The organism is Telluria sp. Soil_C_11 (assembly GCF_057657395.1).
In genome coordinates this window covers 1-57,671 of sequence record NZ_JBDGIN010000020.1, presented here as the reverse complement: position 1 = coordinate 57,671, position 57,671 = coordinate 1, and the positions used below count along the sequence as shown (strand labels likewise).

Sequence of the window (57,671 nt, the reverse complement as noted above, 5' to 3'; positions counted from 1 at the left end):
GGGAGGGTGGCGCTACCTGAACGACGCCCCCGCCTGCGTGCTGCCTTAGGTCCCACATCCGGTGTCACATTCGCGGGATTGTCATCGCACGCCGGTCGCGATCGTCTGCTTTATGCCGCAATGTGCGGACATCAGCCCGTTTCAACCGTGCGCACCCGGACTTTTGCAGTGCACCATGCTATCTTCGCCTTGACACAACTTTACGAAATCTTACAGTTCATTTGCAATTTGAGCAGGTGATTCCCCATAGAATTTTCGTATCGTTCACTGCAAGATCGGAGCAATATGAAACGAGCGGGCGATCACTCCATCAGGCTCGATGCCTGGCGTAACCGTAGCGGCAAACCCGCATTCGTCATGCCTTTCAGCGTGCCGGAACCCTCAACGCTCGACGTCCTCCGACGCGCCATGCCGGCCGTCCAGGCGCCGCTGGTCGATGCCGCCTTGCTGCGGCGGGCCGACAAGATCCTCTTCATCGCCCACCTCGCACTCGGCGATTTCACTTACCTGCAAAGCTGTTTCCAGGCCTTTGCGCGGGCCTGGCCGCACCTGAAGATCCATCTCTGGGTCGACGAGCGCCGCCGCACCGGCCGCTCGTCCGAGTGGGCACACCTGAAGAAATACGCGCTGTACGACTGGCTGGCCGAGTGCCCGTACATCGACAAGGTGTACGACGAAACCTACAGCCCGCAGCTGTACCGCGCATCGCTGCAGGATGCGCGCCGGGAAGCCTATCCGATCGTGGTGTCGCTCGCCGTGCTGGAGCGCCACAAATACGCCACCCTGGCGCGCGACATCAGCCCGCATGGCTTCGTGGTCGGGCAGAAGAAGCCGGTGCGGCCTTACGACATCCCCAAGCGCCTCGTCTACCGCAAGCTGGACGCCTTCATTCCGGCCTATACCCCGGCCTCGCATCCGGACCAGCACATCAGCGATATCTACGCCGGCTGGTTCAGCCAACTGTTCGGCGTGGAGATCCCGCAGGCCGCGCGCTTTCCCGTCCTCGATATCGCCGGCAGGTGGACCGATTACGCGCGCACGCAGTTCGCCGACTGGGGTTTCATGCGTGCCGACGGCACACCGTCCCGTGTGGTGTTCGTCAACGCGTTTTCCAAGTCGGTCGAACGCAGCTGGCCGCTCGAAAGGGTGATCGGGCTGATCCGGACCATGCGCTGCGAACCGGACTGGCGCGATGCCGGCTTCGTCGTCAACGCCGTGCCCGAAGAACTGGCTCGCGCCCGCGCGCTGTTCGCCGGGGCGGGGCTCGCGCGCACGCACCTGTTCAGCGCCGAAGACAACTTCTTCCAGCTGCCGGCCATCCTCGGCCTGTGCGAGCTCATCATTTCAGTGGAAACGGCGGTGATGCACCTGGCGAATGCCGTGCATGTGCCGGTGATCGCACTGATGCGCCAGAACAATCCGGAATGGGCGCCGATCGACAGGGCCAACAGCACCGTGATCACGGCGCCGCGGCATGGGGATAGCGTCGACCGGATCGGCGTGCAGGATGTGATGGCGGTGCTGGCGGCGCGCCTGAAGCCCTGAACAGGCATCGGGCAGCCCTGGACGCTACGACGAGGCCGTCCGCGCCTTGCTGCGCCGGTCGACCAGCGTCCAGGTGCTGGGGGTATCGAGCCGGTAGCTCGACTGCAGGCCGCGCAGCCTTTCCCACAGCGTCTGCGGCTGCAGCAACAGGGCCTGCGGCATGCGTTGGCCCTGCGTCAGGAACTGGCGCCGGCCTCCCGCCATGCCGGCGCCGTCACCCCCGTCCCGGCATTGCCACCAGCCGGTTCCGGGGCAGATATCGCCTGCCGATGCGGTGTCGCCCGGCTTCGCGCCGGGCGGCGGTTCGCGTGTCGCCGCCGGCGGGGCGCTGGTCGGACGGACCCGGATGCTGGACGCGATCCTGTCCCATAACTCGACCAGGGCGTCCTCGCCGAGGAAGCTGATGACGGGCCGCGCGCCCGCATTCATGGAGTGGCCGGTCGACATTTCCAGGTGCAGGAAGGGAACGAAGACATTGTCGCTTGTTCCGTTCACTTCCCAGTTGAAGCCGAAGGTGTGGACGAAATTCAGTTCGGTCCATTTTTCCACGATTTCATCCCCTTCGATTCCGTGGATGGTGCGTTTGCCTTTTCTTAGTTTATTCATGAGCGCCTTCTGCCACGCGGGCATCGCCGCATCGACCGCGGTGTCCCGCTCCAGGCGTCCTTCCGCGTCGGGTTGGGTCCCGGCGCGTGTATTGAGCGCCATCGCCAGGTCGGGGTGGTCGGGGAAGCCGGCGAACATCACGACGCCCTCTGTCAGGTCTGCCGGCAGGGGATCGACGAACATGCCGAGCCCGAAGCAGAAGCCCGCGGCGCTGGGGATCTCGTTTGGAGGAACAAGGCGGAGCTTGTCGATGAGTTTTCGAAGGTCGCCTATCTGGTCGACGTTGTAGCCGTCTGTCTTGAAGTTGAAACTCGTGCCTTCGGAATGAACGTAGGCTTCCAGTTTCACATCGACCCACTCCACCGATTTGCCGTGTTCTTGCCCCTTCGTTATCTGGCGACCGAATACGAAGATCTTGCCTGTGAACCCGTTAGCTTCATAATCCTCGATCTTCTCCATATTCTTTTTGCCAAGCTCATTCGGTTCGGCATCAATTTCCGTTTGCCTTGCCAATACGCGGGAATCGAATGCCTGCTTCGTTTCTTTTTGTCCAGAAATCCAAAGTCCGTCGACGAACACCTGGCCGTATGAATGCTCCATGGTTTCAGGCAAGTCGATGAGGAACCTGCCAACACAGGCCGTTTTCATGTGTTGTGTCAGCTGCGTTACTGTGTAGCGATCCATCATCGAACTCCCTATGCCATACAAAAGAAGAACCCCGTAGAGTGTCGCGAGGACACCAATCAATGGATGTGCCTTCTTGCTCCCGTTATCCATGTTTATCCAGTTCCTGGATAACCTTGACGATGCAGTAACAGGTCAACAGGATGGTGTCATGGTGTTTGTAACTTTCCTGATGACGATAACCGCGCATAGCGAATAACTGCTTCACTTTGCCAGCAGGTCCTGCACCGGACTGAAGCGCTACTGTGTCGTCGCCGGCTGACTCTTGTGGCTCTACAGAAAAGACAAGATCCGCCTTGCCTTCAAGGCTGAGTTTTCGTGCGCCGTTCGGTTCATGAGCCAGATACTTAGCACGCTGTATATTTGCGGGCGTCACTGGAACCATCGTGCTGTTGGCTGATTGATGCGCCACCCAGCGAATCTGGCCATAGGCGGGATGCGTCTTGTCGGCACCATAGTAAGCAAAAGTGGCCGGGTGATAATAATCTGCCAGCCAGGTATGGAATGCCTCAGCGGTAGCGATGGCATTTTTAATTTTTTTTATCGCTGCTCCCGCTTTGCTGGCATACAGGTCGGCAGGATCAGCGAGGTCAGGATTGATCAGCCTGTACCATGAGTTCATATCGCGGTACAGATCGTAAGGATTCGGCTGCGATTCATTCGGCAAATGCAAGCAATCGTTCGCGGTTCCCTGCCGTTGGCCGCCAGTCGGACTCGTCATTACTCTGACATGCAGCCAAAGCTTCGGATGAAGCTGATTGGGCAGCAATTCCAGAGCACCGGGCGCAACCGACAGGACGGGCGTCGTATCTTCAGGCCGCCTGCCGGCAATGTCGGCGAATTTGCCAGCCTTGTAATTGTCGATCCCATCGTTGCCCGGGTTCTCGCATTCCGTCCCGCACGCCAGGCGGCGGTAGGCCAGCGGCGCGCCCAGTGCCGGCATGACGCCGTGGATAACGCCCGCAATCCTGTCGGGAATGCGCTTCGCGCAGGCGCGCGCGACCAGGCCGCCCATGGAATGGGTGACGAGAATCACCTTGTCGCATTCGTGCCTGCGTGTCTTCCACCACTTGAGGATGTCGTCGATGCGCCGTTCCAGGCGCTTGGCCGACTCACCGCAGGATTGAAGCCAGTTATAGCCGCAGGCGTAGATGGGATACTGGTACTCGGCATATTTTTCCAATTCGCTTTCCGTCAGCGGCGCCACCGAGCGCACGCCCCAGCGCTGGAGCGGATCGCTCTGCATTGCCTGCATGACTTCTTTCCAGCGAGCGCGTAGTTGGCGCCTGTTGAGCATGTCGAACTGGAACGTCATTTCCAGATGGCTCTGCAGTTCGAACAATAATGTTCCATACGAACCATTGAAGATTTCGCCCCAGCCGCGCTCGCGCATGACGCTACGCTCCAGATGGCAATTGGCAATATCCAATTCACCCGTGTCGTCGACTTCCACATAGTCGGGATGAAGGATGAGCTGGCGCTCCCTCGGGCTGCGCTTTTTCCAATTGCCTGCATAAACGAGGGCCGCCGCATCGCTGTTCGGCGGCCGCCAGGCCGGCTCGCCAGGCTTTAAGGGATAGCCTGGCGGTAACGGACTATCTCGCCTGACACGCAGATTCGTTCCCATGGTTCCCGGAATAAATATGACAGGAACAACTTTGTTAGAACCTTTGTACACCAGGCCCCGCGTCTTGAAACTGGTCGGCGTCAGAACAGTACGCACATGGAGGCTGCCGTCTTCATTGATGACGGGATCTTTTAAACGCCGCAATGGATCTGCCATGTCTGCCTTTCCCGGTAAAAAACTGAGAAAGACAGACGCGTGGCCAACCCATTAGGTTCCGGGCAACTTAAAGCGCACGATAGATCGTGGGCAAAGGATGACTTACGCAATGTGCAGTGCACAAAGTTATTGCGTCACATAATCTTTTTAAAAGAAACGTTGTGGGGAAGAACAGAAAAGAGATGTACCGAATGGCAGTGGGTTGCGCAGGAAGCGCAGCCGGAAGGAATATATTTGACGGAGGATCCATACCCAGGTGAACCGGAAGAGCATGAAACGTGGGCTTGTCGAGACGGACAAACCCACGCATTCGGCTGCGCCAAGCCTTCCGGCGCTTATCCAGGTGTTTTACTTGTGGTACTTCCGGCGCATGCCCTGGATCCCGAGCAGGCCGAGGCCCAGCAGGGCTAGCGTTCCGGGCTCCGGTACGGGGTTGTATCCGCCCACCCCGCTGATCCGGAACTGGCGTCCATCGTCGATGTCGATGGCCCTCAGATCGTCACCAGTCGTCCTGCTGTCGATGATCACCTTGCTAATCGTGGTTCCGCTATCGGCAAGGATCGTCAGGAAGTTTTGTCCATTGTTAACGTCGAAGTTGAAAGTCTCAGTACCGGCGTTCGTGATTACCGAGATGAGTGCCGTACCAGTTAACTTGTTCGGCGTGTTGAGATTGAAAATGAGGTCACCAAACGTGGTATTCGGCTCCTGAAGATAGACCTCGAGGTAGCGGAACGCGCCGTCTACGGCCTCGACCCGGGCTTGACCGCTGGCCGGCGTAATGAGGTTTTCATTCGACGTGAACGCAACCACGGTGCTGGTCTGATTGGTCCGGCCTGTCACCGTCAAGGCAGGTCCTGCCGTGCTGCCGGCGCCATTGAAGACAATGTTTTGTTCGTCCGGTTGTGGGTTGTTTCCTTCGATAAAGACCACCCCTGCGCTAGCGGGAGCGCTCAGCACGAACATTGTCGCTAATAGCGATCCTGCTACTGCAATCTTCTTTTTCATCTTTAACTCCTCGGAAAGTTTTGGAAACTGTAAGAGAACTAGAAACATGTAGCTCTTGTGCTGATCGCGTCTTGTGACTCTAAGGATTAAAGATTCTTAACCTTGATTATCAAGAAGGAGTCAACATAGCCCGCGACGAGGAGTATGCAAACAGCATGCCAAATCGATATCCCATTGAATTTCCAAGGATTTGTGGCGAAGTATCGTCTTCGTGTGACTTTTTGTAAGCCGTCTCGACAGACTGTTAGGTTGAGGAAAGAAAATAGAATTGGAACAGTAATCAGGAAAAACTTTAGCGAAAAATCGGATAACGGTATGAAACCTTACCGGCTAAAAGATAACAGGCAAATAAACTCGCCCCTGAAGCAGGCTGAGTAAGTGTAAAAATTCTCGACAAAGCACCTGGGTGACTGGCTGGTGAATGTGACTGGAAGGAACGCCAGGAAGAAGAAGGCGGCGCAGGACACGCCGCCTGGAGGGAAGAAAACGCTCAGGCAGTCGGCGGCACGTAACCGGCGGCCTCGTCGGCGCCTTCGCCGAAGAAATGGCGCTCCATCTGCGTCGCCAGGTATTTGCGGGCGCGGGCGTCGGCCATGTTCAGGCGGTTTTCGTTGATCAGCATGGTCTGGTGCTTCAGCCAGCCCTGCCACGCTTCCTTGGACACGCTTTCATAGATCCGCTTGCCCAGTTCGCCCGGGTAGGGCGGGAAGTCCAGGCCTTCGGCTTCCTTGTTCAGTTTGATGCAGTGGACGGTGCGCGCCATGTTGTTGCTCCTGAATGATCTTCGAAAAGCGTCAATTATAAAGTCTTGATGAAAATCTGCGACCGGCGCTGCCAGTTATACATGTGGGCGCGGTCCTTCGGCAGGTCGTCCACGGTGGCGGGCACGAAGCCGCGTTTCTTGAACCAGTGCGCGGTGCGGGTGGTCAGCACGAACAGCTTGGTCAGGCCGGCGGCGCGGGCGCGGTTTTCGATGTTCTTCAGGATGCGTTCGCCGTCGCCCTGGGTCTGGGCGTCCGGGCTCACCGTCAGGCAGGCCATCTCGCCCATTTTTTCGCCCGGGAAGGGGTACAGGGCCGCGCAGCCGAAGATCACGCCGTCGTGTTCGATCACGGAGAAATGGTCGATCTCGCGTTCGATCAGCTCGCGCGGGCGCTTGACCAGGGTGCCGTCGGCTTCCAGCGGCTCGATGAGCTTGATAATTCCGCCGACGTCCTCAATTGTGGCTTGTCGCAGGCTTTCCAGGTTCTCGTGGCTGATCATGGTGCCCACGCCGTCGTGGGTGAACAGCTCGAGCAGGGCCGAGCCGTCCAGCTGGAAAGGCACGATGTGGGAACGGTCGACGCCGCTGTTGCAGGCCTTGATGGCGTGCTGCAGGTAGAACGAGGCGTCGGACGGCAGGAAGCCCGCCTGCAGCACGGCTTCGGCCTGGTGCGAGGAGAGTTCGCGGATCTCGGCGCCGGCGGCATCCGTCATCATCGGGGTCTCGGTGATGAAGATGAGCTTTTCGGCATGCAGGGCGATCGCGGCCTGCGACGCCACGTCTTCCATGGTCAGGTTGAACACTTCGCCGGTCGGCGAGAAGCCGAGCGGGGACAGCAGCACGATATTGTCTTCGGTCTGCAGGATCGGGTGGATCTTCTCGGCCGCGATCTTGCGCGTGACGCCGGTCAGTTCGAAGTCGATGCCGTCGATGACGCCGAGCGGGCGCGCGGTGACGAAGTTGCCCGAGACGATGCTGATATGGGCGTTCGACATCGGCGTGTTCGGCAAACCCTGGCTGAATGCCGCCTCGATGTCCAGGCGCAGCTCGCCGGCCGCTTCCTTCGCGCATTCCATGGCGGCGGTGTCGGTGATGCGCACGCCGTTGTGGAAGCGCCCCTCGACGTTGCGCAGCCCGAGCTGCTCGGCGACCTGGGGCCGCGAGCCGTGCACCAGCACGACGCGGATGCCGAGGCCGACCAGCAGGGACAGGTCCTGGGCCAGTACCGGCAGGGCGCCGGCGGCGACGAGTTCACCGGGAAAGGCGACGACGAAAGTCTTGCCGCCGAATGCATGAATATACGGCGCGACCGAGCGCAGCCACTGGACGAATTGGGTAGGGTTTTCCATTTGCCGCATTATAATTGGCTGCGCGACTTGCGCACCAAATACCTTGTAAAAATCAATGTCAGAACAGAGTAACAAGCCTTCGCCGGGTCCGGCGCGCACAGCTTCCCCCGATCGCAATCCCAGCCAGCCACGCAAGGACGCGGGCCGCATTGACACGCGCGCGCCCTTGACGAAGACGCCGGAGCTGCAGGCCAAGCCGGAACGCGTGCACCGCGAGGCCGGCGAGCGCCGCGGCGGGGGGCAGGGTGGACGCAACGCGCAAGGTGCGCTGGCGAATGCGCTCGCGGAGGCGCGCGTGCGTGCGCCCGCGGCCGCGCCGCAGGCGGGGGCAGGTGCGAAGGAACGCAAGGCCGGCGACGGCAATCGCAATGAGAAACCGCGCAACGAGCAGCCGCGCGGCGAACGCAAGCCGCCGGTGCGCACCCCGCTGCCGCCGATTGTCTTCCCCGAAGACCTGCCGGTTTCCGGCCGCCGCCGGGAGATCGCCGAAGCGCTGACGAAGCACCAGGTCATCATCGTGTCCGGCGAAACCGGCTCGGGCAAGACGACCCAGTTGCCGAAGATTTGCCTGGAGCTGGGCCGCGGCGAAAAGGGCATGATCGGCCACACCCAGCCGCGCCGCATCGCGGCTTCAAGCACCGCGAAGCGCATCGCCCACGAGCTGGGCACGCCGCTGGGCGAGCACGTGGGCTACAAGGTGCGCTTCAACGACACCCTGCAGCCGGGCGCCTGGGTCAAGCTGATGACCGACGGTATCCTGCTGGCCGAGACCCAGACCGATCCGCTGCTCAAGGCCTACGACACCATCATCATCGACGAGGCGCACGAACGCAGCCTGAACATCGACTTCCTGCTCGGCTACCTGAAGCAGGTCCTGCCGCGCCGCCCGGACCTGAAGGTGATCATCACCTCCGCGACCATCGACGCCGACCGCTTCGCGCGCCACTTCGGCACGCCCGAGAAACCGGTGCCGGTGATCGAGGTCTCGGGCCGCCTGTACAAGGTCGAAGTGCGCTACCGCCCGGTCGACCGCGACCCGGTCTCCGCTCCCGCAGGCAGCGGCGATGCGGGCAAGCCGGTCTCGAAGGCCCAGGCCGCGCGCGACAAGCGCGACCTGATCGACGCCGTGGTCGACGGCGTGGATGAACTCTGCCGCCTGGGCCAGGGCGACGTGCTGGTGTTCCTGCCCGGCGAGCGCGAGATCCGCGACTGCGCCGAAGCCTTGCGCAAGCAGCACCCGCCGCACGTCGAGATCCTGCCGCTGTTCGCCCGCCTGTCGGTCGAGGAGCAGGATCGCGTCTTCAAGACCACCAACGCGCGCCGCATCGTGCTGGCGACCAACGTGGCCGAGACTTCGCTGACGGTGCCCGGCATTCGCTACGTGGTCGATTCCGGCCTGGCCCGTGTAAAACGCTACAGCTACCGCAACAAGGTCGAGCAGCTGCAGGTCGAGGCGATCGCGCAGTCCGCCGCCAACCAGCGCGCCGGCCGTTGCGGCCGCGTGGCCGACGGCGTCTGCATCCGCCTGTACGAGGAAGACGATTTCCTGCAGCGTCCGAAATTCACGGACCCGGAGATCCTGCGTTCTTCGCTGGCGGCCGTCATCCTGCGCATGAAGTCGCTGCACCTGACCGATGTCGAGACCTTCCCCTTCGTCGAGCCGCCGCAGGGCCGCGCGATCGCAGACGGCTACCAGCTGCTGCAGGAGCTGGGCGCGGTCGACGACGCCAACGAACTCACGACTATGGGGCGCAAGCTGGCCAAGCTGCCGCTCGACCCGCGCGTGGGGCGCATGATCCTGGCGGCGGTCGACAACAACTGCCTGACCGAGATGCTGATCATCGCCTCGGCGCTGTCGGTGCAGGACCCGCGCGACCGGCCGATGGAATACCAGCAGCAGGCCGACGAGAAGCACAAGAAATTCGCCGACGAGAAGAGCGAGTTCCTCAGCTATATCAAGATCTGGCGCTGGTTCGAGCAGGCCATCGAGCACAAGAAGAGCAACCGCCAGCTGATGGAAACCTGCCGCGAGAACTTCCTCTCGCAGCTGCGCCTGCGCGAGTGGCGCGACGTCCACTCGCAGCTGCTCACCATCGTCAGGGAGCAGGGCTGGCGCCTGAGCGAGGCGGCGGCCACCTACGAGCAGCTGCACATGGCGCTGCTGACCGGCCTGCTGGGCAACATCGGCTACAAGATGGAAGACGACAGCGGCGCGTATCTTGGCGCGCGCGGCATCAAGTTCCACATCTGGCCCGGTTCCTACCTGGGCAAGAAGGCCGGCAAGTGGGTCATGGCGGCGGAGCTGGTCGAGACCACCCGCCTGTACGCGCGCACGCTGGCCCAGATCCAGCCGGAGTGGGTCGAGAAGATCGGCGGGCACCTGCTGAAGAAGTCCTGGGGCGAGCCGCGCTGGGAAAAGCGCAGCGCGCAGGTGACGGCGTCCGAGCGCGCGACCCTGTACGGCATCGTGGTCTACAGCCAGCGCCGCATCAACTACGCCAGCATCAACCCGCAGGAAGCCCGCGAGATCCTGATCCGCGACGCGCTGGTGGCGGGCGACTACGAGACGCGTGCGCCGTTCTTCGCCCACAACCACAAACTGATCCGCGAAATCGAGAACCTCGAACACAAGTCGCGGCGCCTCGACGTGCTGGTCGACGACCAGCTGATCGCGGCCTTCTACGACAAGGAGATCCCGGGCGACATCGTGAACGGCGCCGGCTTCGAGAAGTGGTACAAGGACGCCTCGCGCGACAATCCGAAGCTGCTGTTCCTGAACAAGGAAGAGCTGATGCGCCACGAGGCGGCTGGCGTCACCACCGAGCTGTTCCCGAAGACGATGAACGTCACCGGCATCGAGATGGGCCTGAGCTACCACTTCGAGCCGGGCAGCCCGCGCGACGGCGTGACCCTCACCGTGCCGCTGTTCGCGCTGAACCAGATCCCGCAAGAGCGCCCGGGCTGGCTGGTGCCGGGCATGCTGAAGGAGAAGGTGCAGCTGCTCCTGAAATCGCTGCCGCAGAAGCTGCGCCGCCACTGCGTGCCGCTTCCCGATTACGCGGCCGGCTTCTTCGAGCGCAACCAGGACCCGGTGCGCTTCGGCAGGGGAGACCTGATCGACGCGCTGATCGCCGACATCCACCAGCACACCAGCGCGCGCGTGCTGACCACCGACTTCAAGCTGGAGACCCTGCCGGCCCACCTGTTCATGAATTTCAAGGTGGTGGACGAACATGGCCGCCAGCTCGACATGGGGCGCAACCTGGCGACCCTGCAGGCGGAGCTGGGCGGGCAAGCCCGTCAAAGCTTCCAGCGCATGGCCGAATCGACGCCGGCCCAGGTGGCGCATGGACAGGCGCGGGCGCAGGCGGCGTTCGGGAAACCCGTAGCGCCGGCAGCGGCCGCGGCGCCTTCGCCCGCCGCGAAGGCGGCCCCGGCCCCGGCCAATGCCGCCGCCAGCCAGCAGCCTGCGTCGGCCACCACCAACATCACCAGCTGGACCTTCGGCGAGCTGCCCGAGCTGCTGGAGATCAACCAGGGCAAGCTGACCCTGATCGGCTTCCCCGCCCTGGTCGACAAGGGCACGCACTGCGACCTGGAAGTGTTCGACGACCCGAACGTGGCTGCGCGCACCCACCGTCTCGGCCTGCGCCGCCTGTTCGCGCTGCAGTTCAAGGACCAGCTGAAGTTCGCCGAGAAGAACATCCCCGGCCTGCAGCAGATGGGCATGCAGTTCATGTCGGTCGGCTCGCCCGAGGAGCTGCGCGAGCAGATCGTCAACAAGGCGATCGACATCGCCTGCCTGCAGGATCCGCTGCCGACCGACGCCGCCTCGTTCAACAAGCGCAAGGACGAGGGCAAGGGCCGCATCGGCCTGCTGATCAACGAGATCGCGCGCCTGGCGGGCCAGATCCTGGCCGAGTTCCACGGCATGCCCAAGCGCCTGCAGAACCTGGCGCCGGCGGTGGCCGCCGACATGCAGGGGCAGTTGAAGGAACTGGTGCACAAGCGCTTCATCGCCGACACCGAGTACAGCCAGCTGGCGCACTTCCCGCGCTACCTGAAGGCGATGAACGTGCGCCTGGAAAAACTGCGCACCAACACCGCGCGCGACGCCCAGCTGATGGCGGAGTGGCAGACGGCGGCGAGCCAGTTCCAGCGCACCATCAAGAACCAGCCGCTGAAGAACCTCGATCCGCGCATGACGGACTTCCGCTGGATGCTGGAAGAGCTGCGCGTGTCGCTGTTCGCGCAGGAGCTGAGGACGCCGATGCCGGTGTCCTCCAAGCGCCTGCAGAAGGTGTGGGAGTCGATGTTGCGCTGATCGAAAATGCTGTCGATCAAACACTGTTTTTCTGGCAAGCTGGCGTCTGGGTAAATCACGGACGAGTAAAGCGATGGAATTGAGGAATGCCTGGCGCCGGGGCGCCGGCGCTTGCATGCTGGGGATCTCACTCTCGGCCTGGACGCTTCCGGCGCTCGCGCAGGCCCCGGCCGCGCGCCCTCCGATCGAGCATTTCTTCGAGAATGACGCCTTCGGCGGCGCCAAGCTGTCGCCGAGCGGGCGTTACCTGGCGATGCGTTCGGGCTCTCCGGGGCGCCATGACTTCCTGGCCGTCATCGACCTCGAGACCAGGACCGCGAAGTCGGTCGCCGAATTCAACGATACGGACATCGGCGATTTCGAGTGGGTGAACGACGAGCGCCTCGTGTTCGACGCGCACGATGCGATGTTCGCCAACGCCGACCAGGAAGGCGCGCCCGGCCTGTTTGCCGTCAACCGCGACGGCAGCAACTACGTCATGCTGGCGCGGCGCCACCTGCACGGATTGGCGCCGCAGCCCTGGAATACCTTCATGCTCGGCCAGCCGGGCGCCCAGGATTCGGACTGGATCTATGTGCTGCGCCCGCTGTACGACCGCAACGACAAATACTTCGGCACCCGGCTACGCCGCCTGAATACGCTGACCGGCGAGGCGCAGGTCGCGCCGGAACCCGATGTGGAAGTCAGCACCTTCATGCTGGACGCGAAGGGCGAGCCGCGGCTGGCGCTGCTGTACGGCGACGTCAAGACCGTCATTCATTACCGTGATCCAGCCACCGGCCAATGGCGTGAAGTAGCCAGCCATGACGCTTACCGCGGCGAGCAGGATGCGATCAAGCCGGTCGGGTTCGGCCCGGACGGCACGCTGTACGTGATCGCGAATGCAGGCGAGGACATGGCGACCCTGCGGACCTTCGATTTTGCCACCGGCAAGGTGAGCAAGGAGCCGCTGGTGGTCACGCACGGCTACGACTTCGTCGGCTCCCTGGTCGGCAAGGACAAGGTGCTCGGCGTGCGCCTGACCACCGACGCCGAATCGAACGTCTGGTTCGACCCGGCGATGAAGGAGATCCAGGCGGCGGTGGACAAGGCCGTGCCGTCGACCGTGAACCTGATCGACGTGCCGGCCAGGCCCGGCTCGCCCTGGGTGCTGGTGGAGTCCTATTCCGACCGGCAGCCCTTGCGCTACCTGCTGTACCACACCGGCACCGGCAAGGTCGAACTGGTCGGCAGCAGCTACCCGAAGATCCAGCCCGCGCGCATGGGACGCCAGGAGCCGATCCGCTACAAGGCGCGCGACGGACTCGAGATTCCCGGCCTGCTGACGCTGCCGGCGGACGGCGTGCGCAAGAACCTGCCGATGGTGGTGCTGGTCCACGGCGGCCCCTGGGTGCGTGGCGCCAGCTGGGGCTGGAACCCCGAGTCCCAATTCCTGGCGTCGCGCGGCTACGCCGTCCTCGAGGTCGAATACCGCGGCAGCACCGGCTTCGGCCTGCGCCACTGGGAAGCCGGCCTGAAACAATGGGGCCTGGCCATGCAGAACGATATCGCCGACGGCACGCGCTGGGCCATCGCCCAGGGGATCGCCGATCCCGGGCGCATCTGCATCGGCGGGGCCAGCTACGGCGGCTATGCGACGCTGATGGGGCTCGTCAACGATCCGGACCTGTACCGCTGCGGATTCGAATGGGTCGGCGTGACCGATATCGAACTGATGTACAAGGGCACCTGGTATGCGAAGTCGAACGCCTCGCCGGGCTATCTGCGCTACGGCATGCCGGTCCTGATCGGCGACCTGGTCAAGGATGCGGCGCAGCTGAAGGCGACGTCGCCGATCGAGCAGGCGGCCCGCATCACCCAGCCGCTGTTGCTCGCATACGGCGAAGAAGACCAGCGCGTGCCGCTCTATCACGGCAGGAAGTTCTATTCCGCGGTCAAGGCCACCAACAAGCAGGTCGAATGGGTCACGTACACCGGCGAAGGCCATGGCTGGTCCCTGCCGCGGAACCGCATCGATTTCTGGCAGCGCGTCGAGCGCTTCCTGGACCGGCACATCGGCCAGGCGGCGGCAAAATAACAGGAAAGGACAGCCATGCGCATTCCACGTATCGCATTCGCCGCATTCGCGGTGTATCTCTGCGCCGCCGGGTGGGCCGGCGCGGCAGCATCCAGCGCATCGACCCCGGCTTCGTCCGCCGCCGCGCCGCTGGCGATCGGCGACACCTGGACCATCGTCTCCAGCGCGCTCGGCGAAACCCGGCGCATCAACGTCTACGTCCCGGCGGGCATCCCGGCCGGCACGCCGCTGCCGGTGCTGTACATGCCGGACGGCGGCATGCTGGAAGACTTCCTGCACGTCGCCGGCCTGCTGCAGGTCGGCGCCGGCAACGGCACCATGCGGCCCTTCCTGCTGGTCGGGATCGAGAACACGCAGCGGCGACGCGACCTGACCGGCCCCACCGAGGTCGCGAAGGACCGCGCCATCGCGCCGAAGGTCGGCGGTTCGCAGGCCTACCGCAGCTTCATCCGCACCGAGCTGATGCCGGAGGTGGCAAGGCGCTACCGCGTCACGCAGGAAAGGGCGATCGTCGGCGAATCGCTGGCCGGGCTGTTCGTGGTCGAGACGCTGGCGCTGGAGCCTGACCTGTTCGACACCTATATCGCGATCGACCCCAGCCTGTGGTGGAACGGCGGCCGGCTCGCGAAGGAGCTGATCGCCCATCCGCCGCCGGCCGCGGGCAGGAAGACCCTGGTCATCGCCGCCAGCGCCGACGGGCGGCCCGACGTCGACCCCGCCGCGCTGGCGGCGAGCCTGGCCAGGGCGGGCATCGCCTTCACCTACGACGAGTGGCCGGGCGAGACCCATGCCACGATCTACCACCCGGCCGCGCTGAAGGCGTTCCGGGCGGTGTTCAAGCCGGACCTCACGCGCCGAACCGCCCCCTGAACCACTCCGCCGTCTCCGCATCGGCCGGAAAGAAGGACTCCAGCCGCAACTCGTGCACCGTCACGTCGCGCGGCGTGCCGAGGGTCGTGATGGTGGTGAACAGGTTCAGGCGCACGCCCTCGTGCGCGATCTGCAGGGGCAGGAAGGGCAGCGCGCGGCGCTCCAGGTTCGGCACGTGGCCGATGGACGGCATGCTGGGCAGGGCGGACAGCTCGGCCAGCAGCGCGGTCGCTTCGCTGCCCGGGCCGTCGGCCATGGCTTCGCGCTGGATCCACAGCAGGCCGTCGGCGCACACCGCTTCCCAGTTCAGGAGGTGGCGGCGCAGGCCGTCGGGGCTCAGCATCAGGCGCAGCACGTTGATCGACCCGTCGCGCGGGATCGGCGCATCGGGCGGCATGCCGAGCAGCCAGCGCATCAGGCCGGCCGCGGGCTCGTTGAACATCACCAGGTTCCACAGGCGGTCGACCACCAGTGCCGGGAAGGGCGCCTGCTGGCGCAGCATGAATTCGAGCGCCTGCATCACGCTGGCCAGCTCGGGGTCGGACAGGCTGCGTTCCTGGTAGGCCGGCGCGAAGCCGGCCGCCAGCAGCATCGCATTGCGCTGGCGGAGCGGGACGTCGAGTGCGATGCCGAGCTTCAGGATCAGGTCGCGGCTCGGCTGCGAGCGCCCGCTCTCCAGGAAGCTCAGGTGGCGCTGCGATACACCGCTGTCGGCCGACAGCCGCAGCTGGCTGACGCCGCGCCGCGTGCGCCAGTAGCGCAGCGCCGAACCGAAGTCGCTGAAGTAGCCGGCGTCGCCGCGGCCGTGGCTGTCGTCCATGTGCAGTCTCCTGTCCTTCGCGCCAATCTACCTGCGCCCGCCGATGAATTCAAGCAGCTCGGCATTCACCCGCTCGGCGTGGGTCAGGAACATGCCGTGCGCGGCGCCCTCGATGACGCGCAGGCGCACGTCCGGGATCAGCTCCGCGCTGCGGCGCGCAGTCAGGTCGAGCGGGGCCGAGACATCGCGGTCGCCGGCGACGATCAGCACCGGCACGCCGATCGCGCGCAGCTCATCGCTCACTTCGGCGGCCAGGTCGGCGCCTTGCACCGCGGCGTGGCACTCGTGCAGGGCCTGCAGCGAGTTGTCGAGCGCCATGGCGGCCAGCCAGGCTTTGGTGGTGGCGTTCGCGCCTGGCACGAAGGGCTCGGTGTTTTCCTCGATCCAGCGCGGAAAGTCGCACAGCAGCTGCCGGCTGCGGAACTGTTCGAGCAGGGCCGGATCGACGCCGCCCGGATTGGCCGGGCCGCGCGTCACGCCCGGCGTCATCGGGCCGAGCAGGGCGATCCGCTCGACGTGCGCGCTGCCGAAGCGGTCCAGGTAGCGGACGATCTCGTTGCAGCCCATCGAGTGCCCGACCAGCGTCACGCCGCGCAGGTCGAGCGCACCGATCACGGCGGCGATGTCGCTGGCCAGGGTGTCGAAATCGTAGCCGCCGCCCGGATCGCTCGAGCGGCCGTGGCCGCGGCGGTCGAAGGCGATGCAGCGCAGCCCGTGCTGCTGCAGGGCCATCATCTGGTAGCCCCAGGAGCTCGACGCCATCGACCAGCCGCCGACGAACAGGACGGTCCTGGCCCGGGGATGGCTGCCGGGCCAGTCGCGGTAGAACAGGTGGACGCCATCGGCGGTGGCGATCGTATTCGGGCCGGCGATGCGGTCATGCGCGGTCATGGCGGTCCCCTCAGGCGGCATCGAGGAAACCGGTGACCCGGACCAGGCGGCCCTCGCCGTCGAGGTGGGCGATATCGCTGCCCTGCGCGACCGGGGCACCGCCGTCGGGCGCGAGGGTCCAGGCGAAGCGCACCACGTCGTTGTGCCCGTCCGGCGTGCCGTGCAGGCTGAAACGATGGCCCGGGAACTGGCGCTGGGCGGCGCCGATCATCGCGTCGATGCCGTCGATGCCGCTGCCGCGCATCATCGGGTCGGCATAGGTGGCGCCGCTGGCGAACAGCTGGGCGATGCGGGCGCGCCGCGTGATGTCGTCGCGTTCGTTCCAGACCGCCAGGTAGCGGTCGGCGATGATGGTGGCGTGGCTGGTTGCGTGGTTCATGCTGGTCTCCTTCGTTGGTTGGCGATGGAGACCATTCTGCGTGGCGGCGCGCGGCGCGGCGATGACGTCCGAGGTAATGATCGCGGACCGCGCCGCCGCCCTTGCCGGCGTCAGCCGATATTGCTGCCGCGGATCCTGCTCAGGTCCTTGTCGCTGCCGCCCTGGTTGCCGGCGCGCGGATCGGTGCTGATGCCGCTGCTGGTTCCAAGGTCGCCGCCGCCCGCGCCGCCGCTCATGCCGGAACCCGCGCCGGTGCCGCTGCTGCCCGCATGGCCGGCGCCCATCGAACCCGCACCCGCGCCCATGCCGGCGCCGCCGACCCTGCCGCGCATCGACACGTCGGGACCCATGCTCGGCGCGCCGGGCTGGCGCACGTCGGTGCCGTAGAAGCTGTGGACCTGGTTGGCCCACTGGACGTCGGCCATGTCGGGCCAGGCATCCTTGTGGAAGCCCGGGGCGTTGTTCAGGCGTTCCTTGTCGATGTCCAGCACGAAGCGCTTGTTGATGGTGTCCAGGTGCAGGGCCTGCCAGGGAACGGCGAACAGCTTCTCGCCCATGCCGAGGAAGCCGCCGAAGGCCAGTACCGCATAGGCGACCTGGCCGGTGTTCATATCGAGCATGATTTCCTTGATGTCGCCCAGATCGTCGTTGCTGCCGTTGACCACACTATCTCCGATCAGGGTGTCCGCGCCCATCAGGGCGGGGCCGGGGCCGGCGCTGCCGGTGTCCTTGTACATGCCGTATTTGTCGCGGTCTGCATAACTCATGGCAACTCTCCTGGTATGTAGGGTTATGGATGCAACCCGATCAGGGTAAAGGGCGGACCATTCACGCATTTGAGGACGATCAATTGTGCTCGGCTCCCGGTCTTATGAGAGGTGCCGCACAGAACTAGCCATGCGGCATGATTATTCTGATAAGAAATTGGAGACAATCAACATGCCCGTCACGCAACGCTGCAACTACGCCGGCCCGCTCGGCAAGCTCATTCCGACCCGTTCGATCGCCTTCGCGCTCGCCCATGCGCTGAGGTTGCGCCTGCGCCGCTGATCGCGCCTGCACCCGGAAGGGATACTAGGCGCAAACCGGCGCGCGGCGCGTACGCTAGACGGCGGGAAAGGAATCAGTCGAGGTCGGAAGCGTCGTGGCGCTCGGCCACCTGTTCCTCGGGCTTGCCGCGCATGCGGTTGACCTTGCGGCCGCGGATGACGGCCGGGCGCGCCGCGACTTCGTCGGCCCAGCGCCGCACCTGCTGGTAGTTATGCACGGACAGGAACTCCGCGGCCTCGTACAGCTCGCCCATCACCATGCCGCCGTACCAGGGCCAGATCGCCATGTCGGCGATCGTGTACTCGTCGCCGGTGATGAAGCGGCGCTCGGCCAGCAGGCGGTCGAGCACGTCGAGCTGGCGCTTGGTTTCCATCGCGTAGCGGTTGATCGGGTACTCCAGCTTTTCCGGCGCATAGGCGTAGAAGTGGCCGAAGCCGCCGCCCACGAAAGGCGCGGAACCCATCTGCCACATCAGCCAGTTGAAGGTCTCGGTGCGGGCCGGGATGTCCTGCGGCAGGAAGGCGCCGAACTTTTCCGCCAGGTAGACCAGGATCGAACCGGATTCGAACACGCGCACCGGTGGATCAAAGCTGCGGTCGACCAGGGCCGGGATCTTCGAGTTCGGGTTGGCCGCGACGAAGCCGCTGCCGAACTGGGCGCCTTCGTTGATCTTGATGAGCCAGGCATCGTATTCCGCGCCGGTGTGTCCTGCGGCCAGCAGCTCCTCGAGCATGATGGTGACCTTCTGGCCGTTCGGCGTGCCCAGCGAATACAACTGCAGCGGATGCTTGCCCACCGGGAGTTCCTGCTCGTGGGTGGCGCCGGCGATCGGGCGGTTGATGTTGGCGAACGCGCCGCCCGACGGCGTGGCGGGCGACCAGACCCGCGGCGGGACATAGGTCGAGAAGGGGTTCGAGCTGCCTGTCATCGTATTCTCCTTGTTTGGATGCTATCGAGGAGAACGATGATGCCGCAAATCCGGCAAGCTTGCCGGAGGCGGCTACGGTGCGTGCCGTGGCGCTCGCTCAGGCGCTCGCCGGCACGGCTTTCGTGGATTTCTTCTTCGGCTTCGGCAGCGGCATCAGCGCGGCCGTCTGCTCGATCAGGCGGCGCAATGCCTCCGGATCGTCGAGCAGCTCGTCGGCGATCGGATAGTCCTTCGCGCCGGGGTAGGGCGGCCCTTGCGGCAGGTCCGGCGCGAGCGCGGCCACGGCTTTCGACGGCTTGATGAACAGGCTGTTGTCGCAGGCGAAGGCAACCACCTTCTCGTCCAGGTAGAGCGCGTATTCGCCGAACAGCTTCCGGTAGGTCAGCCGGCTGCCCATCCGCGCCGTCTCGAGAACGTAGTCGACGAAGCTCAATTCGGTTGCCATGTATGTCTCTCTTGAATATCGATTCGCAAGAGTAACAGATGAGCAGGGCTAGGCAGCCGCTTTTCTTGGCGGCAGCGGCGCATCGGGCGGCACCAGCCCTTCGGCCCGCAGCTCTTCCCAGAACACCGCCGGGATCTCCATGTGCATCAGGGTCGCGTTGCGGCGCAGGTGTTCCGGGCTGCTGGCGCCGGGGATGGTCGCCGCCACCACCGGATGCGCGACGCCGAACTGCAGGGCCGCGGCGGCCAGGTCGACGTGGTGGCGGGCCGCCACCTGGCGCAGGCGCTCGCGGTGCCGGTGCTGTTCCGCGCTGGCCGGCCGGTAATCGTAGTGCTCGCCGCCGGCCAGGAAGCCGGAGTTGAAGGGGCCGCCCAGCACCACGTGGGCGCCGCGCTTCGCGCACAGCGGAAAGAATTCCTGCAGCGGCGTGGTTTCCATCAGCGTGTAGCGTCCGGCCAGCAGGAAGATGTCCGGATCGGAGTCGCGCAGCGCGCGCAGACAGGGTTCGACCGTGTTCACGCCCAGGCCCCAGCCCTTGATTGAACCCTCTTCGCGCAGCCGCACCATGCCTTCGAAGGCGCCGCCGGGGCCGGCCGCGACCCGATAGTAATGCTCGAACTCGCTGCCGAACATGTCGGGCGAGAGGTCGTGCACATAGGCGATGTCGATGTGGCCGAGCGCGAGGCGCTGCAGGCTGTCCTCGACCGAGCGGCGCACGCCGTCGGCCGTGTAGTCGATCACGCGCCTGAAGGGCAGGGCGCCGACGAAGGGACTCTGGATTTCGCCCGGCATATGCGGCGCCAGCAGGCGCCCGACCTTGGTCGACAGCGTGTAGGCATCGCGCGGATGGCGGCGCAGGGCCTGGCCGAAGCGGTGCTCGGACAGGCCGGCGCCGTAGTGCGGCGCGGTGTCGAAATAACGGATGCCGGCTTCCCAGGCGGCATCGACGGTCGCATGGGAGGCGGCGTCGCCGGTAGCGTGGTACATGTCGCCCAGCCCGGTGCCGCCCAGGCCCAGGCGCGTGATCGGTCGGTAGCGCTGGTCCATGGCGGCTCCTGGCTACCTGGCGCTGCTCACCCGCCAGATCACATTGCCCACGTCGTCGGCGAACAGCAGGGCGCCTTCCGCGTCCTGCGCCATGCCGACCGGGGCGCCGTACAGCTGCTTTTCGTCGGCCGAATGGAAGCCGGTCACGACAGGCTGGACAGGACCCTTGGGCATGCCGTTCTCGAACGGCACGTACACGATCTGGTAGCCGCTCAGCGGAGAACGGTCCCAGCTGCCGTGCTCGGCGACGAAGGCGCCGCCCTTGTACTGCGGCAGCATGTTCCCGGTGTAGAACCACAGTCCCAGCGCCGCCACGTGCGATCCGAGGGCGAAATCCGGCTTGATGGCTTTCTTGACCAGGTCCGGCCGCTGGGGCATGACGCGGCTGTCGACATGCTGGCCGTAATAGCTGTAGGGCCAGCCGTAGAAACCCTTCTCCTGGACTGAGGTCATGTAGTCCGGAACCAGGTCCGCGCCGATCTCGTCGCGCTCGTTGACGATGGCCCAGAGTTTTCCGGACTGCGGTTCCCATTGCAGGCCGGTCGGGTTGCGCAGGCCCGTCGCGAACACGCGGCTGGCGCCGGTTGCGGCGTCGACTTCCAGCACGGCGGCGCGCCGGTATTCCACGTCCAGGCCGTTTTCCGTGATGTTGCTGTTCGAGCCGCTGCCGACGTACAGCTTCTTGCCGTCCGGGCTGGCCAGCAGGGCTTTCGTCCAGTGGTGGTTGACGGTGCTGGGCAGGTCGCCGAGCTCGGTGCCCGGGTCGGACATTTTCGTTTCGCCGGGGACGTAGTGGTACTTCATGATGTTGCCGGTGTTCGCCACGTACAGGGTGTCGCCGACCAGCTGGATGCCGAACGGGGAATGCAGGTTTTCGATATAGACGTGCTGTTCCCATTCGCCCGTGCCGCCGGCTTTCCTGCGCAGCAGGGTAACGCGGTTCCCGCCCTTGCCGCCCTTGCCCGAGCGGCCTTTGACCATCCCGGCGATGACCTGCTTCGGCGTCGTGACGGCTTCTTCTCCCGGCCCGTTTCCTTCCACCACCAGCACGTCCTGGTTGGGCAGGACCAGGAGCTGGCGTGGGTGCTTGAGCCCGGACGCGATCTTTTCGATCCTCAGGCCGGCCAGGACTTTCGGCGCGGCGTTGCCCTGCCAGCCGACGCCGTCGGGAACCTGCATCGGCGGGACCAGGAAATTCTTGGCTTCGGGCAGCACTGGATTGCCGCCGATTTGCTGCGCCGGATCCACCCGTTTGTTGTCGCCGCAGGCGCTCAATACCAGCGACAGGCCGGCTGCCGTGACCAGCGTGCGGCGCCACCCCTGTTTATGCTTGTCCATGGCTGTACTCCTTGAAAGTGACTGATTCTCCAGCCAGGATGATCCTGCCGATTCCCAGTGCGAGCACGGTGATGATGGATAACCAGACCGCGGCCGGAATCACCGCATAGGCGTCCCGGCTGTGCACGAAGGCGTTGAAGAGCGCCGCAACGATCCCCACCACGTTGAGCCAGAAGTTGACGGTCACGCCCGTCGTGCGGACGCGGCGTTTGCCGAACCACGTACGGCCCAGATTGATCAGCTGGGGAATGATGGCGAACACCAGGCCGATGCTGACGAGCCAGGCCGCGCTTTTCACCCACATGACGTTGGCGGTCTTGGCATAGATGATGTCGAAGATCAGCACGGCCACGAAAAATCCGAAAGGTATCGGGTCGAGCAGGTTGAATATCGCCGATGTGATACTGAATCGGGATGGGTGGTTTTCTGTGTGCATGATGCGCCTCATCGGATTGAGCTAGCTGTTTTTCAGACTACATTGGTCCAATTGAGCGTAGCACAATGATAAGAACGCCGTCGCCGTGCTGGAGCGGCGCGCATCCACGCGCCCGGTCAGCGCAGCAGCTTCAAGCCCGGCGGCAAGGCATCCCCGAACATGCGCGTGGTGCTGGCCTGGTCGAGCTCGACGACCTCGCGCACCATCGCCGCCCAGCTGGCCGGCGCGCCGCTCGCGGCCAGCTTGTGCAGCACCTGCTGGCGCAGAAGCTCGCCGATGTCGCGCGAGCGGTCGCCGGTCTTGCGGGCGATGTGGGCGGCGGCGAAGCCGGCCGGCTCGATGCGCTTCCAGTCCAGCTGCAGCAGCAGTTCCAGCCAGCGCTCGGCGGCCTCGATGGTCGCCACTTCGTGGGCGCTCGATTGCAGCGACTGGCGTGCGCCGACGCGCGCCAGCGCCCACAGGTAGCGGGCATAGGTGGCGGCGGTCTTCGGGTCCGGCTTCGGCATCGAAGGGATCGCCATGATCTGCTGCAGCATCCAGTCGCCGATCTCGACCTTGTAGGCGGACGGGATGCGTTCGAGCGAGGCGCCCAGGCGCAGCATGTCGTCTTCGCTGCCGTCGACCAGGGTGACGGGGCGCTTCGCCCGATCGGCCGGTTCGGCCTGCAGGTTGAAGGCGAAATCGTCGAGCAGGCGCAACTGGGATTCGGTGGAGAGCCCGCCGGCCACGCGGCGCCACAGGGTCCACCATTCGGCGCGCACCTGGCTGTCCTTGTGGTATTGCACGCCGGTCTCGAACAGCGCCCACAACTGCTCGATGCGCCATGCGTCGAGCGGGTGGCCGAAGCCGGGGCGCAGGCACCAGCCGGCCAGGTTGAGCCAGACCCGTTCGTGTTCGGCCGAGCGCCGCCGTCCCTTGGCGCGCTCCATCAGGGCGTCGAACAGGCGGCGCAGCAGCGGCGTCTCCCAGCGCTCGCGGCCGCCCAGCAAGTGTTCGAGCGAGCCGCGCAGCTGGCGCACTTCGCGGCTGTCGACCTGCTGGTTGCGGGCGCCGAAGATGCGGTCGATGCGGGCGATGGCCTCGTCGAGGCGGGGCGGCAGGGCGCCTTCCGGCTCCTCGTCCTGCGCGTCGTCCCCGGCGCCGCGCAGCTGGAATTCGAGCTTCCAGCGCTGGCCGCTGCCATCCTCGGCCACGCAGTGCACTTCCAGGGTGCCGACCTCGGACAGCGAGGCCGCCAGCTGCACCGGCATCTCGGTCTTCAATCCGGCCGCGGCGTGTGCGCGCAGCACGGTGGCGATGGCCGGCAGGCGCACCACGTCCGTCGGGTCCAGTTCGACGAGCTCGCCCGGCTGCGGAGGGGCGCCGTGCGGATCGGCGGTGGCCGACACCAGGTGGAAGCGCACCGGCCGCCCCAGGCGCAGGCCGAAGCTGCGATCGAGCAGGCGCACTTCGACGCCGGGCTGTGCGCCGCGCGGGAGCAGGCAGACGGCCTTCAGCGGGCCGCCGGCCTGGGCGTCGTCGAGCAGCAGGAAGTAGCTGCGCGCCGAGCCGCTTTCGATGGCCGGGGCCAGCCCTTGGCGCGCCAGCGAGTAGGCGACCGCGCCGCGCGCCACGGCGACGTCGGGGTCGGCATTGTGCAGCACGCGGATGGCCTGGCCGCGCCAGGCGGACAGGGTGCCGGCCAGGCGCTCCGCCAGCGGCGCGGCGCGGAACACGCCGCCGTTCAGCAGGAGCGTATCGGGTACAGGCACCGGCAGGCTGTCGCCCCCTTCGATGCCGAGCGCCTCGCGCGCCGCCTGGGCGTGCTGGCGCAGGAAGTCGGCCAGGTGGCGCGTGATGGCCGGATCGCTGGCATAGGGCAGGCCGAATTCGACGATACCGGTGCGCGCCCGCTTCGCGCCTTCGCGGCTGTCGTTGGGCGGGAAGAAGCCGTCCAGCACGATGCGTTCGACGTCCGCGCGCGTGAGCTGGACGGTGCGGCTGGCGCCGATCAGGCGCGCGCCCGTGCCCAGCAGGGTCACGTTGACCTGGTCCGGCGCGCCGGGCGCCAGCAGCTGTTCCTTGGCTGCGCGGCAGCGCTCCGTCAGCTGGGCCAGGCGGGCGGCGGACAGGCGCGCCGGCTGGCCTGGCTGGCCGTCCTGCGCGGCTAGTCTCGACTCGGCCAGGTGGGCCAGGGCGAGGTCCATGTTGTCGCCGCCCAGGATCAGGTGGTTGCCCACGCCGATGCGGCTCAAGCGGGGAACGCCGTGTTCCAGCTCCACCTTGACCAGGCTGAAGTCGGTGGTGCCGCCGCCGACGTCGGCCACCAGCACCAGGCGCGTCTCCGCCAGCTCCGCGCCCAGGGTGTCGCGGTGGCGGTGCAGCCAGTCGTACAGCGCGGCCTGCGGCTCTTCCAGCAGGCGCAGGGAGGGCAGGCCGGCCAGGCGCGCCGCTTCCAGGGTCAGCGCACGCGCGCCTTCGTCGAAGGAAGCGGGAACGGTCAGGACCAGGTCCTGCTCCGCCAGGGGATGGCCGGGATGGCGCGCATCCCAGGCCGCGCGCAGGTAGGCGAGATAACTGGCGCTGGCCGCCAGCGGCGAAATTTTCGGCACATCGTCGGGCGCGCCCCAGGGCAGGATGGGGGCGGTGCGGTCGACGCCGTGGTGCGACAGCCAGCTCTTGGCAGATGCAACTAACCGACCTGGAGTTTGCGCGCCAAGCAGGCGGGCAAGGCGTCCGACCACGGCATCCGGCACGCCGGCCAGGTCGGCCTGGTTCCAGGGCAGCTGCAGTGAACCCGGGGCCAGCTCGCCCGCGGCCGGGTGGTAGCGGGCGGAGGGCAGCAGCGATGCCGGTGCGACTTCGCCGGGCGCCACCAGCTGGTCGATGGCGAAGGTCTCGACCTGCTGCGTGTCCGATGCCGCGCAGGCCAGCACCGTGTTGGTGGTGCCGAGGTCGATGCCGACCAGCCAGGCCGGCGCTCGGGAGCCGCTCACTGGTGCTCGGTGGCCCGCACGTCGAACTCGACCTTCCAGCGCTGGCCTTCGCGCGAGACGGCGATCAGTTCGAGCGTGCCGGCCTCGGTCGCCAGCGCGTGCAGCCTGACCTGGGCGACGTCGCCCGGCGTGCGGCCTTCCGCCGGAAGCTCGGCCTGGATCTCGTTCAGTTCCTGCAGCTCGTCCGGGCCCCAGAACTCGAGCACCTCGCCGATGCGGTCCTGGCGCCGGGTGGTCGAACCGAAGAAGCGGAAGTGCACTGGCTCGCCCACCACCAGGCCGAATTCCTGGCCCGGCAGTTCGAGTTCGCTGCCTTCTTCCATGCCGAACGGCGCCACGCACAGGGCGGTGATCGGCGGCTCCATGCCGGGGATGGCCGGCATCGACGATTCCACGCCCACGTAGTACGAGCGCGCCGTGCCGCCGCGGATGCGCACGCCGCCGCCGCGCCGCGCATAGCCGTAGTAGGCCGCGCCGCGCGCCACCGCCAGGTCGAGGTCCGCGCCTTCCAGCATGCGCGCCGGCGCCGCGCCTTCCATGTACAGCCAGTCGTTGATGGTGTCCATCACGCGCTGGGACAGGATCCCGGACTTGAACACGCCGCCGTTGAACAGCACCGCGGTCGGGTGCAGGAAGCTGTGTTCAGGGTTCACCTGTCCGTTGAAACCTTCCAGCTCCGCGGTGGCGCCGGCCTGGCGGGCCAGGAAGGCGGCCAGGTGGCGGGTGACCGCGGCGTCCTGCGCATACGGCAGGCCGATCTGCGTCAGGCCGGCGCGCGCGCGCGTGGCCGGGCGCGCGCTCGCTTCCACGCGCGGGAAGAAGCCGTCGGTGATGAAGGCGGTGACTTCGTCGCGCGTGAGTTCGGTGCGGATCGAGCCGCCGATCAGCTTCGAGCCGCGGCTCGGCACGACGATCGGCCAGGTGGTGGCGTTGGCGTCGGCCAGCAAATGTTCCTTGGCGCCGCGGCAGGCGTAGGTAAGGGCGCGCATCTGCCAGGCGTCGAGCTGGGTGCCGTTGGCCTGCAGCTTGCGCGCGACCAGGTGCGCCAGCGCGAGGTCCATGTTGTCGCCGCCCAGCAGGATATGGTCGCCGACCGCGACGCGGTGCGGTTCCAGGTTGCCGTCGCGTTCGAGGATGGCGATCAGCGAGAAGTCGCTGGTGCCGCCGCCGACGTCGACCACCAGCACGATGTCGCCGGCTTTCACCTGCTTGCGCCAGCGGCCTTCGCTGCCCTGGATCCAGCTGTACAGGGCCGCCTGCGGCTCTTCCAGCAGGGTCGGCGCGTTGTAGCCGGCGTTGCGCGCCGCTTCCGCGGTCAGTTCGCGCGCGCCCGGGTCGAAGGACGCGGGAATCGTCACGGTGACGGCCTGCTGCTCGAACGGCGCTTCCGGATGCGCGGCGTTCCAGGCGTTGCGGATGTGCTCGAGGTAGCGGGTCGAAGCCGCCAGCGGCGAGATGCGCTCGACTTCTTCCGGTGCATCGGTCGGCAGGATGGCGGCGCGGCGGTCCACGCTCGGGTGGCTCAGCCAGCTCTTGGCCGACGACACCAGGCGGATCGGGGTGCCGGCGCCGCGCGAACGGGCCATTTCGCCCACGATAGAGAGAGAAGCGGGCGCGGCCTGGCCATCGGTCCAGGGCAGGGCCAGTTCGCCGGGCGCCAGTTCGTCCGGGTGCGGCAGGTACATGAAGGAGGGCAGCAGCGGCAGCGCCTCGACGGTGCCGGGGCTGCTCAGCTGCGGGATCGGCAGCACGCCCTGGTCGGCCTTCTCGCCGTCGCTGGCCTGCAGGTCGACATACGACAGGGCGCTGTGGGTGGTGCCGAGGTCGATGCCGATGGCGTAGCGCGCGGTGTCACCGTTGATGCTCACAGTTCCACCTCCGCCGGGGCCAGGATGCTGGCGTCGTGCTTGTCGGCCAGCTGCGGCAGGCTCACCCTGGCGGCGCGCCAGCCGCGGTGGCTCAGGGTGCCGGTGAACGGCGCCTTGCCGACCACGTTGCCGGTCAGGCGCACGCTGGCGGCGTCGAAGCCTTCCTGCAGGGTCAGGCGCGCGCCTTCGAGTTCATTGCGCACCGGTTCGATGGTGAAGTGCTCGCGCAGCACGCGGGCGCAGCCTTCGTGCACGACGCGGGCGGCGGCGCCGATGTCGGCGTCGCTGTACACGGTGATGTTTTCGTTGGCAAAGTCGATCAGGCGCGCTTCGCGCTGCAGCAGGGACAGCAGCTGCAGGGCGGCATCGGGCGTCGCCACGCGCAGTGGAGCGGCGGCCGGGGCAGGTGCTGGCGCAGGTGCAGGTGCAGGTGCAGGTGCAGGTGCCGGGGCGGGAGCGGGCGCCGGCGCGGCGACCGGGCCGATCTGGTCATCGCGCACGCGCGCGGCGAACTCGGCATCGCCGAGGGTCTTGAAAAAGGCGCCGAAGGCGAGGGAAAGCCGGCTCCAGAAGGAGGGCAGGTTGGTCGGTTGGCTCATGTTCTTTGTGTTGTCCGGTCCATGAAAGCGCGCATGATACCAGTTAGGCAAAAAATGGATGGCGCGCCGCGGCAGGCCTGGCGGTCTTAGATGGCGGGATCGTCCGCGGCGGACGGCTCGGCGGCGGGCGTTGCCGGGGCCGCGGCGGCCCTGGCCAGCAGGGCGCGCGCATAGGCGTCGACATCGTCGAGTCCGCGCTTGATGATGGTGACCAGGGCCGGCAGCGGCGCCGCCTGGTGGTCCCATTCGGCGCGGCAGAATTCGCCGGTGCGCTTCAGGTCCTCGCCCAGGGCGGGGTCGATCCAGCCCTGGTCTTCCAGCAGCGAGATCACTTCGCGCTCATCGTGCGCCGCGAGGCCGAGCTGGCCGAGCACATGGTCTCCCATCTCGACCACCGCCTCCCAGGCGCGGATCACGTTCAGCGTGGCCGCGTCCTGGCGCGTGATGTCGCCGACGAAGGTGGTCGGGTCCTTCTCGTACTCGTCGCGGGCACGCTTGATGCAGCGCTCGATGGTGCCCGTCTTGCTGACCAGCAGATCGTTGTCCATCGGTCCTCCTGTCTGTCCGGTGTCTACCTTACAACAGGAACATCAGGGCCGCCGCACAAGTGGGGCCGAGCGCGCCCAGCAGCAGCCAGACGGCGCCGATCGACTCGTTGGCGAAGCCATGGCGCAGCAGGGCCGCGCCGGCCGGGTTCGGGGCGTTGGCGATCACGGTCAGGCCGCCGCCCCCCACCGCGCCGGCCATCAGCATGTACTTCTCGTGCTCGGACAGGCCGGTGATCAGCGAGCCGAGGTAGGTCAGGGCGGCATTGTCGGTGACGGCCGTCAGGCCCAGGGCGCCGAAGAACAGGGCGGTCGGGCCGAGGCTGGAGACGATCGGCTGCAGCCACCACTGCTGCATGCCGCCCAGCACCACCAGGCCGGCCAGGAAAAACCCGACCAGCAAACCTTCCTTCAGGATCAGCGGCGACTGGTAGCGCTCGTACGCCTGGGTGAAGCCGAGGAAGAGCAGGAACAGGCCGAGGAACAGCACCGGATGGTGGGCCAGCAGCACCACCGCGGCCAGGAAGGCCAGGTGAATCAGTGACACCAGCGGCGGCACCGGCGCCGTTTCGCCGTCGACCGAGGCGTCGATCTGGCGCAGGTGGGCGCGCAGCAGGACGGTGATGACGGTGGCGTTGAAGACGACCGCGACCAGCGCGCGCCAGCCGAAATGCGTCAGCATGTAGGTGCTGTCCCAGCCCCAGGTGCCGGCCACCATCAGCACCGGCGGCGCGGCGTAGGAAGTCAGGGTGCCGCCGATGGAGACATTCACGAACAGCACGCCCAGTGCGCCGTACTTGAGCCATTCCGGCATGCCCTGGCGGAACACGGCCGGCGCCAGCATCAGCGCGGCCAGGGTCATCGCGGCGGGCTCGGTGATCAGGGAGCCGGCCAGCGGCACCAGGGCCAGCGCCAGCCAGGCCTGCGCCACTTCGGAGCGCACCGGCGCCAGCCGGGCCAGCATGCGCAGCAGGCTGCGGGCCGCTTCCAGCACCGGTCGCGAGGCCGCCACTACCATCACCACGAACACGAACAGCGGCTCGGTATAGTGGCGCGACTCGGCATAGTCGACCGCCGCCGACCGGCCCTCGACCACGGCCATGAACACCATCAGCACGAAGGCCCAGAAGCCGAACACGACCTCGACCTCGCCCAGCAGGTGGAACAGGCCGGCGTGGCGCGGATGGCGGTGCGCCAGTATTTCGAACAGGTGGGTCGAGAAGGTATGCAGCAGGGCCAGCACGAACACGACCAGGCCGATGGTGTGCATGGTCGTGGTCATGGCCGGATCCCGACAGGAGGTGTGGTGTTAGGCATTATGCAAGGCAATTGAACAGAATGCCGACATTATTTCATTTTTTGCAGGGCAGCGCGGCGGGGCGTTCCCGAGCCAGCAACCGGTTCCACGGCTGTAGCGCGTATGGCAGCGAAAATCTTTCGAAATATTGCAGTGGAGTAAATACGACGGAAAAGTTACCATGTTGCATCAATAACCATTCTTCCCATCATGCGCAACAAGCTTTCCCTTGCTGGCGTCGCTGCGTTGCGCCGCATCGTGCTACTGCACCTGGTCCTGCTGATCTCGACAGTCTGCCATGCCGGCGAACAACCGGTCCCCATCGCTGCGTTTTTTGACAATCCCAGCGTCGGCGATGCCAGGCTCTCGCCCGACGGCAAGCGCCTGGCCATGCTGGTCAACAATGACAAGGGCCACGACCAGCTCGGTATCGTCACCCTGGCCGACCGGTCCATCAAGGTGGTGGCCGGGTTCTCGAACGCGGATGTCGGTCACTTCGAGTGGGTCAGCAACGAGCGGCTGCTCTACGATTCGCGCGACAAGAACACGGCGGCCGGCGAGGAGCGCTATGCGCCCGGCCTGTTTGCCGTGAACAGCGACGGCACCGTGCGGCGCCAGTTGGTGGCTGTGGCGGGACGCAGGTTCATCTCGGATGGCACGGACAACGGCGACAAGCTGCCCTGGAATACCTTCATGCTGGACCAGCCGGGCGCACAGGATTCGAACTGGGTCTATGTGCAGACCGTCCATTTTGGAAAAGACCACTCTGCCGAAGAGGTCGAACTGGTCAGGCTCGATACCGTCAGCGGGGACTCGGACTCCGTGCCCGGCCCGGGAACAGGCAAGACCCGGGACTGGTGGCTCGACGCCAGGGGCCGGCCCGCACTGGTCACCACGGTCGAGGGTAATCTGGAAACCCTGCATTACCTCGATCCCAAGGAAGGCCGCTGGCGCAAGCTGGTCACGCGGGACTTGTTCGTGGGCGGCAAAGGTTCGTTCACACCGCTGGGATTCACCCCCGAGGGCACCCTGTATGTCACCAGCCGGCTGCAGCGCGACAAAAGCGCGGTGTTCGCTTATGACCTGGCCACCGGCAAGGTCGCGGAGCGCCCGCTGGTCGGCCTGGACGAATTCGATTTCAGTGGCGAACTGGTTTCGAATTCCGCCAGGCTGCTTGGTGTGCGCTATACGGCCGATACGGCAGGGGTGGCGTGGTTCGATCCCGCCATGAAGAAGGCGCAAGCCACTGTCGACCAGCTGCTTCCCGGCCGCGTGAACGTCCTGAGCGTGGGCGTGCGTTCCGAAACCCCGTTCGTGCTGGTCCAATCGTGGTCGGATCGCCAGCCATCTGTCTACCTGTTGTTCGACATGACGACTGGCAAGCTCTCCAGGCTGGGCAGCAGCCGCCCGGCGATCGATCCGTCCCGGATGGCCACGCAGGACCTGGTGAGTGTCAAGGCGCGGGACGGCAGGCAGATCCCGACCTGGCTGACGGTCCCGAACAACAGCGCAGGCAAGAAGCTGCCCATGGTCGTGCTGGTGCATGGCGGCCCCTACGTGCGCGGGCGCGACTGGCGGTGGGACAGCGACACCCAGTTCCTGGCGTCGCGCGGCTACCTGGTGCTGGAGCCCGAATTCCGCGGCAGCACCGGATATGGCGAAGACCATTTCCGCGCCGGCTGGAAACAGTGGGGACTGGCGATGCAGGACGATATTGCCGACGCAACCCGTTGGGCCATCGCCAAAGGCCTGGCCGATCCGCAACGCATCTGCATCGCTGGCGCCAGCTACGGCGGCTATGCCACGCTCATGGGCCTGATCCGCGATCCGGACCTGTACAAATGCGGGATCGACTGGGTCGGCGTGACCGACATCGAACTGCTGTACACCGGCAACTGGACCCGGGACAGCGACATGTCCGAGGCATACAAGCGCTATGGCATGCCGACGCTGGTGGGCGACCCGGTCAAGGACGCCGCGCAGTTCGCCGCCACTTCACCCTTGAAGCAGGCCGCGCGCCTGACCCAGCCGCTGCTGCTGGCCTACGGCGGGGCCGACATGCGCGTGCCGATCTACCACGGCCGCAAGCTGTATGACGCGATCAAGAAGACCAACCAGCATGTCGAGTGGGTCGTCTATGACGAGGAAGCGCACGGCTGGAAACTGACCGAGACGCGCCTGGATTTCTGGGGGCGGGTCGAAAAATTCCTGGGGCAGCAGATCGGCAGGGGCGGCGAATAGCTAAACCACGGCAGCGCCGAACGGCTCGGGCCGCCGCGCAAGCAGATGGGACAGCCGTTGAAGGCCCGCCTGCAGGTGTCCACGGTCCTTGATGCTACCCAAACAGATCCGGATTGCATTCACGGAGCCGCTGCCAGTAGCGAATGCCTCCGCCGGCGTGACGGCGATGCCGGAGCTAGCGGCTTCACGCGCCAGCTGCGAGGAGTTCCAGTACGCCGGCAACTCGAGCCATACATGCAGGCCGTCTCCGGCGCCGGCGTAGCGCCCCGCCAGGATATCCCGGGCCATCCGGTGGCGCAGGCGCGCCTCCCTGCGTACGCCTTCCATCAATCCGCGCGCCGAACCGTCGAGGATCCACTGCGTGGCCAGCGCGGCCGTCAGGGGAGCGACCATCAGCGCAAATGATCTCAGCGCGACCAGGACGCGTTCGCGTTCGTGCGGGTTGCGTACGAGCACGAAGGCGATACGCAAGCCGGGCGTCAGGCATTTCGACAGGGTAGAGATATACACCACCTGTTCCGGGGCAAACGTGGCAATCGGCGGCGGCGGGGCATCGGCAAGCAGCCAGTAGGGATCGTCCTCGACGATGCGTACGTTGAAGCGCTGCGCGATGCCGGCGAGCTCCTTGCGCCGGCGTTCCGGGATCGTGATGGCGGTCGGGTTCTGCAAGGTCGGATTGAGGTAGACCAGCCGGGGCTTGTGCTGGCGGCACGCTTCCTCGAGCATCTCGGGCACCATCCCGTACTGGTCCGCTTCCACCGCAACGATGCGCCGGCCGAATTGGGTCGCCGCGGCCCGCAAGCCGGGATAACCCGTCGGCTCTGCCAGGATGGCATCGCCAGGCTCCGTCAGCGCAAGGATCAGGGCGGCGATCGCCGCTTGCGCACCCGGACAGACAACAAGCTGTCGGGAATCCAGATGTCCGAACATCGGTTCGAGCCATCTGGCGCCGGCCTGACGGTCGGAGTCGCTGCCCCCGCCCAGGTGGTAAGTCATCAGCAATTCGTTATCCGCCCTCATCAGTACTTGAGACAAACCTTGTTTCAACATGTCGTCGAAGTCCACGCCATCGGGCGGTGGCGGGGTATTCATGCTCAGGTCGAGGACCGAGGTCAATTCGACTTTCGGCGCGGCGACATAGGTACCTCGGGCGCCCCGGCCCTCCAGCAAGTTGCGGCGCCTGGCTTCGTCGTATGCGCGCGTGACCGTCGTCAGGTCGACGTCCAGCTGTGCCGCCAACTGGCGCTGCGGAGGCAGGCGGTCGCCCGGTTTCAGCGATCCGTCTGCCACCGCTGCCTGCAAGGCATCCGCAATCTGCAAAAAACGCGGTCCTTTGTTCCCGGCCAATCGCGGCAACCAGATGGAAAAATCCTCATCTTGTATGGTTTTCAACTGGGGCATTTTGTCTCAATGTATGGAGATTGCTTTCAAGTAGTATGCCTCAGAGCGTGCAGCAACCCCCTCCCTGCATGGCAGTCGCTGACGTTTTCTCCTCTCTCATCCTGGTCTGGTAACGCGTGTCCGCCGAAGCAGCGTTTTGAGGTGGTGCTCCTCACGATAGATAGTGTCAAGTAATAGCCTGGAATTACTCAAATGATGGATTGGATCCCTGCAGTCTTCGTGACGTTCAAGTTTCTCGTGTTAGGCACGGGCATGTTTTTCGCCATCAAGTGGCATTACGATCAAGGGAAGAAGGGGAAGAAGAGGGAGAACGAGGCGCGCGCGGTGCTACGCGCGAGCGGCCAGGTGGCCGCGATCTTCGTGCTGTCGCTCCTGGGCCTGGGGCTCGTCACCTTCTTCCTGATCAGGATGCTCGATTTGTGAGCGTATGGAAGTAATGACTTGAGTCCACGATTCAAAGTGGACATGCGCGGCAGTTCATGTCTTCGCCAATAGATACCGGATGAGGAACAGGATGACTGCGCTACCTGCCAGCCATATCAGCATGAACGAGAGATAAGGGATGGTGAGCGGATCAAGCGTCGGTTCAGGTGTTGTGGGAACGCTGCCAGTGATGCCAACATTGGAAAGCGCCCATGTCAGGCATATCGCCATCAAGATGTATGACGCTATCGCGCCGATGCCGATAAACCACCAGAAACGTGGGAGCAAGCTGCGCCAGAAATATGCGAAGACACTGACCGTGAGGGCTGGACCAATAAGGCCAAGAGGGATCGCAAGACTCAATGGGTTCATTGTGGTGTAGATATCTTAGTGCCCGCGAACGTCTTTGAGGATCAGGTTGCCGAAGTCGTTATCCTCGATAATGTCGACCGGTTCGATGCCCGCCCATCCCCAACCGCTTCGAACGTCATCAAGCAATTGCATTTCTCGCCCCCGCGCAAGTATTCATGTGTCCACTTCTGGCCTAAAAAGTTGCTGCCCGACTTTTTCAACGCCATAGGCCGATTGCAGACATTGACCAGCAGACAGTGTACGAGCGAAGTTATCACCATGGCAAGTGACGGTTTCACTCATCCGGTGATGATTCCATAGCGGCATTCCAAAAGATAAAACTTGCCAAAACCTGAAGAGAATAGTACTGTATAAACATACAGTATTTCTTCGCATCATCCATGATCAACTGCTCAGATTCCATATCGGCAGCGCCGGAATCCTTGCATCCGTCGCTCTGGCGCGCCTCGCAGCTGGCGCGTTCCCACAGCCGCTGCGTGGACACCGGCCATGCGGCCCTGTCGGCGCAATTGCCCGGCGGCGGCTGGCCGACCGGCGCCCTGGTCGACCTGCTGCTGCAGCAGCCCGGCATCGGCGAGATGCGCCTGCTGCGCCCGGCTCTGGCGGCGGTGGCGGCGCGCCGCATCGTGCTGCTGCAGCCGCCCCATCCGCCGCAGGCGCTGGCCCTGGCCGCGCTGGGCGTGCCGCCTTCCCAGCTGATCTGGCTGCGCGCCGAGCGCACGGCCGATGCGCTGTGGGCCGCCGAACAGGTGCTGCGCAGCGGCAGTTGCGGCGCGCTGCTGTAGTCAATGAAAAAAAATTTCACCAAAAAGAGTTTCATCACTGAGGGAGAAAGAATATAGAAGAGAGGTTCGAAGCGATAAAATTATCACTGTTCGACAGCTCAGTCGGTCATATCGCTTTTCATCAGGAAGAAAAAAACTCTCACTAAAATGCCTAACAGAGGATGCGCAGCCATGTGTCAACGATCGCGCAGCCCTAAAGTAAGGATTTGTTTTCCTCAAAACAAGCTTCCCGCTGACGAAAGGCAGCTGCTGTTTCGGTGTGATATTGGAGTGCAGAAAGAGCTGCAAGGCAGTAAGGTCTGCTAAAGAGACGTTCAACGCTGATTTCCGCAACCTCAAGAATACGATTGGCCGTTGCTCTTTTTGGAGGAGCCTGCATAAGGAGTAGGCCTGCAGTTTCTTCAATTTTTTTTGCGAGTTCTTCGTCGAACGGTTCAGCAGCAAAATCTCGCCTCTTTTCTGCGATTTTCTTTGTGCTCTGCAAGCGACTGGCAAATCTTGCATCCTCTATTCCGTATTTGCGCGTTAGTCGTGAGTCATAGCCCGGTTCTAACATTCTTCTTATGACTCCATCAGATACTTCAAGACGCTTTGCAATATCAATATTTCGCATTCCCTGAAGTTTCAGCTCACGTACGGTTTTTATAAAAAGATCTCCAAACTCAAATACTTTTCTTTCTGTCGGTTCACTGTAGAAGTTCCAACTTTTGGATTGAATGAAAAAGTGATAGCCACATGTGCATTTGAATACTACACCTCCATTTCTTTCGAAATCTTTCGTCAGGTGAACATTGGTAATGACCCGTTGTCCAAAATGAGGGGCGGCAGGGTTCTGGCACTTCCATACGCGCATCTTTATCTTTTCTTGCACATGATCTTTGCCTCGCACGAGGGCGCAGCGTGGGATGGCAAATTCATGATGGAATAGTTGAGTCGCCACATGTTTTATTGGGATCCAACGTGAGCTGAATATATCTCTTATCCAGTCAATCTTGTTTTCTTGGGTAAGTTGGATTCCGAGTATGTCAAGGCATTGATTTCCAAAGAAATGTATAAAATCTCTCCTGATGTTTGTGGTATTCAGGAAGCGACCAAGCGCATACAAATCACGAAATGCTTTCGGAGGAGAGCTTCTGGTAATTGTTCTATCATGGATGATTGATCCATCTAAATATTGTCGGGCCAGGGAAGCAATTTCAAAGAGCCTTTGCCTCGACCTTTCAGAAAGATAAGGTAGATAGGGGCGTGTCACGACCTGCGGAGTTAAAGCGCATAGAGCTTTCCTGGTGCCAATGGGGACTACTGCTTCCATGAGTGGTGTTATGTGTTTCTCGCAAAAATGGACGCAGTCCAGTTGATGTGTCCGATGCCAGTAACTTTCACCAAAGCGTACGACGTCTTCGCTGATGCAACTTTGGCATACTTTCATCCTGATAATCGGCGGTTCCCGTCCTCCGATACGGTGTTGACCTCGCTGACCTTGACGCTGTTGGAGCATCTTCCTTAAGATGCGCGCCTTGGTATCTTTGTTGGCAAAAGCGGTGTAGTAAGGATATAGAGTGGCGCGAGAAACTAATTCTTCCAACGACAGTCCTATAAAAGGTTCGATAAGCTCATGAAGATCTATTAGTCCCCTTGGTAGGGCGATTGAGGTATGGAGTTGGCCTTTGCCGTAGAGTTCTTTGTTGACATGCGCATCAAAACTTGCCATGGTATGCACACGATACCGAGCAACAGCGCTTCCCAAAATTTCATCAGGATATAGATTGGGAAAGTAACCTATCGCCATAGCATCTTTGTGGGAAAAATTGTTTTAAGCGGTTCAGGGAAGCCGCTGTAACGTTGGGGGGAGCTAATTGGTTTCTATATGCCGCCTTCTTGTCATTGATCTGGTTGCGGCTCATTTTTTAAATTACAAAGTAACTGTTGTAAGCTGCCGGCGCCATTCAACCCTGGTTGTTTGGAAAAACTAGCAGTGTTGACCTCAGGCATAGTAAGGTCTCCGTAACGAGCAAGCTTCGTGAAGTTTCCTGAAGCTAGTGCCTCGACCATAGGAGCAACACGTGTTAGCTCTTCGTTGGCAACAACATGAATCATATCAGCCGTAATCTTCTCAGTCCTGCAATCTATCGCCCGTCGTTGCACGTATTGATAAAGTTTTACTGCTAGATCCAGAACGCCTTGGGTACGTTCATACATTGCTTCATTCAGCCTTTCGGTTAACGGCGTAGGAGTTCTTGTCCACTGGTAATGCCACATGCTCTTTAAGAAGTGATCCCACTCCTCATCCTTCTGGTGGTTTCGTAATAGGGCTCCTATAGTGCGCCTGGCCTGTCGGAAGTCAGATTGAAGCATTTCGAGACTAGACATCGTCCCGATGAGTACAACTGGCGCGACAGAAGTATTTACAAAACGAACTATGAAATTCAAAAATCTCTGTTCTCCTGCCGTGCCAGAAGCTGCTTTAGCATGTTGAATCTCGTCAATCACAATGAGACCAATTCCGAAAAGATGAGCTGCTGCGTTGATTTCGCGAATGAGATCTTCGACCGTCATTTTGCGTTTTGCAAAGCGTATTTCGTAGGAGGTGTTGGCTATCTTGTCGAGCTCGTTAAAGAAATTCATCGCCAATTGCCGAACAGTGCCGTTGTAGGGGCACTCGACTATGATGTAGGGAATTTGATGTATTCGTAACTTGGGATGCCAGATCAATGATGGGAATTGGGCTAGGCCACGGCGTGTCAGTCGTGATTTACCCACTCCAGATACGCCGATGATGGCATAGGAGTCGCACATAGGGTCAGTGTCAGGGACTTGCTCGACCATATCGAGCTGCTGTCGTTTTAAATAGGATAGCTGCAAGAATTGCTTGAACGCTGGAGAGGATGGGTTACGGTTTACATAGCCGCTACGAACCATTTCGCTAAGTGTTTGAGCAATGGAATTTTGCTCCGTAAGTGGTTCGTAAAAGCGTTTGAGCCGAAGCATAAGATGCTTGCGTATATGATCAGGCTTTTCACGTTCGAGCGGATCGTACGCGGGACGATTCGTCATCAATGTCGCGAGCTGCTTGCTTGAAGGGATAGGGCCTAATGCTTCGATAAATTCATTTCCTACATATTCGGGAATCTCACTCCGCGTATACTGGGCGACAACATGCTTGAGCTCAGCCCTTGGCATGTCATAGGCTTGTCGCGAATCGTTTAGCTTCTTCTCAGTGTTAGAGAGATGTGCCATATTCTTAAAGAAAGTGGATGACTGTATCTCGCAATTGCGCTTTGAGAAATGAGATATTTTTTCTATCTTAACCAAGCTGGGAGATTTTATTCTGCTTAAATTTTCGCCTCGTCGTCATCGGTAAATATAGGCGCCCTGGCGTAAAGCTTGACCGGCGGAAGCGCGAATGTAGGGCGATCGTGTTCAATAGATTGCTGAGGCGCTGTAGCAACATTTATACCTGCATCTATGAGCCTATGTAGGGTCTTCTCAACCTGTCTATATGAGCGTATATTCGAAATTCTTTCCTTTTTACTCGTTGTCGGCGGACCCAATTCCTTTTTCTCTGCGTCGGCAGACGCTGCGATTTCTTCGATCGCCTTTTGATGCGTTATCTGCGTGCTTATGGTTTCGTAACTTCTGCTTGCATTCGTTTTGGCCGCCTTAGCTATTCTGGCGACTACCTCCTGGACAGACAAATTTAGGTCCGAGCTGTCATTGCTGATTAGGGTGCAGCAGGTGAATTGATCTCGCTGCACTGGGTCGTGTAGTAATATGGTATTTAGGTTGTGGGGATGGTATGAAATCAAGACTTTGAAACGGCCCTTGTGCCGTGCTCTGTTGAACCACGCTCGTTTGTCTAGCGCGGACGCATAATAATGCCGTCCCAGAAAGGCGATCCCCTTTGAGGTGACGCTGGCGTCGGCGGTAGGTAGAAGGGCAAACAGGAGTTTGGATTCTGGATGCCGTACTAGAGTCCCCATACGGTTTTTTATTCCCCATTCCCATAATTCATTGGGGATTGCTGGAATCTGTTGGGCTACCATAGCATTTTCCAAAGGATATCCGCTGACTGGAGTGGCATTGTGCTCAAGTACACAGTGAATCGCAATCTTCGTAAACTCGTGTAAATTTAAACAAGCGTCCAATCTATAGTCCGGCCCGGTCCTTTCCCCAAAATCCTTGTCCACGTAACCCTTCACGTCCGCGGCAAACTTCGCGGGAAGTAGCCGAAATTGCCTTTCCACGATTCCTTTCCAATCGGCCCTGTAGGGCGGTGTGTTTTCGATCTCGATACCGAGCACTTCAGTCAGTCTGTCTGCTTGTTTAGAAAGAAGTTCGCCTCGATCGCCTAGTAGTACGCTAGAGAGGGGTGTTTCTGGCCACTCTTGAGGATGGATATCTATGCCGTATTGCTTGCAATAGCTGACTTTGTTTAACGTGACGTTATGGATAGCCATCATTGCTGTCGTCCAAGACACGTTTTCTAAACCTATATATAGGCCGACAATCAATCGCGACCAGACGTCGATGACGACGTACATTACAGGACGTCCTACGATCGTGTTGCGATCAATTCGCGAAACAAGATAAACGTCTGCAATGGTTGCATCAATTTGGTAACGATAGCCTGGCCCAATCGCTTCAAATGTACTGTTTCCGAGTAGAGGACGTAGCGTCTTTTCGAAAAAGGTTTTGCCTTCTCTGGCCTGAATTACGTCATATTCGCAATTTTCCTTCTTGTGCCAATATGTGAACTGCTGATAAGTTGGCACGCCATCCGGATGTACTATTTCTATTTTCCCGTTTTCATCGACTCGGGTGCTATCGGCGTAGTACTGTCGGATCATTTTCAGATACGTATATTTCAGGGTGGCCTTCTTGTTTTTCTTGTAAAAAAGGTTTGTCGCTATACGAATAATTCGTCGATGCTCTTCTGAAACATTCATTCCTATTCCAGGGGTTGTGGATCGGGGCGTGCCCCGCTTGACTTCTTCGGTCTTTTCGCCTTCGTTGTTCGTAACCAACTTCACCGTTGTTGGTTTTAGTCTGCCTGGTGCGCCGCAGTTCCTTCTTTTTCCGAAGAGAGCTGAAGGAGTGCAACCCATCTGCCAATACTCGTTCAGCCAATCGCGAATACTGTCAATATGGCATCCAACTTCTCTTGCACGAGTTTTGATCTGGTGGTTGCGGTGACTTGATTGGAAAATGGCAGGAACGTCTCTGATCAGGGATTCAATTGCGGCCCAAGCTTTCGCTTTGCGGGATCTCATCGCTTCAGTCAACGCATGATTGAATGGAAGTTCCAGATATGGGTCCTCGATAATTTCAAGCGTTCCATCCGCTAGCATGCTCATCCAGTCTCCATAGCTAGATAAAATTGGAGAGCAGCGCCGGCCGTGTAAAGTAATGGAAACAAGAAAATCCTTTTCAATGGACACGTAGAGAATTCGCCGGGGTTCGTCGACGGCCGACAGTCGGACAACAGTGTTTTTTACGAAAACGTCCATCGTGCGTCAGCAGTTGGGAAGCAGTCTCGGATGTATTTCAATCTCACAAATCGGCGTATTCCATAGCTGCTCACGATTTAGATTGGTTTGAAGCATGCGTGTCGCAAGCATGTGTCGAGCGATCATGAGGTGAGAGCCCACCTCATATGCGAGGTGATTGTCGAGCAGTCCGCATATTTCGCAGAGCGTTATCTCATGGGTGTTCGAAGCCGAGATGCAAATTAAGAGGTGCTGTGCAAGCTCATCAAAGCGTCCTGGGGATGGTTCTGTGAACTTGGAAAGGTCGTGATACTGTCTAAGCCATTGCAGGCTACGCTTGAGGTGAAGGGGGATATCGTGCTCCGTCAGTACTTGAAAAGGAACACCTTTTTCCTTCCAATATACTTCCTCAATTTTCAGTTTTTCGCTCACGCGTGGTTTATGGGTTTCAGAGGTTGGCTTAATTGCAAACGCTTTGTGAATTGGGCTTGACCTAGTTTTGTATGTAATTACCAGATCAGTGGTCATAACGGAAGTGGTGTCACTTCTTGGATCTTTAGGATGTCGAAAACCAAGGAGTGATGCAATTTTGATCGTTTCGTCACGGTTTAAAGCGAATTGCTCTCTAATATCAACAACCGAGTCGTCCATATCGAACGTCAAATAATGGCCATATTCGATGTCGGAGAGTAAGTGATGAACACGGCCACTGAGTTTGCTATAGATGCGATGTGATCGGCCAAGACTAGGGACATCACGGACAAAGAAGTATGGGATATAGTTTTCTCCAATCCCTTTTCCACGTCCTTGCCTTAACAGGTTTTGAATGTCGGATTCATTGCGTGTGTATTTTTTCTTTGCCATTTGTCGCATCTTCCTAACTGAGTTGGCGCACTGAGCCGTCTTGAGAGTCTGCAGTCGGCTAATTGCAGACTCAGCACAAACGCATTCCAAGCACTCTTTGATCAATATTGATCTAAGATCCAATCAAAAGCTTCTGGCAGTTTCACATCTAGCAACTTCGCCTTGACGTTTAAGGTTCCGCTAACTAGCGGTATGAGCGGATCATCTTTCGCTGTTCGTGATGTTGGAACTGGGCAGTAAGCGAGCGGCGCTGCAGGGTGCGCTTCGTTTACCAGAGTAGTTCACGCGTGAGTTGATTCCAAGGGCGGTCAAGGCCGAGATTATTTGAAAATAATGCAACATTCATTGTGTTCGGCGCAGGCATGCTGCAGCTGATTGTTTCAAAGTGGATACAAATTGGGCTGCTTGTTATAGGAACGTACCGCTTGATGTAGAGGGGCAGGCGTCCACGTCTTGCCAAAACCTCATCGATCATATACTGTATGGGTATACAGTATTGTGAGGTTGATATGTTATCTGAGATCCATTCGGCGCCGGAGTCGATTCATCCGTCGTTATGGCGCGCCTCGCAGCTTGGTCGTTCGAGCACACGTTGTGTTGACACTGGCTATCCTGTCTTATCTGCCCAGTTACCAGGAGGAGGGTGGCCGACCAGTAGCATGGTTGAGCTGCATTTACGCCAGCCCGGTACAGGAGAGTTGAGGCTTCTGCAACCCGCACTGGCAGCAGCCGGTAAACGTCGGGTAATGATGATTCAGCCGCCACATGTCCCAAATTCGATCGCATTGGCTGCAATGGGATTGAACCCATCACAAGTTACCTGGGTGCAGCCTGATCGCACAGCTGACGCACTCTGGGCTGCAGAACAGGTCCTACGAAACGGCGGATGTCACGCTCTTTTGTTTTGGTCAGGCCACATTCGAAATGAGAGCCTGCGACGCTTGAGTTTGGCGGCGGCAGACGGGGAGGGCCTTTTCTTTTTATTCCGTCCGCTCGCTGCAGCGCAGGATTTTTCGCCCGCGCTGCTTCGGCTCGGGGTTCGGCCAGCGCGCGGTGGCGTCGAGATCGACTTTCTAAAACGGCGGGGACCACAGCGCGAAACTGCATTGTTCTTGCCCTTGTCTCCCTCTTTTGTTCATCGTCATGCGCCTGTGGATCGGACTATACCTACCCCAACTCCCGCTCGAGGTTTTCGAACCGAGCTGGTCGAGTAACAGCGTTACGGTTGTCTTCGAGCGAGAGAAGGTATTAACGATGTCGCGCGGCGCGCGTATGGCCGGCATTAAGCCCGCGATGCGCCGTGGTGGTGTGTTAATGCTGGCATCAGATGCACGAATCCATGAACGTACCGCTGCACGGGAAGAAGCTGCGCTACAGGCCGTTGCCATGGCAATGCTGCAATACACGCCACAAGTAACGCTCGCGGAAGAGTCGACGCTGTTGCTGGATATCGGCGCGAGCTTGCGGCTGTTCGGTGGTATCCGATCGTTATGTAGGCGCATCCGCGCCGATCTTCGTGGCCTGGGTTTTACTGGGAAGTTGAGCTGCGCTCCAACCGCGCGGGCAGCGTGGATGCTCGCACGAGCTGGCGGTGGCCGCGTGTTAAAGCAGCAGTCATCAGAGCGCACGCTGTATCGTCTCCCTGTCATGGTTCTGCCAGCGGCGAGGCCTTTTGCTAGCTGGTTTGAAGGAATTGGCTGCGATACGATCGGTCACTTGCAACGGCTGCCACGCCCGGGTCTTCAACGTCGGTGTGGGCGTGCATTGCTCGATCTTCTTGATTGCGCATTCGGCAGCGTTCCTGAGGTGTTCGAATGGATCGAGGCGCCCACGAAGTTCGAAGCAAAGATAGAACTTTTTGACCGCATCGAAAATGCTGAACTACTGCTGGCCGGTGCACAGCGCCTAGTTCTGCAGCTGGTCGGCTGGTTGTGTGCGATGCAGCTTGCAGTAAAGAGCATCATGCTCAAGCTTGAACACGAACGCGGCCGTGTCGCGCGTGCGCCGACCGAAGTCGAGATTCTCCTGGCCGAGGCGGCCTGGCATAGCGATCACATCGTGCGTTTGCTAAAAGAGCGACTTGGAAAATTGGTACTGGAAGCTCCAGTAATCGGATTGATGCTCCAGACCACCCAGCTGCAATCAATGGAGCCTCCCACCGAGTCGCTTTTCCCTGAACCCGGCGGCACTGAGGAAGATCAGGTGCGCATGATTGAGCTGCTTGTAGCGCGCCTTGGTGAGGATAAGGTTCGCCAAGTGAAGCCGGTAGCAGATTATCGGCCCGAGTTTGCCAACACGTGGGTATCCATTCAGGAGAAGGTGCGAGAGGCGGTGATTACCGAACAGCTGCCGCCGAACCTGAGCAGCATTCTCCGGCCAACTTGGTTGCTAGTAAATCCGATCCCGTTGCTCGTGCGAAACCACAGGCCGTTTTATGGCTCACCGCTGCGAATGGTGGCGGGCCCGGAGCGCATTGAAGCTGGGTGGTGGGGAGGCACGGCCGCCAGGGATTACTGGGTTGCCGAGGGGCAGGAGCATGCCTTGTTCTGGGTTTATCGGGAACGGGTTGCTAACACAGGCGAGGGTCAAGAGCCACGCTGGTTCCTTCATGGGTTATTTGGGTAGCGAGCCAATGGAAGTCAAGGCATGGATATGAAATAAATGAATTCTATGCGTGGCGAGTTTCTTTTGTGACAATTTGCGCTTTTTGTGCGATTTCCCATATGTATGATTGCTCCATAAATATTGTAAGAGGACAATCATGCACCTCAGAAAACCGAACTCGAAGCTGAACCTTCGCTCGTCTTTATTTGGTACTTTTGTCTTTGGCATGCTTTTGGTTGCCAAGACAGTGTATGCACAGACGACCACCGTCATCGATGAGCAGTACAAGCAAATCAAGGCACCGGGCGCCATTGCCAAACTCGGTACCGATCTCTTTGGCGATCGGGTCAACCTCTACAACGGCTCACTGGAGTTCACTCAGACGGATGTTTCCATCCCAGGCAATAACGCCTTGCCAGTCGAGATCGGACGGCGGTTTGTTACGGGAAGCCGGAACTTGGGTGGACGCGCTTTTGGACGCTGGGACATCGAAATCCCGCACCTGCACGGGTTGTTTTCACAAAGCGATGGGTGGAAAGCGGGCGATGGCTCCGTTGCGCGTTGCTCTTATTTTGGAGCGCCACCCGATGCGGTTGGCGCACGGGGTACATCGGTCTGGTCGCCTGAGGATTTCTGGAACGGCAGCTTCCTTTATGTTCCCGGCCACGGCGATCAGCAATTGCTTGGCAGGGCGCCTGGATTTACGCTAGCGCCCGGCCCGGCTTCAGCCTACCCAATCGTCACGACCTCGCTCTGGTCGGTGTCTTGCCTTCCGTCTTTGGCCAACGATACAAGCTCCACCCACAGCATGGGTGAAGGTTTTCTTGCTGTTTCCCCGGAAGGCATCTCATATCGGTTCGATTGGATGACAAGCTATACTGCGCTTTCCCTCTCGCGGCCAAGCGAAACTGGTGACATCCGGCCGGACATGTTGTTGCGCAAGGAAGTGTGGATTTTCCCTACCCAGATTTCCGACCGGTTCGGGAATTGGGTGAGGTTTACCTATGATCCCGCCGCCCCGACGCATTTGACCCGCATTGATTCGAGTGATGGGCGCACGATTTCGCTGACTTACGATTCGACGGCAATCACCGGGCGAGTACGTACCGTCTCGGATGGAACCAGGACTTGGACCTACGGATACAACACGACCGATCTGGCAAGTGTCACGCTACCAGACGGGTCTTCCTGGCAATTCGGTAACACCGACAGCGTCAACAACAGCGTATCCGTGAGTAATGTCCAGAGTTGTGATAGCCCAAGCGGGATTGATAGCACCGATCGCACTTTTTCAATCGTTCACCCGTCAGGCGCCACGGGAACGTTTAACTTGCGCGGGACCGTGCATGGGCGCTCCGGTATCCCAAAGACCTGCGATAGTGCCAGCGGCTGGGCACAACGCCCGGCCCTTTTCTTCTATACCGAATCGTTGAGTTCAAAGACCGTTAGCGGGCCCGGTCTCGCGACGATGTCGTGGAGCTACGATTACGGGACGCCAAGTGCGAGCTATGCACCGTGTGACAGTGCTTGTGCCAAAAGTAAGACTGTCAGCGTCACCGAGCCAAATGGGACCGTTAAACGCTATACCTTCGGTAATTACTATAAAAATACGGAAGGCCGACTGGAACAATCGTCGGTCGATAACGTGCAAACGACGAGCACACGCTATCGTGCCTTTGGGGCGGGACCATATCCCACTCAGTTCGGTTACAACTACGGCGGGGGCAGCGATGGAGATAGTGACATCTCCGTCTATCTGGCGCCAGTAGATCAACGTATCACCAACCAGGACGGTGTCGACTTCGTCTGGGAGGCGGATCCGAACTCATTTGATGGCCTGGGCAGGCCAACGCTTGTGAACAAGTACAGCAGCCTGGGTTACCGACGGGTCGAGCGTACGGACTACGTGGACAATTATCCGCTGTGGGTTCTGGGCAAGATTGGCAAGGTCACGGAAACACAGACGGGGAAAGTTGCGGTAGAAAATGTTTATGAAGCCGCGACCGCAAACCTGAAGTCAGTGAGCCGTTTTGGGCGTCTCGATGCCGCATTCACATATAACGCTGACGGGACGTTGGCGACACAGGAAGACGGGCTGCATCAGGCGACGACATATTTGAACTACAGTCGCGGCATCCCCCAGTTGATCCGTTTTGCCGACAGCACCACGCAAAGCGCGGTCGTGAATAACATCGGCAAGATTACCTCCTTGACCAACGAGGCTGGAAAGACGACGACCTTGGGGTACGACTCAATGGGCCGGCTGGCATCGATTACCTATCCACAGGAAACTGGGCTTACCTATAATCCGACATCCGTCACGGTCGCGCAGATGGGCACCTGGGAATTCGACCTGGCGCCAGGACATTGGCGCCAGCTCGTCGTGACTGGTACTGCTGTTGAGGCAAATTACTACGATGCACTCTGGCGCCCCGCTTATACCGAACGCTGGGACGATGCTGACCGCGCCGGCACCATGCGTCGTACCAAGCACCAGTACGATTTCGCAGGCCATACCGTCTACGAGTCCTACCCAAAAGCGGATAGCCAGGATGTGTCGTCCGAAGGCGTCTATTTTCAGTACGACGCATTGGGCCGCCCGACGACGACGACGCGGATCAGCGAGCTAGGGAATTTGTATGAAGGCTTTTCGTATTATCCTGGCTTCGTCAAGCTCTATATGGACGCGAAAGGCAACGGCACAGCGTACTACTATCAAGCCTTTGACCAGCCAACCGATGACACAGTCACCGCAATCAGCATGTCTGAGGGAGCCAGTGTTAACATCGGCCGCGATGTGTTCGGCAAGACTACATCGATCACCCGCAGCGGCAATGGTGTCAGCGCCACGCGGAGCTATGTCTACGATGGCTATGAGCGTCTGTGCAAGACCATCGAGCCTGAAACCGGCGCGACGATCCAAAATTACGATGCTGCTAACAACGTTACTTGGCGCGCAAGCGGTCTGGCGCTGACTGCCACAAACTCGTGCAATACCACTGACGTCCCGGGATCGAAAAAGATTACTTATACCTATGATGCGCGCAACCGTCTGAAGAACACGACCTATGGTGACGCCAGTCCTGCCATCTACCGCACCTATACGAACGACGGTCTGCCGAATACAATCCAATCCGACGGCACCCTTTGGACCTACGGCTACAATAACCGCCGCCTGCCCACCAGCGAAACCCTGAATTACGGCGGCGTCAATTATCGAATCGGCCGTAGCTACGACGCGAATGGATCGCTGTCGCAACTGACCTACCCGGACAATTTTGCGGTCGCCTACAACCCGAATGCGTTGGGTGAACCACGTCAAGCCGGCGGCTACGCAACTGGCGTGAGCTATTACCCCAACGGCGCAATCAAGCAGTTCAGCTACGGTAACGGCATCCTGCACAGCCTGACGCAGTACGTACGCGGCCTGCCGCAGCTTTCGCAGGACGGCAGTGTGCTCAAGGACAGCTACACCTACGATAAAAACGCCAACGTCGCCTCGATCACTGACCAGGCCGAAAGCGTCACGTCCCGCAGCATGGAGTACGACGGCCTCAACCGGCTCAAGCGTGTCAGTGCCCCTGCACTGTGGGGCGATGCCTGGTACGGCTATGACGCACTGGATAATCTCACGTCCAGCCAGGTCACGGCCGGGGCCAAGGCGCGCACGCTGACCCACAACATCAACTACGGTAACAACCGCCTCGACAGCGTGACCGGCAGCTATACCCTGGGCTACCAGTACGACAGCCAGGGCAATATCATCCTGCGCGGCGGACAAAGCTACAGCTTCGACATCGGCAACCGGATGAGGAGCGCACTCGGGATAACGACCCACGCGTACGATGGGCTGGGGCGGCGCACCAGCGTCGTGGGTACCGATGGCGTCAATCACATCTACGTGTATGGCCAGGAAGGGAAGCTGCTGTACGAAACCACGACCGGACAGGCGCTAGCGTCGGGCACGAAGTATGTCTATCTGAACAGGCATCTCGTCGCCGAGGTCAGTGGCGGTGGGGTAGTGTACGATCATACGGACGGGCTGGGCAGCCCGGTGGCGAAGACCAGTTCTACCGGGGGCTTGATCAGCCGTACGCGTTATGAGCCGTATGGCGCGACCGCTGCGGGAACCGAGCCGACGGTCGGGTTCACGGGGCATTTGAACGCTGCGAATCTGGGGTTGGTGGATATGCAGCAGCGGTTCTATGATCCGGTGGCGGGGCGGTTCTTGAGCATTGATCCGGTGACCACGGATGCGAACACTGGCGGCAGCTTCAATCGATACGCTTACGCCAACAACAGCCCTTACAAATATATCGACCCAGATGGCCGAAACCCCGCATTGATTGCCCTTGGGGTTAGGCTGCTTGTAACTGGATTGGCAGTAAATGATATCGCCACTTCTGATCTACCTGTGCCTGTGCCAGGAGGTGGCGCTACTAAGGTGGGTATAAGCGCAGCTGAGCGTTTGGCTGCTAACAGAGTTGCTGGAAAAGCCGGCGAGGCGGCCACGAGGGCAGAGTTGGGCAAGGCTGTGGCCGGTGAGCAGGTTACTGTTGTTACCAGTACAGGACAAAGAACTGTCGCGGATTTCATTACAAAAATTGGTGAAAAGCTTGGCATTGTTGAGACTAAAACTGGCGGTGCCCAGCTAAGTAAAGGACAGAAGCAGCTGATGCAAGACATTAAAGACGGAAAACCAGTGACGCCGGTCGGTGAAAATGCTAGGAAGGCTGGCTTGGAACCAGGTGAAAAGATAAAAATTCAAGAGCACACAGTGGATAGAAAGTAAATCATGATCGAAAAGATCGATAGGAAATATGTAGAAAGCAAATGCTCTGATGCCTTGCGGGAGTTGGGATTTGCCACAAGGGGGGGCGTAGGAACGCTAAATGTTGATGATGATTTTTATTGTTGGGTTGGCCTAAATGCAGGAGTGCATACTGGATTTGTGCGTGTAAATCCATTTGTTGGAGTGCATTCTAAAAATATTATGAGAATGACTTCAGAAGCGAAAGGTAAGAAATTTAAGCCACTTGAGGTCGCAACTTTTGCGGTTTTTCTTGGGGAGTTGGTGCCAGATACCCCCCAATTTATTTTCCATAATGAGAACGATGTTTTAGTTGAGGCAAGCAGACTGGCTTTCGCTATCAAGGAATTTGGTATTCCCTTCATGCGAAATATCTGTAATTACGAAAGTTTGCTGCCTTTTTTGAAAAGTCGGGTGCCGATGCTTGGAGGTTATCCTCAGCGCTATGCTGCTGCTTTGTATCTGAATGGCGACCGGGAAGGCGCGATCCAATTTGTTGAGTCGTATCTCGCAGATACTGAAAATAGCGAAGCTGACGTTTTGGATGACCTAAAGAATCTAAAGACCCGCTTTCTTGCCGGCTAACAGTCGAAAAAGATAGCAAAACCCGTGCGCTATAAACAGCTACTTGGCATGAGTAACGCCGACTGCAACGTACACGGCAACGTCTACTCCAACATCCACTGTTGGGGGTAGACATCTCTAAGACAGGATGAGAAACGTATCGCCACGACGAGCCGTGGCGATACGGCGCGCGGCTTTTCCTGAAACTCAGGGCAAGCCCCGAGACCCGTACCGCAGGCGGTAGAAATTACCCTTATTTTTAAACAAAAAGAGCCACTCCCTCCGGTGTCCCGGATGCGAGTGGCTTCTTCTTTTTAGCCGCTAAAAAAGCGGTTCGCTTTAGCTGTTCAAGTTGCCCACCATCTGCTTGGTCTGGAACTTGATGATCATTCGGTTGAGCAGTGCTTGGCGAGTTGTATTAAGAGTAAGTGACGTTTTTATTTATCTGGTGACGGTTTTGTTCATCCGGTGATAATTTTTTTTATTATTCACAGCTGCTGTTCTGGCAGAACCAGGTGCGCAGCGACAGCCTGCGCCGCCTGCACCTGGCGGCGCAGGGCGGCGAAACCCTGTTCTTCATGATGCGTCCGCTGGCGGCGGGGCAGGATGCCTCGCCGGCGCCGCTGCGCCTGGCGCTGCGGCCCCAGGCCGGCGGCCTGGAGATCGACTTCGTCAAGCGCCGGGGACCGCAGCGCGATGCGCCGCTGTTCCTGCCGCTTTCCTCTTATCTCGTACATACCCAACCACAACGCCATGCGCCTATGGATCGGCCTGTCCCTGCCCCGGCTACCGCTCGAGGTCTTCAGCCCCAGCTGGTGCACTGACGCCGGCAGCGTCGTGCTCGAGCAGGAGCGCGTGCTGGCGATGTCCGGCATGGCGCGCGCCGCCGGCGTGCAGCCCGGCATGCGCCGCGGCGGCGTGCTGATGCTGATGCCCGAGGCCCAGCTCCACGAGCGCTCGCTGCAGCGCGAGGCCGAAGCGCTGGTCGCGGTGGCGATGGCGATGCTGCAGTACACGCCGCAGGTGGCCGAGGCCGAGGAGGGCACCCTCCTGATGGACGTCGGCGCCAGCCTGCGCCTGTTCGGCGGCGTGCTCGCGCTGTGCCGGCGCGTGCGCGCGAACGTGCGCGCGCTGGGCTTCACCGCTTCGCTCGGCTGTGCCCCGACCGCGCGCGGCGCCTGGCTGCTGGCGCGTGGCGGCGGCCGGCATGGTGGCGCGCGCACGGTCAAGATGCCGTCGCTGGTGCGCCGCCTCGACCTGCTCGATGTGCTGCTGGCGCCGCCGGCGCGTCCGTTCGCGGCCTGGTTCGAAGGCATCGGCTGCACCAGCTTCGGCGAGCTGCGGCGCCTGCCGCGTCCGGGCCTGCAGCGGCGCTGCGGGCGCGCGCTGCTCGACCTGGTGGATGCCGCCTACGGCCTGAGTCCCGAGCTGCACGAGTGGATCGCCGCCCCCGAGACCTTCGCCGCGCGCCTCGAACTGTTCGACCGCATCGACGACGCAGAACTGCTGCTGGCGGGCGCCCGGCGCCTGCTGCTGCAGCTGACCGGCTGGCTGTGCGCGCGCCAGCTGGCGGTCGAGCGCATCGTGCTCAGGCTGGAACACGAGCGGGGCAGGGAAGCGCGCGCGCCCACCTGCGTCGAGGTGGTGCTGGCCGAACCGGCCTGGCGCGACGAGCACCTGGTGCGCCTGCTGAAGGAGCGCCTGGCCAAGCTGGTGCTGGACGCGCCGGTGATCGGCCTAGGGCTGGAAGCGAAGCAGCTGCAGCCGATGGCGCCGCCCAACGAATCGCTGTTCCCGGAGCCGGGCGGCACCGAGGAAGACCGCATGCGCATGCTGGAGCTGCTGGTGGCGCGGCTGGGCGCGGACAATGTGCTGCAGGCGCTGCCGATGGCCGACTACCGGCCCGAGCAGGCCAACCTCTGGGTACCGGTGCAGCAGAAGATCAGTGATCGGGCGCGCAACGCGCAGATGCCGCCCGACGTGATGAGCCTGCCGCGTCCGACCTGGCTGCTGGCCAAGCCGATCGCGCTGCTGATGCGCGATCACCGGCCTTTCTATGGTTCACCGCTGCGCATGGCCTCGAATCCGGAGCGGATCGAGGCCGGCTGGTGGAACGGGCCGCAGACGCGCGACTACTTCATCGCCGAAGGGCGGGACCATGCGCTGTACTGGGTGTACCGGGAGCGGATCGGGGCCGACGAGTCGGAACCGCGCTGGTATCTGCACGGCCTGTTCGGATAAGCGGGCATGCGCCAGCCAGCGTGCTAGCAGGTGCGATGGAACTGCAGCCGATCCGTGTCGAGCGACTCTTCGCCTTCCGCGGTCGCACGCTCGGTGGCCATGCTGTCGTCCCTCGCCTGCGAATCGTCATCGACGACTTCCGGCGGGTTCAGCATGTCCGCCAGCATCGCGTGCAGCTCCGGCGTATCCCAAGGCTCGCCCTTGCGCTGTTTCGTGTGGATGTAGTGTTTGATTTCGCGGTCCTGCTCGTCCGTTAACGGGAGGCTGCGGAAGCTTGTCCCCTGGTTATCGTGATTCATGGCGCTCACGCTTTCGATAACAACGCCGTGTGATTTTCGGTCGGGCCAGGCACGGCGTTACGCAGGCGGCGAGAGGACGGAGCGTCCATCGCTCCGTATAGCTTCACGTTATACGCATTTCCCGTCGCCAGGCGCACGGCGGGGGGCGGACAGCGCCAGTTGCGCTCTCCCGTTTTCATTTCCGGTATCCAATACACAAAAATACATCCGCAGATTTCCGGCACGTGCATCAAAAAGAGCGCATAGTCCGACACTTGCACGCGATCTTCAGTGATCGCCGTCCTTCCAGGCAGCACGCTGCTGCCCTGCCCACGACCGCCAGGCGCATCGGCGCATCCCATCTGGCGGGCCCTGTTCCAGGCATTTCCCATTCATTAAAGGTATCCCATGTATCCATTTCCGCAATCCGTCAATCCCGCACTCCGTTCGCACATCGATGCCCAGGTCGCTTTCTTCAACGAGCTGTCCCAGGTCATGTCGCGCACATTCCAGCAGGTCGGCCAACTGAATATGCAGCTGAACCAGGCACTGTTCGAGGAAGCCGCCAACGTCGGCCAGCGCCTGCTGACCACCGAGCGTCCGACCGACGCGATGTCCGCCGCGGCCGCGCGTGCCCAGCCCGCCACCGAAAAACTGCGCGCCTACCATCAGCATCTTTCCCAGATCGCTTCCGCGACCCAGGTCGACCTGGCCCAGGTCACCGAACGGCATGTGCAGGAGACCTCCCGCACCGCCCGCGTGCTGGCGGACGACGTGACCCGCGCCACCGTCGAAGAAACGGACAAGAACATGCGTGAGCACGAGGAAACCGTGAAGAACTTCCGCGATCCGTTCGAGCAGGCAGGCACGCGCGGCGAGAAGACCAGCGCCCAATTCCGGGGCAACCTGCAGAGCGGCGGCGACGAGGCCGAGGTCCGCGGCAAGGCCGACGGGCCGGCCGGCAAAATCAGCGCACAGGGCAATATGCAGGGCAACCAGGTCCGGGAACCCGGCAGCAAGAATCCTGGCCAGTCGCGTTGACCTTCCGCCCGATCCGGAGCCTTCACTCCGGACACCATGAGGAGGACGAGCCTGTCCTCCCTTGTCCTGCGCGTCTTGCCAGCGCAACCGATCCCGTGCAAAGTGACGCCATCTTCAGCAAGTACAGAAACAGATGCTCACCGAACGCATGGATTTCCAGGGGCCGCACGGCAAGATCTCGGCCAAGCTCGACGCACCGGATGGCACGCCGCGTGCCTACGGGCTGTTTGCCCACTGCTTCACCTGCAGCAAGGACGTGCTGGCGGCGACCCGCATTTCGCAGGGCCTGGCCGACCTCGGCGTGGCCATGCTGCGCTTCGACTTCGCCGGCCTGGGCAACAGCCACGGCAAATTCGCCGACACGAATTTCTCCTCGAACGTGGAAGACATCGTCGCCGCCGCCGACTTCCTGCGCCAGAAATTCGCCGCGCCGAAGCTCCTGATCGGCCACAGCCTGGGCGGCACCGCCGTGCTGGCCGCCGCCCACCGCATTCCGGAATCGACGGCCGTGGTGACGATCGCCTCGCCGAGCGACCCGCACTACGTGGTCGACAAGCTGCTGTCCGAGCACGTCGACACCATCCAGCAGCTGGGCGAGGCGCGCGTGAACCTGGCCGGGCGTGACTTCCATATCCGCCAGCATTTCGTCGAGGACGCGACCCGGCACCGGCTGCACGAGCGGATCGCCACCCTGGGCCGCGCGCTGATGGTGATGCATGCGCCGCAGGACGGCACCGTCGACGTCGACAACGCCGGCCGCATCTTCGGCATCGCCCAGCATCCGAAGAGCTTCGTGTCGCTGGACGGGATCGACCACCTCGTCACCGGCAAGGAAGACGCGGCCTATGTGGCCGGCGTGATCGCGGCGTGGAGTGCGCGCTATATCTCACCGCGATGAGCCGATGCCGCCGGATATGGGACAATGCCGGCCCCGCATCAGCAATCACGACCACATGAAAGAGTTTGAACGGCGGCGCGACCGCTTCGAGTTTTTCGACCGCATGGAAAGCCCGGCGGTCAACCTGTGCTTCCGCATGGACCTGCCGGACTTCCGGCCCTGGTGCAAGGACGAGAAGCTGGCGCCTTTCCACGTGCTGCTGTTCGCCGTGCTGCGCGCGATCCTGAAGGTCGAGAATTTCCGCTACCGCGTGCATGAAGGGGAGGTGATCCGCATCGAGCGCCTGCACCCGTCCTTCACCGTGGTCAACCAGCACTTCGACCTGAATTTCGCCCAGTTCGACTGGTCGGACGACGTGCGCACCTTCGTCGCCAACGGCCAGGCCGCGCGCGAGGAGGCGGGCAATATGACGGCGCTGAACCAGAAGTACCGCGCCATGTCGCCGCGCGACGCGAAGGACCAGGTGTTCGTCACCTGCATGCCGTGGCTGGACTTCACCTCGATCCAGCATCCGATGGCGTCGCTGGCCACGCCGGACATTCCTTCGCTGGCATGGGGTAAATTCCGCGACGGCCCGGATGGCGGCCTACAGTTGCCGTTCTCGGTGCAGGCCCACCACGGCTTCGTCGACGGCTACCACATCCACCTGCTGGCGCAGCAGATCGCCGCCGAGCTGGCGGAGATCATGGCCGGCTAGTCGCCGCCGCCGGCACAGCGGCAGCTCCAGCTCATGGCTTTGGCGTGGCAGTTCGATGACGTGAATCAGTCCGATACAGATCGGTCAGGGAACAGAACTCCTCGGCCACGTCCTCGGCCTCGACGACCCGCGCCGCGAACGCGGCGAGGGTATAACGGACCTCGTCCTGGTCCGGGCTGCCCGGCAGCTTCGACACGTGGACGATCTGCTGCTGCATGTTCAGGAAGCCCCAGCGCCCGTGCGCGAAGGCGTCCTTCAGCTTGCGCAGGCCGTGCGCCGCCGCGAACCAGCGCTGCCAGCGCGCGAGCAGGGCCGCATCGCCCGCATGGCGCCGCAGTACCAGGGCTTCGAACTCGCGCAGCTTGTCGCCGAACGCCAGCTGTTCGACCCTGACGATCTCGCGCTCGAAGTTTTCCGCCGGCTGCGCATTCACCAGCGCCATTCCCAGGTTCAGCTCCATCCGGCCGAACACGAACAGCAGTCTCCCCAGGTGCAGGGCGGCCGTCGCTTCGACCTCGGATTCCGGCAAAATCGGCATGATCTCCATCTCGGCCTCCTGTTACTTCAGCGCGGAATAGATCCCATCCAGGCGATCCCTGGTGCCCGGGATGCGCTCCAGGCGCGGGTAGCGCAGGCCGGCGTGGTAGTCGAGCGGGATGGTGCGCAGCACGTTGCCCTTCTTGACCAGCAGCTCGATCGGCGCCTTGCCGTCCCTGGCTTCCTTGATGGCCTTCTTCAGCACCTCCGGCTTGAACACGCGGCCGTTGACGGCGACGATGCTGGTGTTGGCGGCCAGGCCGGCGCGGAAGGCCGGGCCGTCCCAGATCACGTTGCGGACGTTGCCGTCCGAGGTCACGGTGAAGCCCACCGAGTAGCTCAGGTCGGCGCCCTTGAGACGCTCGTCGTAGCTCTTGATGTAGTCGGTCGGGGTGTCGGTGTAGACCAGCTTCCACCCGGCGCGCGCCAGGCCGTCCAGCGGGGCGCCCGGGCCGTGGCCGTTCACGCGGGTACGCAGGAAGGTGGCCCAGTCGTGGGGCACCACCTTGTTCAGGGTCGCGACCACGTCGTCGAAGGTGTAGAAGGCCGGCACGAAGCTGCCGTCGTCGATGCCGTAGAAGGCGCGCGCGAAATCGTCCAGCGATTTCTTGTCGCCCGACTTTTCGCGGATCAGCGTATCGACGTCCAGCCAGATCAGCTGGCCTTCCGAATAGTAGTCTTCGCTGCGCTGCCAGTTGGCCCAGCCGAGCGGACGGCGGGCGTTCAGGATCGGGTCGTTGACCGTGTCCTGCATCGCGCGCCAGGCGCGGCCGGCGACGCTGTCGTAGCGGGCGGCGGTGGCGGCCAGCGCATCGCGCGCGCCCTGCATCGACACCAGGCCGGAGCGCGCGCCCAGCACGTTGCCCCAGTACTGGGTCTGGCCTTCGTAGACCCACAGCAGTTCGTTCTGCAGCGGGGTGTTGAAGTTGGGGACGTCCTGGCCGGCCGGGCGGCGGAACTTGCCGTCCCATGAGTGGGTGTACTCGTGCGGCAGCAGGTCGCGTCCGGCCTCGCCCTTGGCCCACTCCGTGAAGTAGCCCGGCTTGACGCCGTTCTCGCTCGACTGGTGGTGTTCGCGGCCGATGCCGCCGAATTCGTCCGACAGCGCGAACAGGAAATCGTAGTGCTTGTAGTGGTGCGAGCCGAACAGCTTGTAGGCCTGCTGGACCAGCTTGCGGTGCGGTTCGATCTGCTCCGGCTTGGCTTCCAGGCTCTCCGGGCTATCCGCAAAGACGTTCAGGCGCACCGGCACCCTGGCGCCCGGGTCGAGGTCGAACTGCTTGTAGTAGTGGCCGGCGAACAGCGGCGAGTCGATCAGGGTTTCCAGGTCGTGCGCCTTGAAATGGACTTCGTCGCCCTGGCGGTCGGCGGTTTCCAGCGCGGTGGCGTACTGCCAGCCCGCGGGCAGCTTCAGGTTCGGCTGCACGGTGATGCGGCGCGCCACGTAGCCGGCCGGGTACAGCGTCACCGAGGGCCACTGCACGCCGAGGATCTCGTCGGTCATGGTGATGCGGCCCTGGCTGGTGTCGAGCGGCGACAGGTACTGGTACTCCGCCTCCAGCACGGTCGCGCCTTCGGGAACGTTCACGTGGAAGGCGAACACCTGCACCGGATCGCGGGTCCATTCGACCGGCTTGCCGTTGGCCGTGAACTTCAGGCCGGCCAGCTGGGTGATCGGACCGTTCGGGCCATGGTTGGCCGGCAGCCATTGCGGATACAGCAGGGTCAGCGGACCCGGCTTGACCGGAATGCTCATGCGCATGCGGAAGATCTGCTGCGCCAGGTTGGTCGCATCGACGTTCAGGACGATGGTGCCGGGATAGGGCTGGTCGACGGGGGCCGGAACCTCGGCGCGGGCCGGGAAGGCGAGCGCGAGCGCGATGGCGACGGCAGAGGCGGAACGGGTGGCCAGCTTCTGGAAACGGCGATGCGGGTGGTGTACGGTCATGGCAGATAAAGCGATCGGTGGAGGACCAAAAAGACAACAAACGGCGAGTGTAGCACCGCTCGGGAAGCGATAATGCCCGACTGCATGGATGCGAATAAAATTCGAAAAGTGGCCTTAAAAACGATATTTCGTATGCCTTGAAAACGCATGCGGGGGGCATTAGATTGGTCCCAACGGATGCTCACGATGAGGTCCGGAAACTTATCGCTTAATTTGAAAGGATAACGACCATGCGTACTTTTGACCTTACCCCCCTGTACCGTTCCGCCATCGGTTTCGACCGCCTGGTGAACATGCTCGAGCAGCGCGCCGAAGCCGCGCCGAGCTACCCGCCGTACAACGTCGAACTGGTCAGCGAAGACAAATACCGCATCGTGATGGCGCTCGCCGGCTTCAGCCGCAATGAGATCGAGATCGTCTCCGAACGCGATACCCTGCACGTGACCGGCCGCAAGGAGAAGGACGAGGTCCAGCGTCACTACCTGCACCGCGGTATCGCCCAGCGCGATTTCGAGCAGCGCTTCCAGCTGGCCAACCACGTGAAGGTCGTCAGCGCCGCCTTCGACAACGGCATCCTCACCATCGAACTGGTGCGTGAAGTGCCCGAGGCCCTGAAGCCGCGCAAGATCGCGATCGCCGATGCCAACGGCAACACCGACAACGTGCAGGCGCTGGAGCAGCCGCAGCAGCAACAGCAGGCCGCGTAACCGGCGCGTAACCGGTAAGTAGGGTGGGCACTCCATGCCCACCAAAGCAAAGGCGCCACGGCGCCTTTTTTTAGGTTCTACGCGGTTGCTGGGGGAAGTTGGGATTGACGATCTGAGCAGATAGTGGTGGCGGTGGTTTGGAGTTGGTAG

46 protein-coding genes and 1 pseudogene (1 of these 47 running past the window's edge) are annotated in these 57,671 nt (G+C 61.9%); 18 read left to right on the top strand and 29 right to left on the bottom strand.

What is annotated here, in order from left to right:
* Positions 1-49, top strand: the end of a protein-coding gene (locus AC3A6M_RS22150; RefSeq protein WP_487854878.1) for a hypothetical protein. It extends 1,463 nt beyond the left edge of the window; 49 of the gene's 1,512 nt are visible here — the last part of the coding sequence; its start codon lies off the left edge, out of view; it ends in the stop codon at positions 47-49.
* Positions 50-285: 236 nt separating this feature from the next.
* Complete coding sequence (locus AC3A6M_RS22145) at positions 286-1,545, top strand: glycosyltransferase family 9 protein (RefSeq protein ID WP_487854877.1); 1,260 nt, start codon at positions 286-288, stop codon at positions 1,543-1,545.
* A gap of 24 nt (positions 1,546-1,569) precedes the next feature.
* Here AC3A6M_RS22145 and AC3A6M_RS22140 read toward each other — a convergent pair whose 3' ends face one another.
* From AC3A6M_RS22140 to argA, 5 genes are all read right to left on the bottom strand, one after another.
* On the bottom strand, positions 1,570-2,928 hold the full coding sequence (locus tag AC3A6M_RS22140; protein ID WP_487854876.1) for a T6SS immunity protein Tli4 family protein: 1,359 nt from the start codon (positions 2,926-2,928) through the stop codon (positions 1,570-1,572).
* Positions 2,921-4,618 (bottom strand): lipase family alpha/beta hydrolase, encoded by a 1,698-nt coding sequence (locus AC3A6M_RS22135; RefSeq protein ID WP_487854875.1) that lies wholly within the window; start codon positions 4,616-4,618, stop codon positions 2,921-2,923. Before AC3A6M_RS22135 ends, AC3A6M_RS22140 begins: the two co-directional genes overlap by 8 nt.
* A 348-nt stretch (positions 4,619-4,966) precedes the next feature.
* A complete protein-coding gene (locus tag AC3A6M_RS22130) occupies positions 4,967-5,623 on the bottom strand; it encodes a PEP-CTERM sorting domain-containing protein (protein WP_487854874.1) in 657 nt (218 codons plus the stop codon).
* A 490-nt stretch (positions 5,624-6,113) separates the two neighbouring features.
* Complete coding sequence (locus AC3A6M_RS22125) at positions 6,114-6,386, bottom strand: oxidative damage protection protein (protein ID WP_047823576.1); 273 nt, start codon at positions 6,384-6,386, stop codon at positions 6,114-6,116.
* 35 nt (positions 6,387-6,421) lie between these two features.
* The gene (gene argA / locus AC3A6M_RS22120) at positions 6,422-7,744 is read right to left on the bottom strand and encodes an amino-acid N-acetyltransferase (protein WP_487854873.1); all 1,323 of its coding nucleotides are present in this window, start codon (positions 7,742-7,744) and stop codon (positions 6,422-6,424) included.
* A 46-nt stretch (positions 7,745-7,790) separates the two neighbouring features.
* Here argA and hrpA point away from each other — a divergent pair, with 46 nt between their 5' ends.
* From hrpA to AC3A6M_RS22105, 3 genes are all read left to right on the top strand, one after another.
* Positions 7,791-12,059, top strand: a complete 4,269-nt coding sequence (hrpA, locus tag AC3A6M_RS22115; RefSeq protein WP_487854872.1) for an ATP-dependent RNA helicase HrpA — start codon at positions 7,791-7,793, stop codon at positions 12,057-12,059.
* Between the two features lie 115 nt (positions 12,060-12,174).
* Positions 12,175-14,136, top strand: a complete 1,962-nt coding sequence (locus AC3A6M_RS22110; RefSeq protein WP_487854871.1) for a S9 family peptidase — start codon at positions 12,175-12,177, stop codon at positions 14,134-14,136.
* Positions 14,137-14,151: 15 nt separating this feature from the next.
* A complete protein-coding gene (locus tag AC3A6M_RS22105; protein ID WP_487854870.1) occupies positions 14,152-15,006 on the top strand; it encodes an alpha/beta hydrolase in 855 nt (284 codons plus the stop codon).
* Here AC3A6M_RS22105 and AC3A6M_RS22100 read toward each other — a convergent pair.
* The 14 genes from AC3A6M_RS22100 to AC3A6M_RS22035 form a co-directional block, all read right to left on the bottom strand.
* The gene (locus AC3A6M_RS22100; protein ID WP_487854869.1) at positions 14,984-15,826 is read right to left on the bottom strand and encodes a helix-turn-helix domain-containing protein; all 843 of its coding nucleotides are present in this window, start codon (positions 15,824-15,826) and stop codon (positions 14,984-14,986) included. The genes AC3A6M_RS22105 and AC3A6M_RS22100 overlap by 23 nt on opposite strands.
* A gap of 27 nt (positions 15,827-15,853) precedes the next feature.
* Complete coding sequence (locus tag AC3A6M_RS22095) at positions 15,854-16,717, bottom strand: alpha/beta fold hydrolase (RefSeq protein ID WP_487854868.1); 864 nt, start codon at positions 16,715-16,717, stop codon at positions 15,854-15,856.
* Positions 16,718-16,727: 10 nt separating this feature from the next.
* Positions 16,728-17,096, bottom strand: coding sequence for a nuclear transport factor 2 family protein (locus tag AC3A6M_RS22090; protein WP_487854867.1), 369 nt, complete (start codon positions 17,094-17,096; stop codon positions 16,728-16,730).
* Positions 17,097-17,206: 110 nt separating this feature from the next.
* Entirely contained in the window at positions 17,207-17,863 is a 657-nt protein-coding gene (locus AC3A6M_RS22085) for a PRC-barrel domain-containing protein (protein WP_487854866.1), read from the bottom strand.
* A gap of 356 nt (positions 17,864-18,219) precedes the next feature.
* Positions 18,220-19,074, bottom strand: a complete 855-nt coding sequence (gene yghU, locus AC3A6M_RS22080) for a glutathione-dependent disulfide-bond oxidoreductase (protein WP_487854865.1) — start codon at positions 19,072-19,074, stop codon at positions 18,220-18,222.
* Positions 19,075-19,171: 97 nt separating this feature from the next.
* Positions 19,172-19,519 (bottom strand): TfoX/Sxy family protein, encoded by a 348-nt coding sequence (locus tag AC3A6M_RS22075; protein WP_487854864.1) that lies wholly within the window; start codon positions 19,517-19,519, stop codon positions 19,172-19,174.
* 48 nt (positions 19,520-19,567) lie between these two features.
* Entirely contained in the window at positions 19,568-20,566 is a 999-nt protein-coding gene (locus tag AC3A6M_RS22070; RefSeq protein WP_487854863.1) for an aldo/keto reductase, read from the bottom strand.
* A gap of 12 nt (positions 20,567-20,578) precedes the next feature.
* Positions 20,579-21,904 (bottom strand): PQQ-dependent sugar dehydrogenase, encoded by a 1,326-nt coding sequence (locus AC3A6M_RS22065; protein WP_487854862.1) that lies wholly within the window; start codon positions 21,902-21,904, stop codon positions 20,579-20,581.
* Positions 21,891-22,340 (bottom strand): DUF2231 domain-containing protein, encoded by a 450-nt coding sequence (locus AC3A6M_RS22060; protein WP_487854861.1) that lies wholly within the window; start codon positions 22,338-22,340, stop codon positions 21,891-21,893. The genes AC3A6M_RS22065 and AC3A6M_RS22060 overlap by 14 nt, the downstream gene beginning before the upstream one ends.
* 116 nt (positions 22,341-22,456) lie before the next feature.
* A complete protein-coding gene (locus AC3A6M_RS22055; protein WP_487854860.1) occupies positions 22,457-25,315 on the bottom strand; it encodes an Hsp70 family protein in 2,859 nt (952 codons plus the stop codon).
* Positions 25,312-27,183 carry an Hsp70 family protein gene (locus AC3A6M_RS22050; RefSeq protein WP_487854859.1) on the bottom strand — a complete coding sequence of 624 codons (1,872 nt, stop codon included), beginning with the start codon at positions 27,181-27,183 and terminating at the stop codon, positions 25,312-25,314. The genes AC3A6M_RS22055 and AC3A6M_RS22050 overlap by 4 nt, the downstream gene beginning before the upstream one ends.
* Positions 27,180-27,782, bottom strand: a complete 603-nt coding sequence (locus AC3A6M_RS22045; RefSeq protein ID WP_487854858.1) for a DUF2760 domain-containing protein — start codon at positions 27,780-27,782, stop codon at positions 27,180-27,182. The genes AC3A6M_RS22050 and AC3A6M_RS22045 overlap by 4 nt, the downstream gene beginning before the upstream one ends.
* An 86-nt stretch (positions 27,783-27,868) precedes the next feature.
* Entirely contained in the window at positions 27,869-28,330 is a 462-nt protein-coding gene (gene hepT, locus AC3A6M_RS22040; protein ID WP_487854857.1) for a type VII toxin-antitoxin system HepT family RNase toxin, read from the bottom strand.
* A gap of 28 nt (positions 28,331-28,358) precedes the next feature.
* Positions 28,359-29,609, bottom strand: a complete 1,251-nt coding sequence (locus AC3A6M_RS22035; RefSeq protein ID WP_487854856.1) for a putative Na+/H+ antiporter — start codon at positions 29,607-29,609, stop codon at positions 28,359-28,361.
* Between the two features lie 225 nt (positions 29,610-29,834).
* Between AC3A6M_RS22035 and AC3A6M_RS22030 the strand changes: the two genes are divergently transcribed.
* Complete coding sequence (locus tag AC3A6M_RS22030; RefSeq protein WP_487854855.1) at positions 29,835-31,865, top strand: alpha/beta hydrolase family protein; 2,031 nt, start codon at positions 29,835-29,837, stop codon at positions 31,863-31,865.
* On the opposite strand, the gene AC3A6M_RS22025 is transcribed toward AC3A6M_RS22030, so the two are convergent.
* On the bottom strand, positions 31,866-33,266 hold the full coding sequence (locus AC3A6M_RS22025) for an aminotransferase-like domain-containing protein (protein WP_487854854.1): 1,401 nt from the start codon (positions 33,264-33,266) through the stop codon (positions 31,866-31,868).
* Between the two features lie 192 nt (positions 33,267-33,458).
* On the opposite strand from AC3A6M_RS22025, the gene AC3A6M_RS22020 reads away from it, so the two are divergent.
* Positions 33,459-33,689 carry a hypothetical protein gene (locus AC3A6M_RS22020; RefSeq protein ID WP_487854853.1) on the top strand — a complete coding sequence of 77 codons (231 nt, stop codon included), beginning with the start codon at positions 33,459-33,461 and terminating at the stop codon, positions 33,687-33,689.
* Between the two features lie 54 nt (positions 33,690-33,743).
* Here AC3A6M_RS22020 and AC3A6M_RS22015 read toward each other — a convergent pair whose 3' ends face one another.
* Positions 33,744-34,061 carry a hypothetical protein gene (locus AC3A6M_RS22015; RefSeq protein ID WP_487854852.1) on the bottom strand — a complete coding sequence of 106 codons (318 nt, stop codon included), beginning with the start codon at positions 34,059-34,061 and terminating at the stop codon, positions 33,744-33,746.
* 380 nt (positions 34,062-34,441) lie between these two features.
* Between AC3A6M_RS22015 and imuA (AC3A6M_RS22010) the strand changes: the two are divergent.
* Positions 34,442-34,843, top strand: a pseudogene (imuA, locus tag AC3A6M_RS22010) (translesion DNA synthesis-associated protein ImuA); the annotation flags it as partial.
* Positions 34,844-35,039: 196 nt separating this feature from the next.
* On the opposite strand, the gene AC3A6M_RS22005 reads toward imuA (AC3A6M_RS22010), so the two are convergent.
* The 4 genes from AC3A6M_RS22005 to AC3A6M_RS21990 form a co-directional block, all read right to left on the bottom strand.
* Positions 35,040-36,635, bottom strand: coding sequence for a TnsD family Tn7-like transposition protein (locus tag AC3A6M_RS22005; RefSeq protein ID WP_487854851.1), 1,596 nt, complete (start codon positions 36,633-36,635; stop codon positions 35,040-35,042).
* 92 nt (positions 36,636-36,727) lie between these two features.
* Positions 36,728-38,158, bottom strand: a complete 1,431-nt coding sequence (locus tag AC3A6M_RS22000) for an ATP-binding protein (protein ID WP_487854850.1) — start codon at positions 38,156-38,158, stop codon at positions 36,728-36,730.
* A 20-nt stretch (positions 38,159-38,178) separates the two neighbouring features.
* Positions 38,179-40,200, bottom strand: coding sequence for a Mu transposase C-terminal domain-containing protein (locus AC3A6M_RS21995; protein ID WP_487854849.1), 2,022 nt, complete (start codon positions 40,198-40,200; stop codon positions 38,179-38,181).
* Between the two features lie 159 nt (positions 40,201-40,359).
* Positions 40,360-41,196, bottom strand: coding sequence for a TnsA endonuclease N-terminal domain-containing protein (locus AC3A6M_RS21990; RefSeq protein WP_487854848.1), 837 nt, complete (start codon positions 41,194-41,196; stop codon positions 40,360-40,362).
* Positions 41,197-41,678: 482 nt separating this feature from the next.
* Between AC3A6M_RS21990 and imuA (AC3A6M_RS21985) the strand changes: the two genes are divergently transcribed.
* The 6 genes from imuA (AC3A6M_RS21985) (at position 41,679) to AC3A6M_RS21960 (ending at position 51,415) form a co-directional block, all read left to right on the top strand.
* On the top strand, positions 41,679-42,410 hold the full coding sequence (gene imuA / locus AC3A6M_RS21985) for a translesion DNA synthesis-associated protein ImuA (RefSeq protein WP_487854847.1): 732 nt from the start codon (positions 41,679-41,681) through the stop codon (positions 42,408-42,410).
* Positions 42,340-43,821, top strand: a complete 1,482-nt coding sequence (locus tag AC3A6M_RS21980; protein ID WP_487854846.1) for a Y-family DNA polymerase — start codon at positions 42,340-42,342, stop codon at positions 43,819-43,821. Before imuA (AC3A6M_RS21985) ends, AC3A6M_RS21980 begins: the two co-directional genes overlap by 71 nt.
* A gap of 136 nt (positions 43,822-43,957) precedes the next feature.
* Positions 43,958-48,592 (top strand): RHS repeat domain-containing protein, encoded by a 4,635-nt coding sequence (locus AC3A6M_RS21975; RefSeq protein WP_487854845.1) that lies wholly within the window; start codon positions 43,958-43,960, stop codon positions 48,590-48,592.
* A gap of 3 nt (positions 48,593-48,595) precedes the next feature.
* A complete protein-coding gene (locus tag AC3A6M_RS21970) occupies positions 48,596-49,195 on the top strand; it encodes a hypothetical protein (RefSeq protein ID WP_487854844.1) in 600 nt (199 codons plus the stop codon).
* 494 nt (positions 49,196-49,689) lie between these two features.
* Positions 49,690-49,998, top strand: a complete 309-nt coding sequence (locus AC3A6M_RS21965; RefSeq protein ID WP_487854843.1) for a hypothetical protein — start codon at positions 49,690-49,692, stop codon at positions 49,996-49,998.
* Complete coding sequence (locus tag AC3A6M_RS21960; protein WP_487854842.1) at positions 49,928-51,415, top strand: Y-family DNA polymerase; 1,488 nt, start codon at positions 49,928-49,930, stop codon at positions 51,413-51,415. The genes AC3A6M_RS21965 and AC3A6M_RS21960 overlap by 71 nt, the downstream gene beginning before the upstream one ends.
* A gap of 23 nt (positions 51,416-51,438) precedes the next feature.
* Here AC3A6M_RS21960 and AC3A6M_RS21955 read toward each other — a convergent pair whose 3' ends face one another.
* Entirely contained in the window at positions 51,439-51,714 is a 276-nt protein-coding gene (locus AC3A6M_RS21955) for a hypothetical protein (RefSeq protein WP_487854841.1), read from the bottom strand.
* A 5-nt stretch (positions 51,715-51,719) separates the two neighbouring features.
* A complete protein-coding gene (locus tag AC3A6M_RS21950; protein ID WP_487854840.1) occupies positions 51,720-52,085 on the bottom strand; it encodes a hypothetical protein in 366 nt (121 codons plus the stop codon).
* A 16-nt stretch (positions 52,086-52,101) separates the two neighbouring features.
* On the opposite strand from AC3A6M_RS21950, the gene phaP reads away from it, so the two are divergent.
* The 3 genes from phaP (at position 52,102) to AC3A6M_RS21935 (ending at position 54,329) form a co-directional block, all read left to right on the top strand.
* Positions 52,102-52,734, top strand: a complete 633-nt coding sequence (phaP, locus tag AC3A6M_RS21945; protein ID WP_487854839.1) for a TIGR01841 family phasin — start codon at positions 52,102-52,104, stop codon at positions 52,732-52,734.
* A 133-nt stretch (positions 52,735-52,867) separates the two neighbouring features.
* On the top strand, positions 52,868-53,632 hold the full coding sequence (locus AC3A6M_RS21940) for an alpha/beta hydrolase family protein (RefSeq protein WP_487854838.1): 765 nt from the start codon (positions 52,868-52,870) through the stop codon (positions 53,630-53,632).
* 55 nt (positions 53,633-53,687) lie between these two features.
* Positions 53,688-54,329: a CatA-like O-acetyltransferase gene (locus AC3A6M_RS21935; protein WP_487854837.1), complete on the top strand. Its 642-nt coding sequence runs from the start codon at positions 53,688-53,690 to the stop codon at positions 54,327-54,329.
* A 31-nt stretch (positions 54,330-54,360) separates the two neighbouring features.
* On the opposite strand, the gene AC3A6M_RS21930 is transcribed toward AC3A6M_RS21935, so the two are convergent.
* Together AC3A6M_RS21930 and AC3A6M_RS21925 are read right to left on the bottom strand one after the other, a co-directional pair.
* Entirely contained in the window at positions 54,361-54,876 is a 516-nt protein-coding gene (locus AC3A6M_RS21930) for a hypothetical protein (RefSeq protein ID WP_487854836.1), read from the bottom strand.
* 12 nt (positions 54,877-54,888) lie between these two features.
* Entirely contained in the window at positions 54,889-56,814 is a 1,926-nt protein-coding gene (locus AC3A6M_RS21925) for a M61 family metallopeptidase (RefSeq protein ID WP_487854835.1), read from the bottom strand.
* 230 nt (positions 56,815-57,044) lie between these two features.
* On the opposite strand from AC3A6M_RS21925, the gene AC3A6M_RS21920 reads away from it, so the two are divergent.
* The gene (locus AC3A6M_RS21920) at positions 57,045-57,521 is read left to right on the top strand and encodes an Hsp20 family protein (RefSeq protein WP_487854834.1); all 477 of its coding nucleotides are present in this window, start codon (positions 57,045-57,047) and stop codon (positions 57,519-57,521) included.
* The last annotated feature ends 150 nt before the right edge of the window (positions 57,522-57,671 follow it).

What these genes read in the sequence shown, in the direction of transcription:
- AC3A6M_RS22145 (WP_487854877.1), top strand. Translation starts at nt 286, where the DNA reads ATGAAACGAGCGGGCGATCACTCCATCAGGCTCGATGCCTGGCGTAAC.
- AC3A6M_RS22140 (WP_487854876.1), bottom strand. Translation starts at nt 2,928, where the DNA reads ATGGATAACGGGAGCAAGAAGGCACATCCATTGATTGGTGTCCTCGCG.
- AC3A6M_RS22135 (WP_487854875.1), bottom strand. Translation starts at nt 4,618, where the DNA reads ATGGCAGATCCATTGCGGCGTTTAAAAGATCCCGTCATCAATGAAGAC.
- AC3A6M_RS22130 (WP_487854874.1), bottom strand. Translation starts at nt 5,623, where the DNA reads ATGAAAAAGAAGATTGCAGTAGCAGGATCGCTATTAGCGACAATGTTC.
- AC3A6M_RS22125 (WP_047823576.1), bottom strand. Translation starts at nt 6,386, where the DNA reads ATGGCGCGCACCGTCCACTGCATCAAACTGAACAAGGAAGCCGAAGGC.
- argA (WP_487854873.1), bottom strand. Translation starts at nt 7,744, where the DNA reads ATGCGGCAAATGGAAAACCCTACCCAATTCGTCCAGTGGCTGCGCTCG.
- hrpA (WP_487854872.1), top strand. Translation starts at nt 7,791, where the DNA reads ATGTCAGAACAGAGTAACAAGCCTTCGCCGGGTCCGGCGCGCACAGCT.
- AC3A6M_RS22110 (WP_487854871.1), top strand. Translation starts at nt 12,175, where the DNA reads ATGCTGGGGATCTCACTCTCGGCCTGGACGCTTCCGGCGCTCGCGCAG.
- AC3A6M_RS22105 (WP_487854870.1), top strand. Translation starts at nt 14,152, where the DNA reads ATGCGCATTCCACGTATCGCATTCGCCGCATTCGCGGTGTATCTCTGC.
- AC3A6M_RS22100 (WP_487854869.1), bottom strand. Translation starts at nt 15,826, where the DNA reads ATGGACGACAGCCACGGCCGCGGCGACGCCGGCTACTTCAGCGACTTC.
- AC3A6M_RS22095 (WP_487854868.1), bottom strand. Translation starts at nt 16,717, where the DNA reads ATGACCGCGCATGACCGCATCGCCGGCCCGAATACGATCGCCACCGCC.
- AC3A6M_RS22090 (WP_487854867.1), bottom strand. Translation starts at nt 17,096, where the DNA reads ATGAACCACGCAACCAGCCACGCCACCATCATCGCCGACCGCTACCTG.
- AC3A6M_RS22085 (WP_487854866.1), bottom strand. Translation starts at nt 17,863, where the DNA reads ATGAGTTATGCAGACCGCGACAAATACGGCATGTACAAGGACACCGGC.
- yghU (WP_487854865.1), bottom strand. Translation starts at nt 19,074, where the DNA reads ATGACAGGCAGCTCGAACCCCTTCTCGACCTATGTCCCGCCGCGGGTC.
- AC3A6M_RS22075 (WP_487854864.1), bottom strand. Translation starts at nt 19,519, where the DNA reads ATGGCAACCGAATTGAGCTTCGTCGACTACGTTCTCGAGACGGCGCGG.
- AC3A6M_RS22070 (WP_487854863.1), bottom strand. Translation starts at nt 20,566, where the DNA reads ATGGACCAGCGCTACCGACCGATCACGCGCCTGGGCCTGGGCGGCACC.
- AC3A6M_RS22065 (WP_487854862.1), bottom strand. Translation starts at nt 21,904, where the DNA reads ATGGACAAGCATAAACAGGGGTGGCGCCGCACGCTGGTCACGGCAGCC.
- AC3A6M_RS22060 (WP_487854861.1), bottom strand. Translation starts at nt 22,340, where the DNA reads ATGCACACAGAAAACCACCCATCCCGATTCAGTATCACATCGGCGATA.
- AC3A6M_RS22045 (WP_487854858.1), bottom strand. Translation starts at nt 27,782, where the DNA reads ATGAGCCAACCGACCAACCTGCCCTCCTTCTGGAGCCGGCTTTCCCTC.
- hepT (WP_487854857.1), bottom strand. Translation starts at nt 28,330, where the DNA reads ATGGACAACGATCTGCTGGTCAGCAAGACGGGCACCATCGAGCGCTGC.
- AC3A6M_RS22035 (WP_487854856.1), bottom strand. Translation starts at nt 29,609, where the DNA reads ATGACCACGACCATGCACACCATCGGCCTGGTCGTGTTCGTGCTGGCC.
- AC3A6M_RS22030 (WP_487854855.1), top strand. Translation starts at nt 29,835, where the DNA reads ATGCGCAACAAGCTTTCCCTTGCTGGCGTCGCTGCGTTGCGCCGCATC.
- AC3A6M_RS22025 (WP_487854854.1), bottom strand. Translation starts at nt 33,266, where the DNA reads ATGCCCCAGTTGAAAACCATACAAGATGAGGATTTTTCCATCTGGTTG.
- AC3A6M_RS22020 (WP_487854853.1), top strand. Translation starts at nt 33,459, where the DNA reads ATGATGGATTGGATCCCTGCAGTCTTCGTGACGTTCAAGTTTCTCGTG.
- AC3A6M_RS22015 (WP_487854852.1), bottom strand. Translation starts at nt 34,061, where the DNA reads ATGAACCCATTGAGTCTTGCGATCCCTCTTGGCCTTATTGGTCCAGCC.
- AC3A6M_RS22005 (WP_487854851.1), bottom strand. Translation starts at nt 36,635, where the DNA reads ATGGCGATAGGTTACTTTCCCAATCTATATCCTGATGAAATTTTGGGA.
- AC3A6M_RS21995 (WP_487854849.1), bottom strand. Translation starts at nt 40,200, where the DNA reads ATGAGCATGCTAGCGGATGGAACGCTTGAAATTATCGAGGACCCATAT.
- AC3A6M_RS21990 (WP_487854848.1), bottom strand. Translation starts at nt 41,196, where the DNA reads ATGGCAAAGAAAAAATACACACGCAATGAATCCGACATTCAAAACCTG.
- imuA (WP_487854847.1), top strand. Translation starts at nt 41,679, where the DNA reads ATGGGTATACAGTATTGTGAGGTTGATATGTTATCTGAGATCCATTCG.
- AC3A6M_RS21980 (WP_487854846.1), top strand. Translation starts at nt 42,340, where the DNA reads ATGCGCCTGTGGATCGGACTATACCTACCCCAACTCCCGCTCGAGGTT.
- AC3A6M_RS21975 (WP_487854845.1), top strand. Translation starts at nt 43,958, where the DNA reads ATGCACCTCAGAAAACCGAACTCGAAGCTGAACCTTCGCTCGTCTTTA.
- AC3A6M_RS21970 (WP_487854844.1), top strand. Translation starts at nt 48,596, where the DNA reads ATGATCGAAAAGATCGATAGGAAATATGTAGAAAGCAAATGCTCTGAT.
- AC3A6M_RS21960 (WP_487854842.1), top strand. Translation starts at nt 49,928, where the DNA reads ATGCGCCTATGGATCGGCCTGTCCCTGCCCCGGCTACCGCTCGAGGTC.
- AC3A6M_RS21955 (WP_487854841.1), bottom strand. Translation starts at nt 51,714, where the DNA reads ATGAATCACGATAACCAGGGGACAAGCTTCCGCAGCCTCCCGTTAACG.
- AC3A6M_RS21950 (WP_487854840.1), bottom strand. Translation starts at nt 52,085, where the DNA reads ATGGGAAATGCCTGGAACAGGGCCCGCCAGATGGGATGCGCCGATGCG.
- phaP (WP_487854839.1), top strand. Translation starts at nt 52,102, where the DNA reads ATGTATCCATTTCCGCAATCCGTCAATCCCGCACTCCGTTCGCACATC.
- AC3A6M_RS21940 (WP_487854838.1), top strand. Translation starts at nt 52,868, where the DNA reads ATGCTCACCGAACGCATGGATTTCCAGGGGCCGCACGGCAAGATCTCG.
- AC3A6M_RS21935 (WP_487854837.1), top strand. Translation starts at nt 53,688, where the DNA reads ATGAAAGAGTTTGAACGGCGGCGCGACCGCTTCGAGTTTTTCGACCGC.
- AC3A6M_RS21930 (WP_487854836.1), bottom strand. Translation starts at nt 54,876, where the DNA reads ATGGAGATCATGCCGATTTTGCCGGAATCCGAGGTCGAAGCGACGGCC.
- AC3A6M_RS21925 (WP_487854835.1), bottom strand. Translation starts at nt 56,814, where the DNA reads ATGACCGTACACCACCCGCATCGCCGTTTCCAGAAGCTGGCCACCCGT.
- AC3A6M_RS21920 (WP_487854834.1), top strand. Translation starts at nt 57,045, where the DNA reads ATGCGTACTTTTGACCTTACCCCCCTGTACCGTTCCGCCATCGGTTTC.